Annotated in this window: 50 protein-coding genes and 1 pseudogene (2 of these 51 only partly in view); 37 read left to right on the forward strand and 14 right to left on the reverse strand. The window is 70.0% G+C overall.

Annotated elements, in window-relative coordinates; translation table 11 throughout:
* From gyrA to dnaA, 6 genes are all read right to left on the reverse strand, one after another.
* Positions 1 to 1,504, reverse strand: the 5' portion of a protein-coding gene (gene gyrA / locus ROT00_RS07655) for a DNA gyrase subunit A (protein ID WP_404773708.1). 1,085 nt of this gene lie to the left of the window's left edge; the window shows 1,504 of its 2,589 coding nt (coding positions 1-1,504); the start codon lies at positions 1,502 to 1,504; its stop codon lies off the left edge, out of view.
* A 61-nt stretch (positions 1,505 to 1,565) separates the two neighbouring features.
* The gene (gyrB, locus tag ROT00_RS07660; RefSeq protein ID WP_404773710.1) at positions 1,566 to 3,584 is read right to left on the reverse strand and encodes a DNA topoisomerase (ATP-hydrolyzing) subunit B; all 2,019 of its coding nucleotides are present in this window, start codon (positions 3,582 to 3,584) and stop codon (positions 1,566 to 1,568) included.
* A 123-nt stretch (positions 3,585 to 3,707) separates the two neighbouring features.
* On the reverse strand, positions 3,708 to 4,193 hold the full coding sequence (locus tag ROT00_RS07665; RefSeq protein ID WP_404773712.1) for a DciA family protein: 486 nt from the start codon (positions 4,191 to 4,193) through the stop codon (positions 3,708 to 3,710).
* Positions 4,190 to 5,425 (reverse strand): DNA replication/repair protein RecF, encoded by a 1,236-nt coding sequence (gene recF / locus ROT00_RS07670; RefSeq protein ID WP_404773713.1) that lies wholly within the window; start codon positions 5,423 to 5,425, stop codon positions 4,190 to 4,192. The genes ROT00_RS07665 and recF overlap by 4 nt, the downstream gene beginning before the upstream one ends.
* A 64-nt stretch (positions 5,426 to 5,489) precedes the next feature.
* A complete protein-coding gene (gene dnaN, locus ROT00_RS07675; protein WP_404773715.1) occupies positions 5,490 to 6,641 on the reverse strand; it encodes a DNA polymerase III subunit beta in 1,152 nt (383 codons plus the stop codon).
* Between the two features lie 441 nt (positions 6,642 to 7,082).
* Positions 7,083 to 8,495, reverse strand: a complete 1,413-nt coding sequence (dnaA, locus tag ROT00_RS07680) for a chromosomal replication initiator protein DnaA (protein ID WP_404773716.1) — start codon at positions 8,493 to 8,495, stop codon at positions 7,083 to 7,085.
* Between the two features lie 433 nt (positions 8,496 to 8,928).
* Here dnaA and rpmH point away from each other — a divergent pair, with 433 nt between their 5' ends.
* The 6 genes and pseudogenes from rpmH (at position 8,929) to rsmG (ending at position 12,072) form a co-directional block, all read left to right on the forward strand.
* Positions 8,929 to 9,066 carry a 50S ribosomal protein L34 gene (gene rpmH / locus ROT00_RS07685; protein ID WP_021010601.1) on the forward strand — a complete coding sequence of 46 codons (138 nt, stop codon included), beginning with the start codon at positions 8,929 to 8,931 and terminating at the stop codon, positions 9,064 to 9,066.
* Between the two features lie 8 nt (positions 9,067 to 9,074).
* Positions 9,075 to 9,449 (forward strand): ribonuclease P protein component, encoded by a 375-nt coding sequence (rnpA, locus tag ROT00_RS07690; protein WP_404773718.1) that lies wholly within the window; start codon positions 9,075 to 9,077, stop codon positions 9,447 to 9,449.
* A 1-nt stretch (position 9,450) separates the two neighbouring features.
* Positions 9,451 to 9,741 (forward strand): annotated as a pseudogene (gene yidD, locus ROT00_RS07695) (membrane protein insertion efficiency factor YidD); the annotation flags it as partial.
* Between the two features lie 180 nt (positions 9,742 to 9,921).
* Positions 9,922 to 10,893: a membrane protein insertase YidC gene (gene yidC, locus ROT00_RS07700; RefSeq protein ID WP_404773719.1), complete on the forward strand. Its 972-nt coding sequence runs from the start codon at positions 9,922 to 9,924 to the stop codon at positions 10,891 to 10,893.
* A 5-nt stretch (positions 10,894 to 10,898) separates the two neighbouring features.
* Positions 10,899 to 11,396 (forward strand): Jag family protein, encoded by a 498-nt coding sequence (locus tag ROT00_RS07705; RefSeq protein ID WP_404773721.1) that lies wholly within the window; start codon positions 10,899 to 10,901, stop codon positions 11,394 to 11,396.
* Positions 11,397 to 11,430: 34 nt separating this feature from the next.
* A complete protein-coding gene (gene rsmG / locus ROT00_RS07710; RefSeq protein WP_404773722.1) occupies positions 11,431 to 12,072 on the forward strand; it encodes a 16S rRNA (guanine(527)-N(7))-methyltransferase RsmG in 642 nt (213 codons plus the stop codon).
* A gap of 1,112 nt (positions 12,073 to 13,184) precedes the next feature.
* Here the strand turns inward: rsmG and ROT00_RS07715 are convergent.
* A complete protein-coding gene (locus ROT00_RS07715; protein ID WP_404774066.1) occupies positions 13,185 to 13,469 on the reverse strand; it encodes a sulfur globule family protein in 285 nt (94 codons plus the stop codon).
* Between the two features lie 1,638 nt (positions 13,470 to 15,107).
* Here ROT00_RS07715 and ROT00_RS07720 point away from each other — a divergent pair.
* Both ROT00_RS07720 and ROT00_RS07725 read left to right on the forward strand, forming a co-directional pair.
* A complete protein-coding gene (locus ROT00_RS07720; RefSeq protein ID WP_404774068.1) occupies positions 15,108 to 16,016 on the forward strand; it encodes a ParA family protein in 909 nt (302 codons plus the stop codon).
* Positions 16,016 to 17,008 carry a ParB/RepB/Spo0J family partition protein gene (locus ROT00_RS07725; RefSeq protein ID WP_404773723.1) on the forward strand — a complete coding sequence of 331 codons (993 nt, stop codon included), beginning with the start codon at positions 16,016 to 16,018 and terminating at the stop codon, positions 17,006 to 17,008. Before ROT00_RS07720 ends, ROT00_RS07725 begins: the two co-directional genes overlap by 1 nt.
* A 121-nt stretch (positions 17,009 to 17,129) precedes the next feature.
* Here the strand turns inward: ROT00_RS07725 and ROT00_RS07730 are convergent, their stop codons facing one another.
* From ROT00_RS07730 to ROT00_RS07755, 6 genes are all read right to left on the reverse strand, one after another.
* Positions 17,130 to 18,086, reverse strand: a complete 957-nt coding sequence (locus tag ROT00_RS07730) for a D-alanine--D-alanine ligase family protein (RefSeq protein ID WP_404773724.1) — start codon at positions 18,084 to 18,086, stop codon at positions 17,130 to 17,132.
* Positions 18,087 to 18,171: 85 nt separating this feature from the next.
* Entirely contained in the window at positions 18,172 to 19,497 is a 1,326-nt protein-coding gene (locus ROT00_RS07735; RefSeq protein ID WP_404773725.1) for an aminotransferase-like domain-containing protein, read from the reverse strand.
* A 141-nt stretch (positions 19,498 to 19,638) separates the two neighbouring features.
* Positions 19,639 to 19,962 (reverse strand): thioredoxin, encoded by a 324-nt coding sequence (trxA, locus tag ROT00_RS07740; protein WP_404773727.1) that lies wholly within the window; start codon positions 19,960 to 19,962, stop codon positions 19,639 to 19,641.
* A gap of 71 nt (positions 19,963 to 20,033) precedes the next feature.
* On the reverse strand, positions 20,034 to 21,008 hold the full coding sequence (gene trxB / locus ROT00_RS07745; RefSeq protein WP_404773729.1) for a thioredoxin-disulfide reductase: 975 nt from the start codon (positions 21,006 to 21,008) through the stop codon (positions 20,034 to 20,036).
* Positions 21,009 to 21,137: 129 nt separating this feature from the next.
* Positions 21,138 to 22,763 carry a murein biosynthesis integral membrane protein MurJ gene (gene murJ / locus ROT00_RS07750; RefSeq protein ID WP_404773730.1) on the reverse strand — a complete coding sequence of 542 codons (1,626 nt, stop codon included), beginning with the start codon at positions 22,761 to 22,763 and terminating at the stop codon, positions 21,138 to 21,140.
* Positions 22,756 to 25,194 (reverse strand): DUF6049 family protein, encoded by a 2,439-nt coding sequence (locus tag ROT00_RS07755; RefSeq protein WP_404773732.1) that lies wholly within the window; start codon positions 25,192 to 25,194, stop codon positions 22,756 to 22,758. Before ROT00_RS07755 ends, murJ begins: the two co-directional genes overlap by 8 nt.
* Positions 25,195 to 25,301: 107 nt before the next feature.
* On the opposite strand from ROT00_RS07755, the gene ROT00_RS07760 reads away from it, so the two are divergent.
* From ROT00_RS07760 to ROT00_RS07835, 16 genes are all read left to right on the forward strand, one after another.
* A complete protein-coding gene (locus ROT00_RS07760) occupies positions 25,302 to 26,738 on the forward strand; it encodes a CCA tRNA nucleotidyltransferase (RefSeq protein WP_404773734.1) in 1,437 nt (478 codons plus the stop codon).
* Positions 26,739 to 26,939: 201 nt separating this feature from the next.
* Complete coding sequence (gene rpsF, locus ROT00_RS07765; protein WP_404773735.1) at positions 26,940 to 27,311, forward strand: 30S ribosomal protein S6; 372 nt, start codon at positions 26,940 to 26,942, stop codon at positions 27,309 to 27,311.
* 5 nt (positions 27,312 to 27,316) lie between these two features.
* Entirely contained in the window at positions 27,317 to 27,844 is a 528-nt protein-coding gene (locus tag ROT00_RS07770; protein ID WP_251204635.1) for a single-stranded DNA-binding protein, read from the forward strand.
* A gap of 97 nt (positions 27,845 to 27,941) precedes the next feature.
* Positions 27,942 to 28,196, forward strand: a complete 255-nt coding sequence (gene rpsR / locus ROT00_RS07775) for a 30S ribosomal protein S18 (RefSeq protein WP_189083988.1) — start codon at positions 27,942 to 27,944, stop codon at positions 28,194 to 28,196.
* 11 nt (positions 28,197 to 28,207) lie between these two features.
* Positions 28,208 to 28,660, forward strand: a complete 453-nt coding sequence (rplI, locus tag ROT00_RS07780; RefSeq protein ID WP_404773736.1) for a 50S ribosomal protein L9 — start codon at positions 28,208 to 28,210, stop codon at positions 28,658 to 28,660.
* A 473-nt stretch (positions 28,661 to 29,133) separates the two neighbouring features.
* On the forward strand, positions 29,134 to 30,507 hold the full coding sequence (gene dnaB, locus ROT00_RS07785; protein WP_404773737.1) for a replicative DNA helicase: 1,374 nt from the start codon (positions 29,134 to 29,136) through the stop codon (positions 30,505 to 30,507).
* Positions 30,508 to 30,712: 205 nt separating this feature from the next.
* A complete protein-coding gene (locus tag ROT00_RS07790) occupies positions 30,713 to 32,209 on the forward strand; it encodes an MATE family efflux transporter (RefSeq protein ID WP_404773739.1) in 1,497 nt (498 codons plus the stop codon).
* Positions 32,210 to 32,544: 335 nt separating this feature from the next.
* Positions 32,545 to 33,357: a GntR family transcriptional regulator gene (locus ROT00_RS07795; protein WP_404773740.1), complete on the forward strand. Its 813-nt coding sequence runs from the start codon at positions 32,545 to 32,547 to the stop codon at positions 33,355 to 33,357.
* Between the two features lie 95 nt (positions 33,358 to 33,452).
* On the forward strand, positions 33,453 to 34,478 hold the full coding sequence (locus tag ROT00_RS07800; RefSeq protein ID WP_404773742.1) for an NAD(P)-dependent oxidoreductase: 1,026 nt from the start codon (positions 33,453 to 33,455) through the stop codon (positions 34,476 to 34,478).
* Positions 34,475 to 36,070: an FGGY family carbohydrate kinase gene (locus ROT00_RS07805; protein ID WP_404773744.1), complete on the forward strand. Its 1,596-nt coding sequence runs from the start codon at positions 34,475 to 34,477 to the stop codon at positions 36,068 to 36,070. Before ROT00_RS07800 ends, ROT00_RS07805 begins: the two co-directional genes overlap by 4 nt.
* Positions 36,063 to 36,953 carry a 3-hydroxy-5-phosphonooxypentane-2,4-dione thiolase gene (lsrF, locus tag ROT00_RS07810; protein ID WP_404773745.1) on the forward strand — a complete coding sequence of 297 codons (891 nt, stop codon included), beginning with the start codon at positions 36,063 to 36,065 and terminating at the stop codon, positions 36,951 to 36,953. The genes ROT00_RS07805 and lsrF overlap by 8 nt, the downstream gene beginning before the upstream one ends.
* Positions 36,950 to 37,339 carry a cupin domain-containing protein gene (locus ROT00_RS07815; RefSeq protein ID WP_404773747.1) on the forward strand — a complete coding sequence of 130 codons (390 nt, stop codon included), beginning with the start codon at positions 36,950 to 36,952 and terminating at the stop codon, positions 37,337 to 37,339. Before lsrF ends, ROT00_RS07815 begins: the two co-directional genes overlap by 4 nt.
* A gap of 49 nt (positions 37,340 to 37,388) precedes the next feature.
* Positions 37,389 to 38,690: an ABC transporter substrate-binding protein gene (locus tag ROT00_RS07820; protein WP_404773748.1), complete on the forward strand. Its 1,302-nt coding sequence runs from the start codon at positions 37,389 to 37,391 to the stop codon at positions 38,688 to 38,690.
* Positions 38,691 to 38,785: 95 nt separating this feature from the next.
* Positions 38,786 to 39,700 (forward strand): carbohydrate ABC transporter permease, encoded by a 915-nt coding sequence (locus ROT00_RS07825; protein WP_404773750.1) that lies wholly within the window; start codon positions 38,786 to 38,788, stop codon positions 39,698 to 39,700.
* 2 nt (positions 39,701 to 39,702) lie between these two features.
* Complete coding sequence (locus ROT00_RS07830) at positions 39,703 to 40,641, forward strand: carbohydrate ABC transporter permease (protein WP_404773752.1); 939 nt, start codon at positions 39,703 to 39,705, stop codon at positions 40,639 to 40,641.
* A gap of 199 nt (positions 40,642 to 40,840) precedes the next feature.
* Positions 40,841 to 42,748, forward strand: coding sequence for an FAD-binding monooxygenase (locus ROT00_RS07835; protein WP_404773754.1), 1,908 nt, complete (start codon positions 40,841 to 40,843; stop codon positions 42,746 to 42,748).
* A 132-nt stretch (positions 42,749 to 42,880) separates the two neighbouring features.
* Here ROT00_RS07835 and ROT00_RS07840 read toward each other — a convergent pair whose 3' ends face one another.
* Positions 42,881 to 43,594 (reverse strand): IclR family transcriptional regulator, encoded by a 714-nt coding sequence (locus ROT00_RS07840; protein WP_404773755.1) that lies wholly within the window; start codon positions 43,592 to 43,594, stop codon positions 42,881 to 42,883.
* A gap of 825 nt (positions 43,595 to 44,419) precedes the next feature.
* Between ROT00_RS07840 and ROT00_RS07845 the strand changes: the two genes are divergently transcribed.
* The 13 genes from ROT00_RS07845 to ROT00_RS07905 form a co-directional block, all read left to right on the forward strand.
* A complete protein-coding gene (locus ROT00_RS07845; protein WP_404773757.1) occupies positions 44,420 to 46,021 on the forward strand; it encodes a Re/Si-specific NAD(P)(+) transhydrogenase subunit alpha in 1,602 nt (533 codons plus the stop codon).
* 1 nt (position 46,022) lies between these two features.
* A complete protein-coding gene (gene pntB, locus ROT00_RS07850; RefSeq protein WP_404774070.1) occupies positions 46,023 to 47,444 on the forward strand; it encodes a Re/Si-specific NAD(P)(+) transhydrogenase subunit beta in 1,422 nt (473 codons plus the stop codon).
* Between the two features lie 246 nt (positions 47,445 to 47,690).
* Entirely contained in the window at positions 47,691 to 48,287 is a 597-nt protein-coding gene (locus ROT00_RS07855) for a DUF308 domain-containing protein (protein WP_404773759.1), read from the forward strand.
* The gene (locus tag ROT00_RS07860) at positions 48,284 to 48,664 is read left to right on the forward strand and encodes a hypothetical protein (RefSeq protein ID WP_404773761.1); all 381 of its coding nucleotides are present in this window, start codon (positions 48,284 to 48,286) and stop codon (positions 48,662 to 48,664) included. Before ROT00_RS07855 ends, ROT00_RS07860 begins: the two co-directional genes overlap by 4 nt.
* Before the next feature lie 1,079 nt (positions 48,665 to 49,743).
* The gene (locus tag ROT00_RS07865; protein WP_404773763.1) at positions 49,744 to 50,091 is read left to right on the forward strand and encodes a hypothetical protein; all 348 of its coding nucleotides are present in this window, start codon (positions 49,744 to 49,746) and stop codon (positions 50,089 to 50,091) included.
* A gap of 378 nt (positions 50,092 to 50,469) precedes the next feature.
* Positions 50,470 to 51,372, forward strand: a complete 903-nt coding sequence (locus tag ROT00_RS07870; protein ID WP_404773765.1) for an ABC transporter permease — start codon at positions 50,470 to 50,472, stop codon at positions 51,370 to 51,372.
* Between the two features lie 2 nt (positions 51,373 to 51,374).
* Positions 51,375 to 52,157 carry an ABC transporter permease gene (locus ROT00_RS07875; protein ID WP_404773767.1) on the forward strand — a complete coding sequence of 261 codons (783 nt, stop codon included), beginning with the start codon at positions 51,375 to 51,377 and terminating at the stop codon, positions 52,155 to 52,157.
* A gap of 103 nt (positions 52,158 to 52,260) precedes the next feature.
* Positions 52,261 to 53,319, forward strand: coding sequence for an ABC transporter substrate-binding protein (locus ROT00_RS07880; protein ID WP_404773768.1), 1,059 nt, complete (start codon positions 52,261 to 52,263; stop codon positions 53,317 to 53,319).
* Positions 53,320 to 53,360: 41 nt separating this feature from the next.
* Positions 53,361 to 54,503 (forward strand): ABC transporter ATP-binding protein, encoded by a 1,143-nt coding sequence (locus ROT00_RS07885; protein WP_404773770.1) that lies wholly within the window; start codon positions 53,361 to 53,363, stop codon positions 54,501 to 54,503.
* Positions 54,504 to 54,584: 81 nt separating this feature from the next.
* The gene (locus ROT00_RS07890; protein WP_404773772.1) at positions 54,585 to 55,385 is read left to right on the forward strand and encodes a carbon-nitrogen hydrolase family protein; all 801 of its coding nucleotides are present in this window, start codon (positions 54,585 to 54,587) and stop codon (positions 55,383 to 55,385) included.
* Between the two features lie 64 nt (positions 55,386 to 55,449).
* Positions 55,450 to 56,136: an RraA family protein gene (locus ROT00_RS07895; RefSeq protein ID WP_404773774.1), complete on the forward strand. Its 687-nt coding sequence runs from the start codon at positions 55,450 to 55,452 to the stop codon at positions 56,134 to 56,136.
* Positions 56,137 to 56,221: 85 nt separating this feature from the next.
* Positions 56,222 to 56,962: a 3-keto-5-aminohexanoate cleavage protein gene (locus ROT00_RS07900; protein ID WP_404773776.1), complete on the forward strand. Its 741-nt coding sequence runs from the start codon at positions 56,222 to 56,224 to the stop codon at positions 56,960 to 56,962.
* A gap of 58 nt (positions 56,963 to 57,020) precedes the next feature.
* Positions 57,021 to 57,338 carry the 5' portion of an Lrp/AsnC family transcriptional regulator gene (locus tag ROT00_RS07905; RefSeq protein ID WP_404773777.1) on the forward strand. It continues 159 nt past the right edge of the window, so 318 of the gene's 477 nt are visible here — the first part of the coding sequence; it begins with the start codon at positions 57,021 to 57,023; its stop codon lies off the right edge, out of view.

The following is a 57,338-nucleotide window of genomic DNA, read 5'->3' on the forward strand; positions in this document are numbered from 1 at the left end:
TGATGTGCGTGCGCCGCTCGTCGCCGAACTTCGCGACGATCTCGGTGAGCTCCTCCGAGATGATGCTGCGCTGGCGGCCCTCGTCGGCCAGGATCGCGAGGTACTCGGCGATCTCGAGCTCGAGCTGCGCGAGGCGGTCGATGATCTTCTGACGCTCGAGCGCCGCGAGGCGGCGGAGCTGCATCGTGAGGATCGCGTCGGCCTGGAGCTGGTCGACCCCGAGCAGGTTCATGAGGCCCGTGCGGGCCTCGTCGACGTCGGGCGAGCGGCGGATGAGCGCGATGACCTCGTCGAGCGCGTCGAGCGCCTTCACGTAGCCGCGCTGGATGTGCGCGTCGGCCTCGGCCTTCTTCAGGCGGAAGTTCGTGCGTCGCACGATCACGTCGATCTGGTGGGTGATCCAGTGCGAGATGAAGCCGTCGATGGAGAGCGTGCGCGGCACCCCGTCGACGATCGCGAGCATGTTCGCGCCGAAGTTCTCCTGCAGCTGCGTGTGCTTGTACAGGTTGTTCAGGACGACCTTCGCGACGGCGTCGCGCTTCAGCACGAGGACGAGGCGCTGGCCGGTGCGGCCCGAGGTCTCGTCGCGGATGTCGGCGATGCCCGAGAGCTTGCCGTCCTTCACGAGCTCCGCGATCTTCACCGCGAGGTTGTCGGGGTTCACCTGGTACGGGAGCTCGGTGACGACGAGGCAGGTGCGGCCCTGGATCTCCTCGACGCTCACGACCGCGCGCATCGTGATCGAGCCGCGGCCCGTGCGGTAGGCGTCGTGGATGCCCTTGACGCCCAGGATCTGCGCGCCCGTCGGGAAGTCCGGCCCCTTGATGCGCTCCATGAGCGCCTGCTGCAGCTCCTCGTGCGAGGCATCCGGGTGCTCGAGCGCCCAGAGGGCGCCCTCCGAGACCTCGCGCAGGTTGTGCGGCGGGATGTTCGTCGCCATGCCGACCGCGATGCCGACCGAGCCGTTCACGAGCAGGTTCGGGAAGCGCGCCGGGAGGACCGTGGGCTCGCGGGTGCGGCCGTCGTAGTTGTCCTGGAAGTCGACGGTCTCTTCCTCGATGTCGCGCACCATCTCGAGGGCGAGCGGCGACATCTTGGTCTCGGTGTACCGGTGGGCGGCGGCGCCGTCGTTGCCGGGCGAGCCGAAGTTGCCCTGTCCGAGTGCGAGCGGGTAGCGCAGCGACCAGGGCTGCACGAGGCGGACGAGCGCGTCGTAGACCGAGCTGTCGCCGTGCGGGTGGAACTGGCCCATGACGTCGCCGATGACGCGGGTGCACTTCGAGAAGGCGCGGTCGGGGCGGTAGCCGCCGTCGTACATCGTGTAGATGACGCGGCGGTGCACGGGCTTCAGGCCGTCGCGGACGTCGGGCAGCGCGCGCCCGACGATCACGCTCATCGCGTAGTCGAGATACGAGCGCTGCATCTCCAGCTGCAGGTCGACCTGGTCGATCTTGCCGTGGTTGTGCTCGTCGCCTGCGGCTTCGGTGCTGAATTCGTCAGTCATGTCTTCTCGTCGGTTCGAACTGCTCGTACGTCACGCGCCGGCGGCGAGCGCCGGCGGGTGATCAGATGTCGAGGAAGCGGACGTCCTTGGCGTTCTTCTGGATGAAGGAACGGCGGCTCTCGACGTCGTCGCCCATGAGGGTCGAGAAGATCTCGTCCGCCGCGGCCGCGTCCTCCATCGTGACCTGCAGCAGGGTGCGGGTCTCGGGGTTCATGGTGGTGTCCCAGAGCTCCTGGTGGTTCATCTCGCCGAGACCCTTGTAGCGCTGGACGCCGTTCTCCTTCTGGAGGCGCTTGCCCGCGGCCTGGCCGGCGGCGAGCAGTGCGTCGCGCTCCCGGTCGGAGTACACGTACTCGTGATCGGCGTTCGTCCACTTCAGGCGGTACAGCGGCGGCTGCGCGAGGAACACGTAGCCCATCTCGATGAGCGGCCGCATGAAGCGGAAGAGCAGCGTCAGCAGCAGGGTCGTGATGTGCTGGCCGTCGACGTCGGCGTCGGCCATCAGCACGATCTTGTGGTACCTGGCCTTCTCAGGGTTGAAGTCCTCGCCGATGCCGGTGCCGAAGGCGGTGATCATCGCCTGGATCTCGGCGTTGCCGAGGGCCCGGTCGAGACGTGCCTTCTCGACGTTCAGGATCTTGCCGCGGAGCGGCAGGATGGCCTGGGTGGCCGGGTCGCGTCCCGTCTTCGCCGAACCGCCGGCCGAGTCGCCCTCGACGAGGAAGATCTCGGAGATCGTCGGGTCCTTCGAGGTGCAGTCGCTCAGCTTGCCCGGCATGCCGCTGGTCTCGAGGAAGCCCTTGCGCCGGGTCGCCTCGCGCGCCTTGCGCGCCGCGATCCGGGCGGTCGCCGCCTGGATGGCCTTGCGGATGATGTCGCGGGCCTGGTTCGGGTTGCGCTCGAACCAGTCGCCGAGCTGGTCGCCGACGATGCGCTGCACGAAGGACTTCGCCTCGGTGTTGCCGAGCTTCGTCTTCGTCTGCCCCTCGAACTGCGGCTCGGAGAGCTTCACCGAGATGACGGCGGTGAGCCCCTCGCGCACGTCGTCGCCGGAGAGGTTGTCGTCCTTCTCCTTGAGGAGGTTCTTCTCGCGGGCGTAGCGGTTCACGAGGGTCGTGAGCGCCGCGCGGAAGCCCTCCTCGTGCGTGCCGCCCTCGTGCGTGTTGATGGTGTTCGCGTAGGTGTGCACCGACTCGGTGTACGCCGTCGTCCACTGCATCGCGACCTCGAGCGCGATCTTGCGATCGGTGTCCTCGGACTCGAAGGAGATGATCTCCTCGTTCACGAGCTCCGCGCGCTTCGACTTGTTGAGGTACTCGACGTAGTCGCTGAGGCCGCGCTCGTAGAGGAAGGTGTCGCTGCGCGGCACGAACGCCTCGGGGTCGGCGTCCGCGTCGACGTCGGCCGGGTCGACCGGCACGCCGCCGTTCGGGCGGAGGTCGGTGAGCTTGATGCTGAGGCCCTTGTTGAGGAAGGCCATCTGCTGGAACCGGGTGCGGAGCGTCTCGTAGTCGAAGACGGTCGTCTCGAAGATGTCGGGGCTCGGCCAGAACGTGATCGTCGTGCCCGTCTCATCGCTCGCCTCGTCCTGCGAGAGCGGCGCCTCGGGCACGCCGATGTTGAAGGCCTGGCGCCAGACGTTGCCCTCGCGCTTGACCTCGACCTCGAGGCGCGTCGAGAGCGCGTTCACGACAGAGGAGCCGACGCCGTGGAGACCGCCGGAGACCGCGTAGCCGCCGCCGCCGAACTTGCCGCCGGCGTGCAGGACGGTGAGCACGACCTCGACGGTCGAGCGGCCCTCGGTCTTGTGCATGCCGACGGGGATGCCGCGGCCGTTGTCGATGACCCGGACGGCGCCGTCCTCGAGGATCGTCACGTCGATCGCCGTCGCGTACCCCGCGAGCGCCTCATCGACGGAGTTGTCGACGATCTCGTACACGAGGTGGTGCAGGCCGCGCGGACCCGTCGAGCCGATGTACATGCCGGGACGCTTGCGGACCGCTTCGAGGCCCTCGAGTACCTGGATGTCGTCGGCGCCGTATTCGGACGCGCCCTGGGCCTTCGCCGGTTCCGCTGTCATGGGTGAATCGAGGCTCCGCTCTGTCGTTCTGGCGACTCTCGATCCTATCAAATCGCCCGGCCTCCGGGGCCGGAAACGCCGATCTGAGGCAATGAACGAGGCAGGGTGACCGAATTTGCCTTCTCAGCCGTAGGTGTCGCGCGGACCGCGGCCTGGAACCGATCTGGGACCGCGTTTCCAGGTGGGGGCGTCCGGCCCCTGAAAGCGGATCGTTTCGACGCCGGCGCCGGGGTGCACCTCGGCGATGCGCGCGAGCAGCTGCTGACGCATCAGCCGGAGCTGGGTCGCCCACGCCGTCGAGTCGCAGCGGACCTGCAGCGTGCCGCCCTCGATCGCGATCGGCTCGGAGTGGCGCGCGGTCTCTTCTCCGGCGATGTCGCGCCAGGTCGTCAGCAGGTCGGCCTGCGACAGCGGACCGCTCCACCCGAGCTGCGACGAGAGCTGATCGATCGCCGAGCCGAGCGGGCGGGGGTCGCGCCCGGGCGTGAACGGCTCGCTGCCCGAGGGCTCGCGCGTGCGCCGGGCCCGGCCGGGCCGGACGCGCGGCTCGCCGCCGAAGATCTCGCGGAAGTGCTGATAGACCCGGACGGCTTCGGAGGCCTCGCTCATGACGGCACCTCCTGGGGCGGCCCGGCGGGTGCACCGTCGACGATGCGCCCGGCGTCGATGTGCACGATCGTGGCGGTGAGGGGCTCCGGGACGTCCTCCAGCACGGCCGCCGTGACGAGGACCTGCTCGTAGCCGCCGATCGCGGCCGCGAGGCGTTCTCGCCGGAGGCGGTCGAGCTCGGCGAACACGTCGTCGAGCACGAGCACCGGATCTCCCGTCGCCGAGTCGCGGCGGAGCAGCTCGGCGGCCGCGAGACGGAGCGCGAGCGCGAACGACCAGGACTCGCCGTGGCTCGCGTAGCCCTTGGCCGGCAGGCCGTTCAGCAGCAGCAGCACGTCGTCGCGGTGCGGACCCGCGAGCGTCACGCCGCGCTCGAGCTCCTTGCGCCGGAGACCGCGGAGCGCCGCGGCGAAGCGCTCGGCGGTCGGCACGGCGAGGGAACTCGCGGCGGCGCCGTCGGCGGATGCCCCGGCCGAGGCATCCGCCCCGTCGCCGGAGACCGGACGCGGTTCGTCGTCGTCATCGGCGACCGCGCCGTCGATGGAGAGCACCGGCTGCAGCGCGGGGCCGTGATCGGCGTCGACGATGGAGCGGTAGGCGGCCGCGAGCGGCTCGGCGAGCTCGGCGACGAGCGCGAGGCGCTGGTCGATGAGCTCGGAGCCGAGGGCGACGAGCCGCTCGTCCCAGATGTCGAGCGTCGTCAGCTTGTCGGCACCCAGGCCGCGGGCCCGAGCGCTCTTCAGCAGCGTGTTGCGCTGACGGAGGACGCGGTCGTAGTCGGCCATGACGCCGGCGAGCCGCGGCGATCGCTGCACCAGGAGCTCGTCGAGCATGCGGCGGCGCACCCCGGGCTCGCCGCGGACGATCGCGAGGTCTTCGGGGGCGAAGAGCACCGTATGCGCGTAGCGCGGGAGCTCGCGGGTCTTCACGGGCGAGCGGTTCAACTGCGCGCGGTTCGCGCCCTGCCGGTTCAGCTGCAGCTCGACGAGGAGCTGGCGCTCGCCGTGCGCGAGGAGCGCGCGGATGATGGCCGCCTCGGCACCGGCGCGGACGAGGGCCTGGTCGCCGGACACCCGGTGCGAGCCGAGCGTCGCGAGATAGCCGATCGACTCGACGAGGTTGGTCTTGCCCTGGCCGTTGCGGCCGACGAGCACCGTGGCGCCCGGGCCGAGTTCGAGCTCGGCCCGCTCGTAGTTGCGGAAGTCGGTGAGGGAGAGGCGGGCGACGTGCACCTGCACCACCTTTCTCGCTCGACTCCGTCTACGGTACCCGCGACCGCCGACAGCGGAGACGGGTCTAGCGCAGGAGCAGGTTCGGCTGCAGCAGGTAGCGGTAGCTGTCGCTGCCGGCCTGCTCGCGCGAGGTCTGGCTCGTGATGAGCACGGGGCCCGGCTTGTTCGGGTTCTCCGTCTTCGTGAAGGACACCCGGACGAACTCGGAGTGCACCGCACCGAGGCCGTCGAGCAGGAACTGCGGCTTCAGCGACACGACCGTGTCGTCGCCCGTGAGGATCGCGTCGATCGACTCGGAGGCCTGCGCCTGCTCGCTGCCGATCGCCTCGAGCGTCAGCCCGTCGGCGGTGAAGGAGTAGCGGAGCGCGGCCTCGCGCTCGAGCACGAGCGCGACACGGCGGGTGGCCTCGATGAGCTCGGCGGTGTTCACGACGGCGTAGTTGTCGACGACGTCGGGGAAGAGCCGGCGGACGGGCGGGAAGTTGCCCTTGATGAGCAGGCTCGTGACGGTCTTCTTGTCGGCGCTGAAGGCGATGAGCTCGCGGTCGTCGCGGCTCGTGATCGAGACGGAGATCGTGCCCGAGTGGCCGAAGGTCTTGCCGACCTCCTGCAGGGTGCGCGCCGGGACGAGCGCGGTCGGCGCGTCGCCCTCGCCGGCGACGGATCCGCCGTCCCAGTCGATCTCGCGCACGGCGACGCGGTAGCGGTCGGTGGCGACGAGCCCGAGGCTGTTCTCGCGGACCTCGAGCTGCACGCCGGTGATGACCGGGGTCACGTCGTCGCGGGACGCGGCGACGGCGACCTGCGCGACCGCCGCGGCGAACTCCTCGGCCGGGACGACGCCGGACTGCTCGCCGATCTCCGGGATCGACGGGTACTCCTCGACCGGCATCGAGAGCAGGGTGAAGCTCGCGGAGCCGCAGCTGACCTGGATGCGGTTCTCCTCGGTGGAGAGCCGGACCGGTGCGTTCGGCAGGCGACCGGCGATCTCGGCGAGGAGGCGGCCGGAGACGAGGACCGTGCCCGGCTCCTCGACGTCGGCCTGGATCTCGGTCTGGCTCGAGACCTCGTAGTCGAAGGAGGAGAGGACGAGGCCGTCGTCGGTCGCGTGGATGAGGACGCCGGAGAGGATCGGCAGCGTGGTGCGCTGCGGGAGCAGCTTGACCGCGAAGGACACGGCCTCGCTGAAGACGTCGCGGTTGACCTGGAACTTCACGGCTCTCCTGTCGTCATGGCGCGTGCTCCGCACGACCGTGCCCTCCCGCGCCGAAGGACGCGGGCTCCCATGCTATCGAGCGACCTTCGAGGCATCCACACCGTCAGGTTGTCGAATGCCCCGGATTGAAGACTTAAAGCTCTTAACGGTGTTAACCGCTGTGGAAACTGTGGATGGTGTTCGGAGATCCGCGGAGTGGTGCCGATCCGGGCCCCTCCGATCTGTGCACACCGTGTGGGAATCGTCGAGGGGACGCTGAACGGCGTCAGGTGATGATCGACGGTTGTGCACAGGCGGACGTCGCGTCTCAACAGCTGCGGGCCGGTTGCTCGTTAACAATCCACAGGCTTTCCACAATTGTGGGGAACGCCCCGAACGGCCCGCAGAACGGCGCAGACGGGCGCCCTGCGGCATCCCTCCACGTCCTGCGCGAGCATCGGATCAGCGGTAGCGGGCCGTCTGTTTGATGCGCGCGGTGAGCTCGGTCACCTGGTTGTAGATCGAGCGGCGCTCCTTCATGAGCTCCGAGATCTTCTTGTTCGCGTACATCACCGTCGTGTGATCGCGGTTGCCGAACAACTGGCCGATCTTCGGCAGCGACAGGCTCGTGAGCTCGCGGCAGAGGTACATGGCGATCTGCCGCGCGGTCGCGACCGCCTGCGAGCGGCTCGAGCCGTAGAGGTCGTCGACCGTGAGCTTGAAGTAGTCGGCGGTGGCCGTGATGATGTCGACCGGCGCGATCACGTTGTCGGTGTCGTCGGTGATGAGGTCCTTCAGCACCGTCTGCACGAGCGGCATGTCGACCGGCGTGCGGTTCAGGCTCGCGAAGGCGGTGACGCGGATCAGCGTGCCCTCGAGCTCGCGGATGTTGCTCGAGACCTTCGACGCCATGTACTCGAGGATGTCGTCGGGCACCTGCAGGCGCTCGGACTGCGCCTTCTTGCGGAGGATCGCGATGCGGGTCTCGAGGTCGGGCGCCTGCACGTCGGTGATGAGGCCCCACTCGAAGCGGCTGCGCATGCGGTCCTCGAAGCCGGTGAGGTGCTTCGGCGGCACGTCGCTCGTGATCACGACCTGCTTGTTGTGGTCGTGCAGCGTGTTGAAGGTGTGGAAGAACGCCTCCTGCGTCTCCGCCTTGCCCTGCAGGAACTGGATGTCGTCGATCAGGAGGATGTCGATGTTGCGGTAGCGCTGCTGGAACAGCGAGCCGCGGTTGTTCGCGATCGAGTTGATGAAGTCGTTCGTGAACTCCTCGCTCGACACGTATCGGACGCGGATGCCGGGATAGAGGCTCATCGCGTAGTGGCCGATGGCGTGCAGGAGGTGGGTCTTGCCGAGGCCGGAGTCGCCGTAGATGAAGAGCGGGTTGTACGCCTTCGCCGGCGCCTCGGCCACCGCGACGGCCGCGGCGTGGGCGAAGCGGTTCGACTGCCCGATGACGAAGCTGTCGAACGAGTACTTCGGGTTCAGCCGCGAGTCACGGGGCCGGTCCTGCGGCGAGCTCTCGAAGACGGCCGGCGGAGCGGCGTGCAGCTCGACGGGCTCGGCGTACTCCTCCCCCGCGCCGTCCGCCGGGCGGACCTCCTCGAGCTCCGGGTTCACGACCACGTAGAAGGAGGTGACGGGGGACGGCACGTCGAGCTCCGACATCGCGGCGAGGAGCGGCACGCGCATGCGCTGGTTCAGCATGCTCGCGGTGAACTCGTTCGGCACCTCGAGGTAGAAGGTGCCCGCGGCGATGCCCTTCGGCTCGACGAGGTTCAGGAAGCCCTGCAGCATGGGGGTGATCGCGTCGTCCTGCGAGAGTCGCTCGAGCACCGTCGCCCACGTCTCGGAAATGGGCTGTTCCGTCATTGCTCCCCGCAATCTGCCGCGCTCGGCCGTGCGCCGTCGAACGAACGTGCTCCGGTCCCCCTCCGGAGCGCGAAACGGCGCCAGGCGATTTGTTCACAATGTTGTCCACCGCCTGTGAGCAGTTGGCTCGGAAACCCGATGATTCCGCGTTCGAGGCTGGGGATAACTGGTCCCTCACGCTAGCGAATGGATGTGCCGCCGACAAATGCCGCGAACGGGATTCGACTCGTCCGGCGTGTCGATCCTCAGCGCTCGCGCAGGATGGCGGGATACTGTGTGGTTCGATCGCCGCAGGTCCCGGGCGTGGTCGGTTTGACCCCAGCGCGCCCAGGCCGTAGCTTTAATAGGTTGACCGCCGCCCTTTGGGCACCCAGTTTTCCCGCAGACGCACCGTTGACGCGCCGCGAGGAGATTCCGACAGCCGGAGAGAAGAATGAGCAAGCGTACCTTCCAGCCCAACAACCGTCGTCGTGCCAAGAAGCACGGCTTCCGTCTGCGCATGCGCACCCGTGCCGGCCGCGCCATCCTGGCTGCCCGTCGCCGCAAGGGCCGCACCGAGCTCTCCGCGTAGTTCTTCCGGTGCTCGCCAAAGCCAATCGCCTCACGAGCGCCGATGACTATCGAGTCGTCGTGCGCCGTGGAGCGAAGGCCGTCGGGCCCGACACGGTGAGCTACCTGCGCTCACGTGAACCGGGCACCTCGGCGCGCTTCGGCTTCATCGTCTCGAAGAAGGTCGGCACCGCAGTGCGACGCAACCTCGTGAGACGCCGCCTCAAGGCAGCGTGCTCCGAGCTCGTCGCCAGCGGTGCCGTCGGCGTAGACATGGTGGTGCGAGCACTCCCGACCGCTGCCGAAGCGGATTGGGCCTCCCTGCGTGCGGAGGTCTTCGCGGCGTTCGAGCGTCGCGGCCACCGCGTCACCGCCCAGGCATCCGCTCCCACCCGAGACGTGTGACATGCGAAACCTTGCGCGATTCGTGCTGCTGCTCCCCCGCAACGCCGGGGTGCTGCTCCTTCGCGGGTATCGCGCGCTGATCTCACCGCTCTACGGCGACGTCTGCCGCTACTACCCGTCCTGCTCGGCCTACGGCCTCGGTTCCGTCCAGCAGCGCGGATTGATCGTCGGCTCGGCGCTGACCGCCTGGCGCATTCTCCGGTGCAACCCCTGGGCGGCCGGCGGCATCGACGACGTCCGTGCCGCGAACCACGACCGCGATCGCATCACCCGCTTCGGCTGGGTCGTTCCGGCCGGCATGTTCCCGAAGGCCGAAGCAGCCGCAGAGGCGGCCAGGCAGGCGCACCTCCTCGAGCACCTCCAGGTCGAAGACGACCGAGCCGCTCGCCTCATGCTTCCCGGCCGATCCGTGCTGAACGGCGGTCCGGTGCTCGCGACCTCTTCCCCCATCCCGTCCCGGAAGGACTGATCCTTGGATCTCATCGGCACGCTCTTGTGGCCCATCAAGTGGGCCATCGAGCTGATTCTCGTGGCGTTCCACTGGCTGTGGACGACCATCGGCATGGACCCCGACGCGGGTGTCACCTGGGTGCTGTCGATCGTCGGCCTGGTCATCGTCGTCCGCGCCGCGCTGATCCCGATCTTCGTCAGGCAGATCAAGAGCCAGCGCCGCATGCTCGAGGTGGCGCCGCAGCTCAAGAAGATCCAGGACAAGTACAAGGGCAAGAAGGACCAGTTCTCGCGCGAGGCGATGTCGCGCGAGACGATGGACCTCTACAAGCGCACCGGCACCAACCCGCTGTCCTCCTGCCTCCCCCTGCTGCTGCAGATGCCGATCTTCTTCGGCCTGTTCTCGGTGCTGAACGACGCCCAGCACGACAAGGCGGGCGTCGGCCTCTTCACGCAGGAGCTCGCGAACTCCTTCGCCAACGCCGAGTTCTTCGGCGCCCCGCTGAAGTCGACCTTCATCGGCGAGTGGAACCACATGACGGCCGGCCAGCCGTTCAGCCTCTCGGTGATGCTCATCGCGCTGACGATGATCGTGCTGATGACCGCCTCGCAGTTCATCACGCAGCTGCAGATCGTCTCGAAGAACATGTCGCCGGAGACCAAGGCGAGCCCGATGTTCCGTCAGCAGCGCATCCTGCTCTACCTGCTCCCCCTCGTGTTCGCCTTCTCGGGCGTCGCCTTCCCGCTCGGCGTGATGTTCTACTGGCTGGTCTCGAACTTCTGGACCATGGGTCAGCAGTTCGTCGTCATCCGCAACATGCCGACCCCCGGCAGTGAGGCGGCGAAGGCCCGCGAGGCGCGCCTCGCGAAGAAGGGCAAGCTCGTCGCCCCGGATGCCCCGGCGATCGAAGCCGAGGAAGAGGCCAAGCCGAAGACCACGCAGCGCCAGCAGCCGATCGGCAAGTCGCGCTCGAAGAAGCAGGGCGGAAAGTGACCGACATGACTGACGTGCAGCAGGAGACCGAAGAGCGCACCACCTCTCAGATCGAGGAGGAGGGCGACATCGCGGCCGACTACATCGAGGAACTGCTCGACATCTGCGACCTCGACGGCGACATCGACATCGATGCCCGCAACGGCCGTGCCTATGTGTCGGTCAACGCCGGCGACGGGGCCAACCTCGAGCTGCTGTCGAAGCCTGACACCGTGAACGCGCTGCAGGAGCTCACCCGCCTCGCGGTGCAGAGTCGGACCGGTGCGTTCTCCCGCCTGATCCTCGACATCGGGGGTTCGCGGGACGCACGACGCACGGAGCTCGCCGCGCTCGTCGCGCGTGCTGCAGACCGCATCGATGGTGGTGCCGCTGAGGCTGCGCTCCCCCCGATGTCGTCGTACGAGCGCAAGCTGGTGCACGACCTCGTCGCCGAGCGCGGACTGCACTCGGCGTCGCGCGGCGAGGGCGCTGATCGTCACACGGTCATCACCCGAGTCGGCTGACCTCTCCGCCGTGGCCGATGTTTCACGTGAAACGATGACCGAAGAGCTCGAAGCGGAACCCGCGTTCGCTGCGGAACTGTTCGGCGATACCTTGCCGAAGGCACGGGCGTTCACGGAGGCCCTGGCGAAGCACGGCGAGGAACTGGGGCTCATCGGGCCGCTCGAACTCCCCCGCTTGTGGACCCGCCACATCATCAACAGCGGGCTCGTCGCTCCCCTGCTGCGCCCGGGCCGAGTCGGCGATGTCGGATCAGGGGCCGGACTTCCCGGACTCGTGCTCGCGATCGCCCGGCCCGATGTCTCCTTCACGCTGATCGAGCCGATGGAGCGCCGAGTGGCGTGGCTCGAGCAGCAGGCCGCGGAGCTCGAGCTCGAGAACGTCGAGGTCGTTCGGGCTCGGGCCGAGGACGTGAAGCGCAAGGGAACCCTCGATCAGGTCACTGCACGCGCGGTGAGTGCACTTCGCACGCTGATTCCGATCACCGCTCCCCTGCTTCGTCCGGGCGGCGAACTCGTGCTGATGAAGGGCGCGAGTGTCGAGCAGGAGATCGCGGGCGCGGAGAAGGCGCTGCGCAAGTTCCGCCTTCGAGACCCCGAAGTGATCGTGCTCGGTTTGGGCAAGGTCGATGACCGCGAGGTCACGCGAGTGTTCCGCGCCACCGTCGCCGAAGCGTAGGTCGAGCCACCCTCGCTCGCGTCGCGTGATCGGGCAGTTCCGAGGGGGGTCGCTCGACTGTGCTGCGCTGCGGCCGCGGTGTTGGGGTCGGCGAAGATCCGGTTCGGGGTCGCGGCCGCTGACGCGGGCGGGCACGGCGAAGCTGGTCAGCGTACGGTCCCGTGAGTCGGCGCTCCCCCCTGCGGTGCTCGTGGGCATCTGCATGGCGCATGGCCTGGAAGCGGAGGCGGAAGCGGAAACAGGCAGGGCGCAGTCGGACGCGCGAGGTCGGGCTCGGGCTCGGGCTTGGGCTTGGGTCTGAATCTGGGTGTGGGCGCAGTCGGGCGTGGGCACGGGTTGTTGACGACGCTGACACGGCGGATGGTGCGGTTTTCCTGAAGCGTGAAGTCGACGGACATGTGGATGCCCCGCCGCAAGCTGCGAAGCCTCCGATGCGCAGAGTGCTGATGGTGCGGTAGCCAGGTCGAACCACACGGACACCTCCCCGTTGGTTTCTTCCTCCCTGCGTAGCGGGGCCCTGGGGGCCGGAGCCGCGCTCGGTATCGCGAGTCGGTGGGTCCCGGGGCCGCGCTTGGCGTGAGATTGATGTTTCACGTGAAACGTGGGGCGCAGCCAATTGCATGGGCGGTGCATGTCCGCCCGGACGAGCGGGCGGGGCGGCGATTCGACGTAGCTCGCAGGGCAGATGCGGGTAGAGGGTCGCGTGCTTTCCACTGCGTTGAGCGTCGGTGTCGGCGAGTGGCCCCTGTGGGTCCGTGCGGAATGCATCTGCTTGCCAACATGGCATCAGCGCGAGGGCGAGGGCGAGGGCGAGGGCGAGGGCGAGCGCGAGCGCGAGGGCGAGGGCGACCGCGAGCGCGAGCCTGCCTCGCTCCGCCCCGCTCCGTTCCCGGGCAAGCGAATGAGTGTGATTCGCCCAGCGGCGTTGAATCGCCGCATCGACCCCGCGCCGCCACATCGAATGGGACGGCCAGCGACGAGCGGGCGGCGTCCCAGGCAGATGCGTCGGCGTCAGCGGGATGTGGTGCTAGCCGACTTTGATGTGCGGGCGGCTCGGTATGGCACGGCATCCAGTAGGAGGACGATGTTTCACGTGAAACATTGCGCCCAGACTACCTGGGAGCCCCAGCCGTGAGGCAGCCTTTGGCTGCCGTGGATTCCGCATCGCGCGTGGGTCGCGCTACCCGGCTTGAGTGCTGACACCGCCAAGTGGGCCCGTAGCCGTAGCCGTAGCCGTAGCCGTAGCCGTAGCCGTAGCCGTAGCCGTAGCCGTAGCCGTAGCCGTACCCGTAGCCGTGGCATTGCCCGTAGCCGTGCCCTTGCCCCTTGCCCGTTGCCGTTGCCGTTGCCGTTGCCCGTTGGCGCAGCTGGCGCCGTCTCGTCTTCGGCCCCCGCAGCGGCTGGGTCCGCGCACGCCCAGCGGGTGGTTTCGAGCTCGTGGATCATCGGTGCCATCGGTGCCATCGGTGCCATCGGTGCCATCGGGGCTGGCTTCCCGCGCTCACTCGCTTCTGTGGGGCTCCCCAGCTGCCGGATCATCGATGTGCCATTGGTGCTGGCGCTCCCGCGCCCGGAGACGAGTCGTGCGGTGCGATCTGGGTGATCGGAGTCACCGTTTCACGTGAAACATCGCGAGTCCGTCGTCACTTCTCCTCACACAGCCCGCTATCCGAGATTCTGCTCACCGATTCAGGGCCCCTGCGTAGCTGCTGCTGATGCTGACGGTTAGGCTTGAGAGGGCCGCTCGCGAAGGAGAACGTCGCGGGTCTGAGGTCGTCCAAGTCGAGGTTCGGGAGTCTCAACGCATGGCACAAAGCGGGGGTCGCGGGTGGTTCCGCCGTCGCACCCACGCCGATGACGTGCCCGAGGCAGTGAACTCGGATGAGCTTGACACGGGATCGGCTGATCCTGCGAGCGACCACGATGTCGCTGCGACTGACACCCAGAGAGTGACGCCTCCCACCCCAGTCGTTGAGGGTGGGTCGGAGCTCGCATCGGGGGGCACTGCGGGACCGCTTCGCGAATCTCCGGGAACGAACAACGATGTGAACCTCCTGCCGAGCGCCGCTTCGAACGACTCCACTCCCCCGCCTCGCGTCGACTGGGACGCGGCGACTGCTGCCGCATTGGCCGACGACACCGCCGCCTCGCCCAGTTCCGCCCAGACTCCCCTGCCGGCCGATCCTCTTCTTGAGGAGATCATCCGCGAGATCGTGGGAGATGCCGCCGTCGATACGGTCGAGTCCCTGCAGCCGCGGACCCCGCAGCAAGCAGACACCTCGGGTGCTGGGGATCCCGCTCCGGCAGACCTTGAGGTCGGCGGTACGCGCACGATCTCCCCCGACCAAGCGATCGCCCCGAGGCCCCCCGCTCCCCCGGCAGTGGAGCGAGGTTTGACCGCCGCGGACGACGGTGCCGAAACCGTCCCTCCCGCAGGCGAGGCGCACCCCGGTCCGGACGCTGCTCGGAGTCTGAACTCCGGGCAGCTCGACGCTGCCCAGGCGGATGGCGCACAGCCCGACGCTGCCCAGGCGGATGGCGCGCAGGCGGATGCTGCTCAGGCAGATGCTGCTCTGGCAGATGCTGCGCAGGCCGGTACTGCTCTGGCAGATACTGCGCAGGTGGACCCTGCTCGGGCTGCCTCTGCTCAGACAGATACTGCGCAGGCCCTTGCTGCTGAGCCGGACGCTGCAGAGGTGGACCCTGCTCAGGCAGCTAGTGCGCAGGCGAACCCCGAGCAGGCGAACGCGGTCGGTGAGACCGAGTCGGACGGGGGTGCCTCGCATCCGCCGAGCACCAACACGGAACAGCTTCGCATCGCCATCTCTGGTGCATTGGACCGCAGTTTGGGGCCGGCACCAATCGCAGACCCTGCCGAGAGCGTGCCCGAGTCCGCGCATGAATCGACCGACAGTTCCGTCGGCACTGGGCTGCAGAACGCGGACGCGGTCGTAGCACCGCCGACGCCAGTCGTGCCCGCCGACGATCAGGCCGCAGCACTCATCACCACCCCCGATGTTTCACGTGAAACGTCGATCATTTCTGGAGGAACTCCCCTGGCTGACGCATTGGCCGACGAAACCCGCCGTCGGATCGCACTCGAGGAGGCGGTGCTCCCCCTCCCCCCGAAGACTCGGGTGCTCACCATCTCGAATCAGAAGGGCGGCGTCGGAAAGACGACGACGGCCGTCAATCTCGCTGCGGCGCTCGCTCGCTCCGGAGCGAAGGTACTCGTGATCGACCTCGACCCCCAGGGCAACGCATCTACGGCGCTCGGGGTCGACCATCGCTCGGAGGAACGCAGCGTCTACGAGGTTCTGGTGGCCGACCTTGCGCTGAGTGAGGTCATTCGCCCGTCGACCGAGCACGAGATGCTCGACTGCGTCCCGGCCACCATCCACCTCGCCGGCGCCGAGATCGAGCTCGTCTCGCTCGTCGCCCGTGAACAGCGCCTCCGCCGCGCTCTCGACACCCACCTCGCCTCGATGGAACGGCCGTACGACTACGTCTTCATCGACTGCCCGCCGTCGCTCGGACTGCTGACGATCAATGCATTCGTGGCGGCACGTGAGGTGCTCATCCCGATCCAGTGCGAGTACTACGCGCTCGAGGGGCTTTCGCAGCTGCTCAGCAACATCGAGCTGATCGAGAAGCACCTGAACCCCGAGCTGCGGCTCTCAACGATTCTGCTCACGATGTACGACTCGCGCACGAACCTCGCCCAGCAGGTCGCACAGGAAGTGCGCAACCACTTCCCCACCCAGACGCTGCAGACGATCATCCCCCGATCCGTCCGTGTCTCCGAGGCGCCGAGCTATGGTCAGAGCGTGATCAGCTACGACTTCGCATCGACTGGTTCCCTCTCGTATCGTGAGGCCGCCGCCGAGATCGCGAAGCGCGGCGCCGCGAAGAACGGCGCATCAAGCACCAAGGAGCACAACTGATGGCGAGCAAGCGTACCGGCCTCGGCCGCGGAATCGGCGCTCTCATTCCGACCGGCGATGACGCACCGAAGGCCAATCGGCCGGTCGATGTCTTCTTCCCCGACTCTTCTGGAGCATCCGCCGGAACGACGGCGACGGCGGTCGCGGCCGTCGAGCAGGCTGCATCGGCCGAGGGGCTTCTCACCGTGCCGGGTGCTCGTCTGGCGCGTCTCGACCCCGAGTCCATTGTTCCCAACGCGAATCAACCGCGCAGTGTCTTCGATCCCGAGGACCTCGCCGAGCTGGTCCACAGCATCCGTGAGTTCGGTGTGCTGCAGCCGATCGTGGTCCGCCCGCATCCGAGCGAGGCCGGCAAGTACGAGCTCGTCATGGGTGAGCGCCGACTTCGGGCGACGAAGGCGGCGGGCCTCGACACCATCCCGGCCGTCGTCAAGGACACCGCCGACGACGCGATGCTCCGCGATGCGCTGCTCGAGAACCTCCACCGTTCGCAGCTGAACCCGCTCGAAGAGGCATCCGCCTACCAACAGCTGCTCGCCGACTTCTCGATCACGCAGGAGGAGCTCGCGAGTCGAATCGGACGCTCGCGCCCGCAGATCTCGAACACCCTTCGACTCCTCAAGCTCCCCGAGGCGGTGCAGCTCCGGGTCGCTGCCGGGGTGCTGAGCGCCGGACATGCGCGTGCCATCCTGGCCATGCCCGACGCCGAGTCGATGCAGAAGCTCGCGGACAAGATCGTGAACGAGGACCTCTCGGTCCGGCAGGCCGAGGCGATCGCCGCTGCTGCGCCGAAGCCGAATCGAGTGAAGCCGGCTGCCGGCAAGCGCCAGGAGTTCCTGGATGACCTCGCGGTACGACTGGGAGACCGACTGAACACGCGCGTGAAGATCGCCCTCGGCGCGCGAAAGGGCCAGATCAGCATCGATTTCGCGACCGTGCAGGACCTCCGTCGAATCCTCACCGATCTCGGCGAGGAACTCGAAGGCGTCTGAATCCGGCTTCGCGCGAATGTGACGATCCGCTGATCGCGGATCGCCCGCAGAATCGCTCCTGACGAACTGAAACGGCCTGGTTCCGAGCATCGGAACCAGGCCGTTTCGCCGTTCGATCGACTCAGCCGCGGGCGATCGCGACGCGCACGAGATCCGAGTAGAGGTCCGACGCTTCGATCCCGGCCGCCTGCGCGGCGAGGGGCAGCAGCGAGGTCTCGGTGAGTCCCGGCAGCACGTTCGCTTCGAGGAACCACGGGGTGCCATCGGTGTCGACGATGAGATCGACGCGCGAGACATCCCGGAGGCCGAGCTCCAGGTGCGCGCGGATGGCGACGGCCTCGACCTCGCCGAGCACTTCCGCGGACAGTCGGGCCGGAGCGAAGAACGTCGTCTCCCCTGCGTTGTACCGCGCGTCGAAGCTGTACACCCCGGCGGTCGGGACGATCTCAACGGCCGGGAGAGCGCGAGGCCCCTCCCCCGTGTCGACGACCGACACCGCGAGCTCCGTGCCGACGATCCGCTGCTCGACGATGGCGACATCGGCGTAGGTGAAGGCCTCGACCATCGCGCGCGGCAAGCCCTCGGGATCGGTCACGACCGAGACCCCCTGCGCCGACCCACCCGAGGCGGGCTTCACGACGAGCTCACCGGGAAGCGCTTGGCGCACGACCTGGAGCACACTGGCGGCGCCGAGCTCGCGGAACGACTCGTGCGAGAGCACGATCGACTCGGGTACCGGGAGACCGGCGGCCTGCACGATCGAGCTCGCCGCCGGCTTCGACCAGGCGAGGCGCGCGGCCTCCGCGGTCGAGCCAACGGTCGGGATGCGGAGCGCGGCGAGCAGCTCGAGGAGCGCGCCGTCCTCCCCGCTCGAGCCGTGCAGCGCGGGGAACACCGCGTCGGGGCGGTGTTCGGCGAGGTAGGGCAGCAGCGAGGCATCCGGATCCCGCAGCACGACACGGTGGCCGGCGGCCGTCAGCGCATCGGCGACCCGACGACCGGAACGCAGCGAGACATCGCGTTCGTGGGAGATGCCGCCCGCGAGGACGACGACGGTGAGTGCTCCGGATTCGGTCATGATCTGGGGTTTCTCCGATCGGATCTGGTCGGCTGCGGCATCCGCCGCCGTGGAACCGGATTGTGCAGTTACTTGAAGGTACGGACTATTTGAGGTCGCTCGGCGGCGCCGATTCGATGCCCGGCGTCGGTGGGAGCTGAAGCGTTCCCGTCCCGGCGAAGGTGTCGAGGAGATCGAGCTCGCCGTTGATGACGGTCGCGAGACGGCGGATGCCGAGGCGGATCGCCTCCGGCGTCGGATAGCAGTACGACAGGCGCATCGCGTGACGTCCGCGCCCGTCGGCGAAGAAGGCCGTGCCCGGTGTGTAGGCGACGAGCTCGCGCACCGCGCGCGGCAGCATCTGCTTCGAGTCGAGCACGTCGGGCATGGTGACCCAGACGTAGAAGCCGCCGTTGGGGTTCGTCCAGCGCAGCTGCGGCAGATACTCGCCGAGGGCGTCGATCATTGCATCCTTGCGTTCGCGATACACGCCGCGGAAGGTGTCGATCTGGCCGCGCCAGTCGGCGGTCGAGAGATACTCCGCGACGACGAGCTGGCTGAACGAGGAGGGCGAGAGGATCGCGGACTCGGCGGCGAGGATGAGTTTCTCGCGAATCGCGTGGGGCGCGAGCGCCCAGCCCACGCGGAAGCCGGGCGCGAGCGTCTTCGAGAACGAACCGAGGTAGATGACACCCTCGGGGTCCATCGACCGCAGCGCATTCGGCGCCGGCTCGTCGAAGTGCAGGAGGCCGTAGGGGTTGTCCTCGAGCACGAGGATCTCGTTCTGCCGGCAGATCTCGAGGATCTCGGGCCGACGCTCCGCCGAGAGGGTGACTCCGGCCGGGTTGTGGAAGTTCGGGATCGTGTAGAGGAACTTGATGCGCCGGCCCTGGCTGCGGAGGAAGCCGATCGTCTCGCGCAGCGCCTCCGGGATGAGTCCGTCGTCGTCGGTCGCGACGTGCACGACCGAGGCCTGGTACGAGCGGAAGACGCCCAGTGCGCCGACGTAGGACGGCGCCTCGGCGAGCACCACGTCACCCGGGTCGAGGAACAGCTTCGCGACGAAGTCGAGCGCCTGCTGGGATCCGGTCGAGGTCACGACGTCGTCGACGGATGCCCCGCGGATGCCCTCGAGCGACATGACGTCGAGGATGTGCTCGCGAAGTGCGGGGATGCCCGCTCCCCCGCCGTACTGCAGCGCGGTCGGGCCCTGCTCCCGCATGACGCGGTCCATCGATGTGGTGATGAGGTCGTGCGGGAGCGCCGAGACGAACGGCATGCCGCCGGCGAGCGAGACCACCTCGGGCCGCGAGGCGACGGCGAACAGGGCTCGGACCTCGGAGGCCGCGAAGCCGGCGGCTCGCTCGGCGTAGTTCGCATACCAGGGGTCGAGGTTGTTACCGGTCCGCTCGGGGACGCCGTCAGTGCTCACGTGCCATCCGTTCTGTTCAGGGTTCTCATGCTAGTCATCGGTGCGGGGCCGCGAAGACCGCGCGACGCGGGCCGCTCCCGGGAATGCGAAGGACCCGCCCGGCGTCTGCCGGGCGGGTCCTCGGGTCGTTCAGGATGCCGGCTACTGGATGTAGGCGGCGAGGTCGGCCTCGAGGGCCGGCTTCGGCTTGGCGCCGACGAAGCTCTGCACGACCTCGCCCTGCTTGAAGACCTTGAACGCCGGGATGGCGGTGATCTGGTACTTCATGGCGAGCTGCGGGTTCTCGTCGACGTTGAGCTTGACGATGTCGATCTTGTCGGCGTGCTCGGTGGCGATCTGGTCGAGGATCGGGCTGACCGCGCGGCACGGGCCGCACCACTCCGCCCAGAAGTCGACGATGACGGGCTTGTCGTTCTCGAGCACCTCGGACTGGAAGGTGGCCTCGGTCACTGCACGTGCGGACATTGCATTCTCTCCTTCGATGAAAAACCTGGTGATCCGCGAGAAATCCGCGGGAACCCGTTGATGGGGTGTCGCTACTCCGCGACGGTGGCGAGCTCGGCCACCGGGGAGGGCTCCTCGCTCGCGTCGTCGAGCGCCGCGAGGTAGTGCTCGGCATCCAGCGCCGCGACCGTGCCGGAGCCGGCGGCGGTGACCGCCTGGCGGTAGTGCGGGTCGATGACGTCGCCGGCGGCGAAGACGCCCGGCACCGACGTGCGCGAGGAGCGGCCGTCGACCGCGATCGTGCCCTCGGCCGTGAGGTCGAGCTTGCCGTGCACGAGGTGCGTGCGCGGGTCGTTGCCGATCGCGACGAAGAGCCCGTCGAGGTCGAGCGCGCGGACCTCGCCCGTCACCGTGTCGCGGAGGCTCACGCCGTTCACCGCGTCGGTGCCGTGGATGGCCGCGATCTCGGCGTTCCACACGAACTCGATCTTCTCGTTGTCGAAGGCGCGCTGCTGCATGATCTTCGAGGCCTTCAGCGAGTCGCGGCGGTGGATCACGTAGACCTTGTCGGCGAAGCGGGTGAGGAACGTGGCCTCCTCCATCGCCGAGTCGCCGCCGCCGACGACCGCGATGGTCTTCTGGCGGAAGAAGAAGCCGTCGCACGTCGCGCACCACGAGAGGCCGTGACCCGACAGGGTCTCCTCCTCGGGCAGGCCGAGCTTGCGGTAGGCGGAGCCCGTCGCGTAGACGATGGTGCGGGCCTCTTCGACCCCGCCGTTGCCGAGCTTCACGCGCTTGACCGGGCCGTCGAGCTCGAGCTCCACGACGTCGTCGTAGACGATCTCGGTGCCGAACTTCTCGGCCTGCTCCTGCATCTTCGTCATGAGATCGGGGCCCATGACCGCCTCGGGGAAGCCCGGGAAGTTCTCGACCTCGGTCGTGTTCATGAGCTCGCCGCCGATCTCGACGGAGCTCGCGATGAGCAGCGGTTTCAGTTCGGCGCGCGCGGCGTAGATGGCGGCGGTGAACCCGGCCGGGCCGGAACCGATGATGATGATGTCGCGCAAGGGGCGCTCCCTCGAGTGCTGTCGGTGAAAGCGGCATCCGACGGAATCGGATGTCACGACGTGGTCAACACAGTCTAGGCGGCGGGTATTCCGCGCGACGAGGCGACGAGCTGCGGTCGGAGCGGCTTCTCAGCCGCGGCGGATGCGGCGGAGCAGCGGCTCCGCGAAGCCGCGGAGCTCCGGGGTGCGGATGAGCCAGAGCGTGCCGAAGTACGCGAGCGCCATGACGGAGCCGACGACGGCCATCGAGACGATCGCGGGGATGAGCCCGGACATCGCGAAGCCGTCGTCGGAGATGCCGCCGAGCAGCACGAGGGCGACGAAGCCGACGATGAGCGCCGGCACCGCGCCGATGGCGTAGCGCACGAAGCTCGAGGTGATGTGCCACCCGTCGATGCCGCCGAGCCGGCGGCGCAGCAGGATCGCCGCGAGCGTCACCTGGGCGACGCAGGCGATCGAGGTCAGCAGCGCGATGCCGATGGCGATGAACTCGGGGAGCACGTTCAGCAGGAGCAGGGCGCCGCCGGAGAAGAGCACCACCTGGAAGAGCGTGAAGAAGAACGGCGTCTTCGTGTCGCCGAGCGCGTAGAAGGTGCGCTGCACGATGAAGAGCATGCTGAACGGCAGCAGACCGACCATGTAGGCGACGACGACGTTGCCGAAGACGAGCTTCGTGTCGAAGGAGGCGCCGCTCACGAACGCCGTGGCGAAGGGGTAGCTGCACATCACGAGCACGATCGAGGCGAGCACGATGATGAGCCCGACGCCGCGGGTGGCGCTCGAGAAGTCGGCGCGCACGCGGTCGGTGTCGCCGATGGACGCGTGCTCGCTCATCCGGGTGAAGTACGCCGTCGCGATCGAGACCGTGATGACCGAGTGCGGCAGCATGAAGAGGAGCCAGGCGTTGCCGAGCGCGGCGACGGACGCCGAACCCTGGCCCGACGCCTCGCCGACGACGTTCGTCTCGACGAGCCCGGCGAAGGTCGTGAGCAGCAGCATGCCGAAGGTCCAGCTCGCCATCCGGCCGGCGTCGCCGAGACCGACCCCGCGCCAGCGGAAGTCGGGCCGGTAGCGCAGCCCGATGCGGCGCCAGAACCAGAACAGCACCACGGCCTGCACGGCGATGCCGAGCGAGGCGGAGCCGGCCAGCACGGCGATCATCGCCGGGTCCCAGCTTCCGGCGTCGCGGAGGCCGTCGGGGTCGCTGCCCCACACCGCCATGAAGACCACGAGCCCGGCGATCGCGACGAGGTTGTTGAGCACGGGCACCCAGGTGAAGGGGCCGAAGCTCCGACGGGCGTTCAGCACCTCGCCGAGCAGCGTGTAGAGCCCGTAGAAGAAGATCTGCGGCAGGCACCAGTACGCGAACAGGGTGGCGAGATCGCGGGTCGACTGATCGAGCTTGATGCCGTACAGCCAGGCGAGCAGCGGCGCCGCGAGCGTGGCGAGCAGGGTGATGCCGACGAGGATGACGAGTGCGAGCGTGAGCAGCCGGTTGATGTAGGCGCGGCCGCCGTCGGCGTGCAGTCCGGCGCGCACGATCTGCGGCACGAGGACCGCGCTCAGCACGCCGCCCGCGACGACCACGTACACCGTGTTCGGCAGCTGGTTCGCGACCGCGAAGGCGTCGGCGCTCGCGCCGGTGATGCCGATCGCGCTGACCAGCACCGCGGCCTTCACGAACCCGAGGATCCGCGACACCACCGTGCCGGAGGCGAGGAAGAGGCTCGCGCGGCCGATGCGGTCGTCACTCATCGCGGGGATCCTGGTCCTTCTGCGCCGCGGCGTCGGGCTCGGTGGCGGTGTCGGTCGCGGATGCGTCGGTGTCGGTGTCGGTGTCGGTGTTGTTCGCGCCGGCCTCGTTCGCGCCGGCCTCGTTCGCCTCCGCCGCGCGCGCCTTGCGGCGACGGCGGATGTTGCGCCAGATGCCGATGCCGAAGAAGAGGACCACGATCGTCGCGAGCACCGCGGCGCCGACGCCCTCCCAGTCGGCCTGCACGTTGGCCGACAGATAGGTGGGAGAGCCGATCTCGACGCCCTCGGTCGAGTACAGCGAGACGGTGAGCACGACCTCGCCGCTGCCGACGCCCGCGGCGACCGGCACGACGACGCTGGCGCGCGATTCGGGCTCGACCGTCACCGTCTGCCGGCCCTCGACGAGGAGGCGGCCGTTCGAGGGCGCGACGTCGACCTCCAGCGTGACCGCGTACGGCAGCGTGTTCTCGATGGTGGCGGGGACGCCGGACTCGCGCGAGATCACGTTGATCGTGCTCGACGGCACGACGGAGATCGCCGCGCGGGTCTGCACCTGCGCCGACAGCCAGTCGTTCGAGGCGGACTGCCAGTCGGTCGGGGTCCGGATCCAGCCCGCATCGAGCAGCGCGAGGAGATCGCGTCGAGTGGGGTCCGCGAGCAGCGCGGGCTCGGTGAGGGCCGTCGCGAAGGACACGGTCTGCGCCTCGGAATCGATGAGGCGCTGCACGGTCGCCCGCCGTTCGTCGGGCTCGGGCGAGCTCGCCAGCGTTCGCGCGACGGGCGGCGCGCCGATCGCGTCGGAGAGGCTCGCCGGTCGGGCCCAGGCGAGCGTGGCGAGGGCCTGCACGGTCGCCCCGACGCGGTCGGCGTTGGCGCCGCCCGCCCGGGCGAAGCTCGCGAGGAGCGAGCTCGCCGAGGCATCCTGCGCGGAGTAGGCGGCGAGCTCGGCCGCGAGCCGTCCCATCGCCTCCCGCCACTCCGCGTCGCTCGTCGCGGCGGCCGCCGCACGGAGGGCCGCGGTGAGCCGGGCGTCCGCGACGATCGCCGTGCCGCCGTCGACCGAACTCGCGGCGTTCCCCGGTGGGAGCGGGCCGCCGTCGGACTCGCCGTCCTCATCGCCTTCGTCGGGAGCGGATGCCGGGGCCTCCACGTTCCCCGGAGCGAGCAGGCTCGTCGTGAGCCCCCCGGCCGCGAGCCACGCGAGATCGCCGCTCGCCACGGTGCCGTCGGCCGGCCAGGCGATGTCGGCGCGGGTGTACGGCCAGGCCAGCAGCTGCTCGGTGGTCGGGACCTCGTCGACCGTTCCGTCGCCGTCGACGTCGCCGGGGGTCGGCGTGGGCGTCGGCGTCGCCTCCTGCGTCAGCGACTGGAGGCCGGAGCCGAGGCTCGCGGGCCCGGTCACCGGCGGATCGCTCGGGGACACCGTCGGCACCCCGGGCATGCCCTCGAGGAAGTCGGCGGGATCGAGCACGTCGGCGAACGACTCCGGCTTCAGGAGCGCCGGGAGACCGAGCTGCGACTGCACCGCGACGTCGGCATCCGCGTAGGCCAGCGGGAAGACGATGTTGCCGATTGAGCCGAGCCGCTCGAGCCAGGCGGCCGCGGACTCCGGCGCCGTCGAGCCGAGCACCCGGATCGAGACGATGATGCGGGGGTCGATGCCGATGGCGACGGAACGGTCGGCGACGGCGTCGAGCTGGCGGGTGAGGAGGCCGTCCGGGGCGGTCCACGCCTCGAGCTGCTCGGCGTCGATGAGCCCGGTCGTGTCGTCGGGCACCGTCAGCGGGTAGGCGAGCGCGAGGCCGGGTGCGCCGCCCGCGGCCGCGCGGGGCGACGGGAACGCGGCGTCGTTCGTCGCGACGACCACGCCGTCGACGAGGAGCTCCGCGCGCAGGCCCGTGATGGCGGCCGAGGCATCGAGGGCACCGGCCGGGATGCTCACCAGCACCTGGCTCGTGCCGCCGCTCACGACGCCCGGGGTCTGGGCTTCGCCCACCGCCGTGGCGGTCGCCGCGTCGTCGGAGAGCCAGGCGTCGAGCTCATCGGCGTCGCCCACGGACTCGTCGGCCGTGCTCAGGCGGATGACGCCCTGGCTGAGCAGCTCCGCCGAGCCGTTCACGATCTCGACGCCGACGGTGGACGCGGCGGCCGGGTCGAGCACGAAGGCACCGGCCGGCGAGAGGTGCAGCTCGACCGCGCCGGCATCCGCTGCCGCGGCCTCCGCGGGAGCCGTCGCGGTGTCGCGGGGCTCCGACTGCACCGGGCGGTGGTCGGCGGTCTGTACCGCGGCGGCGATCGGCACCGCCGCGCCGGCCGAGCTGAGCGCGATGACCCCCACGACGGCGGCCGCGATCGTGCGCCCTCGGGCCGTGGCGACGCTTCGTTCGAAGAGTCGGCGGAGTCGACGCGCAGGGTTCGACTCGGCCACCATGCACGCGATTCTACGGTGTGCGGCCGGGCGGAACGTGGGCCGCTGCGCCCGCGGGAGGCATCCGTCCCGAGGACGCCGCTCGCCGGGCGTTGCGTACGATGGTCGGCATGCAGAGCGTGGCCGGGGCCCTCGATCGACTCGGCGAGCTGGCCGGTTCGCCGAGCGTGGCGACCCTCTCGGCGGCGTTCGCTGCGGCGGGCCGCGAGCTCGCCCTCGTCGGCGGTCCGGTGCGCGACGCGTTCCTCGGCCGGCCGGTGCACGACCTCGACTTCACGACCGACGCGACGCCCGAGCAGATCCTCGAGATCGTGAAGCCGATCTCCGACGCCCACTGGGACATCGGCCGCGAGTTCGGCACCATCGGCGCGCGGATCGCGGGCGAGACGGTCGAGATCACCACATACCGGGCCGACAGCTACGACGGGCAGTCGCGGAAGCCGGCCGTCGTCTTCGGTGACTCGCTCGAGGGCGACCTCGTGCGACGCGACTTCACGGTCAACTCGCTCGCGCTGCGGCTCCCGCGCATCGAGCTCGTCGACCCCTCCGGCGGGGTGGAGGACCTCATCGCGGGCGTGCTGCGCACCCCCTCGGCGCCGCAGACCTCCTTCGGCGACGATCCGCTGCGGATGATGCGCGCGGCGCGGTTCGCGGCGCAGCTCGGTTTCGAGGTCGAAGAGGGGACCCGGGCCGCCCTCGAGGAGCTCGCTCCGGAGATCGACCGCATCTCGGCCGAGCGGGTGCGGGAGGAGCTGTCGAAGCTCCTCCTCTCCGATCGGCCGGTCGACGGACTCCGCATCCTCGTCGACTCCGGGCTCGCGCAACGGGTGCTGCCGGAGCTGCCCGCCCTGCGGCTCGAACGCGACGAGCACCACCGGCACAAGGACGTCTACGAGCACAGCCTCCGGGTGCTCGAGCAGGCGATCGGCTACGAGCGCGCCCGCGGCACGCTCGACTCCCCCGATCTCGTGGTCCGGCTCGCGGCCCTGCTGCACGACATCGGCAAGCCCGCGACCCGCCGGCTCGAGCCGGGCGGGGCGGTCAGCTTCTATCACCACGACGTGGTCGGGGCGAAGCTCGCGAAGAAGCGGCTCCGCGAACTCCGCTACGACAACGACACCATCGCCGCGGTGTCGCGCCTGATCGAGCTGCACCTCCGCTTCTTCGGCTACACCGACTCGGCGTGGAGCGACTCCGCCGTGCGCCGCTACGTGCGCGACGCCGGTTCGCCCGAGCAGCTGGAGCGGCTGCACATCCTCTCCCGCGCCGACGTGACCACGCGGAACAAGCGCAAGGCCGACATGCTCGCCTTCGCCTACGACGACCTCGAGCAGCGCATCGCCGAGCTCGCCGAGCAGGAGGAGCTCGACGCGGTGCGCCCGGAGCTCGACGGCGAGCAGATCATGGCGGCGCTCGGCATCCGCCCCGGCCGCGAGGTGGGCGAGGCGTACCGGTTCCTGCTCGAGCTGCGCCTCGACGAGGGGCCGATCGGCGAGGATGCCGCCCGCGAGCGGCTGCTCGCCTGGTGGGCGCAGCGCGGGGCGTAGCCGCGCGACAGCGGCGTCCCGGGCGTTCGAGCGCGTCGCGCGGACGGGCTCGGCGCCGGATGGCGCGGGGCCGAGGCATCCGTTACACTGTGAAGGTTGCCCGTGTGCCGCATTCGCGGCCTCCACGACGCACAGTATGAACACCCTCCTGCTGCCGGGAACGACCCGGCGGCCGCTGAGTCCGAAGGAGGTGGGTACGTCATGCACCAGTACGAGCTGATGGTCATCCTCGATCCCGAGATCGACGAGCGCACCGTTGCTCCCAGCCTCGACAAGTTCCTCAACGTCATCCGCAACGATGGCGGCACGGTCGACAACGTCGACATCTGGGGACGTCGCAAGCTGGCCTACGAGATCAAGAAGAAGGCCGAGGGCATCTACGCCGTCGTCGACTTCACCGCTGAGCCCGCGACCACCAAGGAGCTCGACCGCCAGCTGAACCTCAGCGAGGCCGTCATGCGCACCAAGGTGCTCCGCGCCGAGGAAGCGATCGCCCAGGTCGCCGCGCACCAGAAGGCCGAGGCGGCCAAGGCCGCCAAGAAGGCCGCTGCTGCCGCCAAGAAGGACGCCTAGTCCTCATGGCCGGCGAGACCGTCATCACCGTGGTGGGCAACCTCACTGCAGACCCCGAGCTGCGTTACACGCAGAACGGACTCGCGGTTGCCAACTTCACCATCGCGTCCACTCCCCGCACGTACGACCGTCAGTCGAACGAGTGGAAGGACGGTGAAGCACTGTTCCTGCGTGCGAGCTGCTGGCGTGAATTCGCCGAGCACGTCGCCGGTTCACTCACCAAGGGTTCCCGGGTCATCGCTTCCGGGCGGCTCAAGCAGCGTTCCTACGAGACCAAGGAAGGCGAGAAGCGCACCACCATCGAGCTGGAGATCGACGAGATCGGTCCCTCGCTCCGGTACGCGACCGCTCAGGTCACTCGCGCGCAGTCCAACCGCGGCGTCGGCGGCGGCGGCTCCTTCGGGGGCGGCCAGTCGGATGACGCGTGGGCCCCGTCCGCTCCGGCTCAGTCGGGCAACAGCGGCGGCGGCGCGGGCGGCGGCGACGTGTGGAACACGCCGGGCACGAGCTACGGCGACGAGACGCCCTTCTAGGCCCGAGCGCTCCCCCGGGGAGCAGGGTCGGCGAGCGGATGCCTCGGGCTGAGGCATCCGGCGCAACAGAACGTATTCACTCAGACAGGAAAGATCCATGGCTGGAAAGAGCAGCGGCGACCGCCGCAAGCCGCGGAAGGGCGCGAAGAACGCCGCCCCCGCGAAGTCCGTCAAGGTCGGCGTCATCGACTACAAGGATGTCGCCACCCTTCGCAAGTTCATCTCGGAGCGCGGCAAGATCCGTGCCCGTCGCATCACCGGTGTCTCCGTGCAGGAGCAGCGCCTCATCGCCCGCGCCGTGAAGAACGCGCGCGAGATGGCCCTCCTGCCCTACTCGGGCTCCGGCCGCTAAGGAGCACGAAAATGGCAAAGGTTATCCTCACGCACGAGGTCTCGGGGCTCGGTGCCGCCGGCGACGTCGTCGAGGTCAAGAACGGCTACGCCCGCAACTACCTCGTCCCGCAGGGTTTCGCGACCCCGTGGACCCGCGGTGGTCAGAAGCAGGTCGACCAGATCAAGGCGGCTCGCGCCGCTCGCGCCCTGCACTCCCTCGAGGACGCGCAGGCGCTCAAGGCGAAGCTCGAGTCCGGCAAGGTCAAGCTGACCGTCAAGGCCGGCCTCGGCGGCCGTCTGTTCGGCTCGGTCAAGACCTCGGCCGTGGCCGAGGCCGTGGCCGCTGCCGGCCTGGGCGAGATCGACAAGCGCAAGGTCGAGTTCCCGACCGCGATCAAGACCGTCGGCGACCACGAGGTCTCCGTCCGTCTGCACGACGACGTGGCTGCGACGATCACCCTGCAGGTGATCGCGGCCAAGTAGTCGCACTCCGTACGAAGCGGCGGCACCCGATGGGTGCCGCCGCTTCGTCGTTTCCGGACGGTTCACCTCAGATACACCTGAGGAGGGCTCGGCACAAGTCCCCCATTCCGGAGATTTCAACATGTTTGTACACAGGTGAGCGACGCTCACCCGTGCAATCTCAAGAAAGTTTTCCCTCACAGGTGTGGAATGTGAAAAGTCCCGGTCAAGCTGGAATTCAACCCGTGTAATTCACAAGATTTCCACAGTTGTCCACAGGCTGAGTGCACATGTTCCCCGGCGTTTCGCCCAGATTGTCCCCAGAGTTATCCACAGGCTGGCTTGTATGTGGATGAGTGCTTCCTTATGGTGAAGCAATCGTCTCGCGCGCGTGAGTCGGGGGAGCTCAGCGCGATCATGTCGGCGGTCCCGGCTACAACGGAACCGTGGGCGTGCTGCGCCCACCCGCCGTCCCCGAATCGGAGGTCATCACCGTGTCGATCGCTCACATCGGACTCGCCGAGCCGGTCGACGACGGCGGAGCCCCGCGGGGCGAGCGCACGCCGCCGCACGACCTGCTCGCCGAGCAGAGCGTGCTCGGCGGCATGATGCTCTCGAAGGACGCGGTGGCCGACGTCATCGAGACCATCCGCGGCATCGACTTCTACGTGCCGAAGCACGAGGTCGTCTTCAACGCCGTGCTGACCCTCTACTCCCACGGCGAACCCACCGACGTGATCGCCGTCACCGACGAGCTCACGAAGTCGGGCGAGCTGCAGCGGGCCGGCGGGGTCGAATACCTGCACACCCTGACGAGCCTCGTGCCGACCGCGGCGAACGCCGGCTTCTACGCCGAGATCGTGGCCGAGCGCGCGCTGCTCCGCCGGCTCGTCGAGGCCGGCACCCGCATCGTGCAGATGGGCTACGCCGGCGAGGGCGAGGTCGTCGACCTCGTGAACAATGCGCAGGCCGAGATCTACTCGGTCACCGGCTCGGTCGAGACCGAGGACTACGTGCCGCTCTCCGACGCGGTCACGGTCGCGATCGACGAGATCGAGGCGGCGAAGCACACCGACGGCAAGATGACGGGCGTGCCGACCGGCTTCACCGACCTCGACGACCTCACGAACGGCTTCCACCCCGGCCAGATGATCGTCGTCGCCGCCCGTCCCGCGATGGGCAAGTCGACGCTCGCGCTCGACTTCGCGCGCGCGGCATCCATCACGAACGGCCTGCCCTCCGTCTTCTTCTCGCTCGAGATGGGCAAGAGCGAGATCGCCATGCGACTGCTCTCGGCGGAGTCCAACGTGCCGCTGCAGAACATGCGAAAGGGCAGCGTCGACTCCCGCGACTGGACGACGATCGCGTCGACGCGCGGCCGCATCAACGACTCGCCGCTGTACATCGACGACTCCCCCAACATGACGCTCGTCGAGATCCGCGCGAAGTGCCGCCGGCTGAAGCAGCGCGTGGGGCTCAAGCTCGTCGTCATCGACTACCTCCAGCTCATGACGAGCGGCAAGCGCGTCGAGAGCCGCCAACAGGAGGTCTCGGAGTTCTCGCGTGCGCTGAAGCTGCTCGCGAAGGAGCTGCAGGTGCCCGTCATCGCGCTCTCGCAGCTGAACCGTGGTCCCGAGCAGCGCGCCGACAAGATGCCCGCCATCAGCGACCTCCGCGAGTCGGGCTCGATCGAGCAGGATGCCGACATGGTGATCCTGCTGCACCGCGAGTCCGCCTACGAGCGCGACAGCCCCCGCGCCGGCGAGGCCGACCTGATCGTGGCCAAGCACCGTAACGGTCCCACCCGCACGGTGACCGTCGCCTTCCAGGGCCACTTCTCCAAGTTCGCCGACATGGCGCCGATGTAGGGGTTCGCGGCTTCCGAGCGATGCGACCGGCCGCATCCGGCCGCAGCCGATCGGGCATCCGGCGCCGGGTCTCTTCCTGCTCGTAGCGTGCGCCGGATCGAATCGATTCGATAGGATGGCGCGCGGTGACGTCCGAGCGCAGCCCGGGCGTCGCCCGCCTTCCCGCTCGACCCTTCCCGTCCGCCCTCCCACCGTCGAGAGCCCAATGGCCAGAACCCTCACCACCGGCGCCCCCTGGCGCGTCATCCTGCTCTTCGCCGTGCCCCTGCTCATCGGCAACGTGGTGCAGCAGCTCTACCAGGTGGCCGACGCGATCGTCGTCGGCCGGCACCTCGGCATCGCTTCCCTCGCCGCGGTGGGAGCGACGGGGCCGCTCCTCTTCCTGCTGCTCGGCTTCGCGTGGGGCGTCACGAGCGGCTTCGCCATCCCGACCGCCCAGGCCTTCGGTGCCCGCGACCACGAGCGCGTCCGGCGCTCGGTCGCGACCGGCACGCTGCTGACCGGCGGGATGAGCGTGCTCCTCACGGCCGGGGCGCCGCTCATCGCCGGCCCGGCGCTGCAGCTGCTGCAGACCCCTCCCGAGCTCCTGCCGGAGGCGACCGCGTTCACGCAGATCAGCTTCCTCGGGGCATCCGCGGTGATGTTCTTCAACTATCTCTCGGCGATCATCCGCGCGATCGGCGATTCGCGCACGCCCCTCGTCTTCCTCACGCTCTCCTGTCTGCTGAACGTCGGGCTCGTCGTGCTCATGGTCGGCGGCCTCGGCTGGGGCGTCGGCGGCGCCGCGTTCGCGACGGTGGTCGCGCAGGCCGTGTCGGTCGGGCTGTGCCTCGAGTTCGTGCGCCGCCGGGTGCCGGCGCTGCACGTGCGCCGCGCCGACTGGCGGGTCTCGCGCGCGGAGGTGCTCGAGCACCTGCGGGTCGGGCTGCCGATGGGGTTCCAGGCCTCGATCATCGCGATCGGCACCCTCACCGTGCAGGTCGCGCTGAACGAGCTCGGCGCCGACGCGGTCGCGGCGTACACGACGGCCTCCCGGGTCGACTCCCTCGCAGTCGCCTTCCTCGCCTCGCTGGGACTCGCCGCCTCGATGTACACCGCGCAGAACCTCGGCGGTCACCGGCCCGACCGCATCCGCCGCGGCGTGGTGCAGGCGACGTGGCTGGCGGTCGGCACTGCGGTGGTCATCGGCGTGCCGTTCATCCTCTTCGGCGAGCAGCTCGTGCGGCTCTTCGTCGGCGACGGTTCCGACGGGGTGGTCGCCGATGCGGCGCTCATGCTCGAGATCGACGGCTACACCTACGCCTCGCTCGCGGTGCTGTTCGTGCTGCGCGGGGCGCTGCAGGGACTCGGGCACACGTTCGTCCCCACGGCGACCGGGGTGATCGAGCTCGTGATGCGGGTCGGCGCCGCGATCGTACTGGGCGCCGCGTTCGGCTTCGTCGGCGTGGTGTGGAGCAATCCGCTCGCCTGGATCGGCGCCGTCGTGCTGCTGATCCCGGCCTACGTGCGCGAGCACCGGCGGCTCGGGCGGATGCCGGTCGAGCCGCGCACCGCGACGCCGACGACGCCCATCCCGGTCGTGGGCCCCGTCGACGGCTCGATGACGGTCGATGCCGTCGTGACGGGGTCGGTGCCGGCGGTCGAGGAGCCGCGGCCCGCCCGGCGGCGAGGTCGCGCGAATCGCGCGTCCCGCGTGGGCTGAGCGGCGGTTCGTGCGACTCCCCAGCGTGGAGTCGCGCGAACGGATGCTTCGGGGTGCGAGAAGGAGCGAATTGCGCGACGTCGCGCACGGGCACGAGCGCGAGCCCGGACCGGCTGCTGGGACGCGGAGCGCGGATGCCCCGACGGCAACTTGTCCGGTCGGTCGGGACAGCTCGGCCGATCCACCGCAGCGCGCACGGCGGGTCGTGCGCGCGAAATCGCTGTGACCCGGCGTTTTCTCCGAATGTCACGGAACGGTAACGTCGTGAACTTGTCTCTGGTCCGGTACAAGTTCGGCCGGTGAGGATTGAGGCACCCCACCGAAGAAGGCGGAACATGACCAACGCAGACGCGCTCGAGACGCTCCCGGCGCTCGACCGGAGCTCCGAATCACCGATGTGGTTCCAGGTGCTCCGGAGCATCGAGTCCGGGATCTCGACGGGCGTGTGGTCGCACGGCAGCAAGCTGCCGAGCGAGCACGAGCTGCGCGAGCACTACCGGGTGTCGCGGACGACGATCCGGGAGGCGCTCTCGCGGCTCGAGAAGTCGGGCATCATCTCCCGACAGCAGGGGCGCGGCGCGTTCGTCGACACCACGCAGGCGCCGTCGTCCTGGACCCTCGAGAGCGCACCGAGCCTGCTCGGCCAGCTCGCCGACGGCGACCGCAGCGCACTGACCTCGACCGTGCTGCGTTCGGGCGTCGACGTGCTGCCGCCGTGGGCCGCCGCGGTCTTCAAGGGCGACGGGCACGGCTTCGTGCTCGAACGCACCCGCGCGGTCGGCTCGCTCACGGCCGTCCACGTCGTGAACTACATGCCGAAGCGCTTCGCCGCCGTGCTGCCGAGCCTGCGCGACCCGCGGGCCAGCCTCTACGTCGCGGCGGAGCAGGTGCTCGGCACGCGGATCACCCGGATGCACCGCACCATCGAGGCGCACTCGGCCGATCGGGCGCTCGCCCGGCTGCTCGAGATCGAGGAGGGGCATCCGATCGTCGTCGTCGAGGCCGTCGCGTACGACCAGGACGACGAGCCGATCGACTTCTCGCGGGCCTCGGTCCGCACCGATCGCATGCGCGTGACCGTCGACAGCGGCCACAACGCCGCCGGGCTCGACGCGAGATCGACCTCCGGCACCTATCCCGCGCGCTGAGCGCAGCCACCCCGACTCCCCCGAATCCTCCCCCGAACGTCGCGGCACCCCGGTGCCCCCGTTCCCCGACCCCACGCACCCCGCAGGAGACGTCTGTGCCCACTTCGCCCCGAGTCCTCGTCATCGGCGACAGCTACATGTCCGCCGAGGTGTTCGCCGACGCCCTCCGCGGTCGCGTCGACGCCGTCGAGCTCCGCACCATGACGCAGACGGATGCCCCCAGCTGGCCGCTCGACGCGCTGCGCGAGTACGAGGGGGATCCCGCCGAGGTCGACGCCTTCATCGACGGGCACGAGGTGCTCGTCGTGCACGGCGCGCCGATCACGCGGCGGGTGCTGGAGCAGAACCCCTCGGTGCGGATGATCGGCTGCGCCCGGGGCGGGCCCGTCAACATCGACCTCGAGGCGGCCGCCGAGCTCGGCGTGACCGTCGCGACGACGCCGGGCAAGAACGCCGAGGCGGTCGCCGACCTCACGATCGGCTTCATCATCACCGCGTTCCGGAACCTGCGGCCGGCGCTCCAGGACGTGGATGCCGCATCGGCCGAGGGACGCGCGATCGCCGAGTCCGCCTTCGAGGGCGCGCGCTGGTTCGGCAGCGAGCTCCGCGGCGCCCGGCTCGGGCTCATCGGCCTCGGCCACGTCGCCCGCCTCGTGGCCGCCCGGGCGCTCGCGCTCGGCATGACGGTGACGGCCTACGACCCCTTCGTGACCGAGGCGGTCGAGGGCGTGACGCTCGCCCCGAGCCTCGAGACGATGCTCCCCGAGGTGGACGTGCTGAGCATCCACGCCCGCGCCACCGCCGAGAACCGGCATCTCGTCGGCGAGGCGGCGCTCGCGCTGCTGCCGTCGGGCGCCGTCCTCGTGAACACCGCGCGGGAGTCCCTCGTCGATGAGGCGGCACTGCTGTCCGCACTCCGCAGCGGACGGCTCCGCGCCGCGGCGATGGACGTCTGCGAGCCCGACGGGCCCTGGCGCGAGCTCGTCGCGCTGCCCCAGGTGCAGCTGACGCCGCACATCGGCGGGGCGACGTTCGAGACCCTCGCCCGCGGCGCCCGCATGGTCGTCGACCGCGTGGTCGAGCACCTCGAGCGGCCCGACGCCGAGGAGCGGGCCTCATGAGCCGCGACCCCGTCGTGCTCGCGATCGACGCGGGCACCGGCTCGGCCCGGGCGCTCGCGGTCGCGCTCGACGGCACCGTCGTCGCCCGTGCCGGCCGCGAGTGGAGCCACCGCGCGGTCGTCGGCCATCCCGGCGGGACCTCGTTCGACACGGCGGCGAACTGGACGCTCGTCGCCGAGGCCGTGCGCGAGGTCGTCACCGCCCTGGACGGCCGCCAGGTCGCCGCGGTCGCCGCATCGAGCATGCGCGAGGGCTTCGTGCTGTACGACGGCCGGGGCCGCGAGATCTGGGCCTGCCCGAACACCGACGGCCGCGCCCGCGGCCAGGCGCAGCGCCTCGTCGACGAGGGCGCGGCCGACCGCATCTTCGCGCTGGGCGGGGACTGGGTGTCGATCACGGCTCCGGCCCGGCTCCGCTGGATCGCCGAGGAGGCGCCCGAGGTGCTGGCGGAGACGCGCCACCTCGGCATGCTCAGCGACTGGGTGGTCACCCGCCTCACCGGCGAGTTCACGACCGATCCCACCTGCGGCTCGTCGAGCGCCCTCTTCGACCTCTCGGCGCGCAGCTGGTCGACCGAGCTCGCGGGGCTCGTCGGCATCGACCCCGCGATCCTGCCGCCCGTCCTCGAGGGCGGGGAGATCGCCGGCCGCGTCACCGCCGAGGCGGCGGAGGCGACCGGGCTCGCCGCGGGCACCCCCGTCGTGATCGGCGGCGCCGACACCCAGCTCGCCCTGCACGGGATCGGCGCGGTCGCCGGCATCCCGGTCGTCGTCGGCGGGACCTTCTGGCAGACCGCCGCGCTCCTGGACCGTCCGGTCATCGACCCCGAGCGACGCCTCCGCACGCTCTGCCACGTCGAACCCGGCAGCTGGATGGTCGAGGGCATCAGCTTCCTGTCCGGGCTCGCGATGCGCTGGCTCCGCGACGTCTTCTTCGTCGACGCGGTGGCCGCGCGCGGCCCGTCGGGAGCCTTCGACGTCATGGAGGAGCTCGCGGCCGCGGTGCCGCCGGGCTCGAACGGCCTCGTCGCGGTGCTCGCGAACGCCATGCAGACGGACGCCTGGCACCACGCCGCCCCCGCCTTCGTCGGCTTCGACATCAACGACCCGGAACGCTTCGGCCGCGGCGCCTTCGTGCGCTCCGTGGAGGAGGCGGCCGCCTGGGTCGTCCGGGCGCATCTCGCGATCCTCGACGAGCTCACGGCCGGCGGCGCCGGCCGCAGCGGCGAGCTCGTCTTCGCCGGCGGCTCGAGCGGCGGCCGGCTCTGGCCGCAGCTCATCGCGGACGCCACGAACCGCACCGTCGTCACCTCGACCGTCGCCGAGGCGACCTCCTACGGCGCGGCGCGGCTCGCGGCCGCGGCGATCGGCGCCGAGCTGCCGCCCGCGGGCGGCGGCGAACGCCGGCTTGCGCCCGAGGCATCCGCCGTCGCCGCCTCCGACGAGGCGTACCGCCGCTGGCTCGCCGTCTACGACGCGCAGGTCCGCGCCACGGGCGCCGCCGGCATCGACCCCCTGTTCACCCCGCCGGGCGGCCTGGACTACCGGCCCGCCCGACCCACCGACCGAGAGAAGAAGGACACCAATGGCTGACCTCGACGGCAACGTCAACGCGAAGGACTTCGCCCCCACCGTCCCGGCCGCGAGCTTCGGGCACGCGATCAAGGGCGCGGCCGCCTACGACTGGGGCATGCAGCACCGCCTCGGCCGCATCTTCGAGGGCGAGACGGGCCGCACGGTCATGCTCGCCTTCGACCACGGCTACTTCCAGGGCCCCACCTCGGGCCTCGAACGCCTCGACCTGAACATCGCGCCGCTCGCCCCGTACGCCGACGCCCTCATGGGCACCCGCGGCGCGCTGCGCACCTCGTTCCCCGCGACGACGCGCTCCGGCCTCGTACTGCGCGCCTCCGGCGGGCCGTCCATCCTGAAGGACCTCTCCGACGAGCACCCCGCCATGGCGATGCGCGACGCGGTCCGCATCGGCGCCGACGCGGTCGCCGTGCAGGTCTTCATCGGCGGCGAGCACGAGTCCCGCAGCGTGCGGAACCTCACCGGCCTCGTCGACGAGGGCTACGAGGCCGGCATCCCGGTGCTCGGCGTCACGGCCGTCGGCAAGGAGCTCGTGCGCGACGCCCGCTATCTGGGCCTCGCGACGCGCATCATCGCGGAGCTCGGCGCGCAGATCGTGAAGACCTACTACTGCGAGGAGGGCTTCGAGGACGTCGTCGCCGGATGCCCCGTGCCGGTCATCATGGCGGGCGGCAAGAAGCTGCCCGAACTCGACGCCCTCACCATGGCGTCGAACGCCGTGCGGGCGGGCGCGGCCGGCGTCGACATGGGCCGGAACATCTTCCAGAGCGCCGACCCCGCCGCCATGATCCAGGCCGTCCGGGCCGTGGTGCACGACGGCCTCGACCCGGCCGAGGCCCACGAGCGCTACCTCGAGGTGTCGGCCGCACGGCGGGCGGCATGAGCGCCGCGGTCGTTCGCCCCGTGCGGCTCGCCGACGCCGAGCTCCGCTTCGGCGACTGGGGGCCCGGCTACCTGAGCCAGGCCGAGCACGCCGCCTTCGGCACCATCGTGCTGCGGCCCGGCGACGAGTTCGCCAACCACCTGCACGAGCAGCACGAGGAGTCGTTCCTCGCGGTCGAGGGCGAGGCGGAGCTCTGGATCGACCGCGAGGGGCCCGTGCGCCTCGCGGCCGGCGAGTTCGTCAGCTGCCCGCCGAACGTCGAGCACTTCCTGCGCAACACGAGCGGCGCCCCGTTCCGCGCGCTCTTCATCAAGGCCCCCGGCGTCGCCGCCGACAAGGTCGACCGCCCCTGGCGACCCGCGTCGGACGACCGGCCCGCCGGCTGATCCACCGCACCGCATCTCCCCCGACCGTTCCACGAAAGGAATCCGAGCAATGAGCAAGCAACGGAGCTTCTCGACCCGTCCCCCGCGGGCCATCCGAGCCGCGGCCATCGCCACCGCGCTCGTCGTCGCCGGCACCCTCGCCGGCTGCGCGTCCGGCGGCGCCGACGGCGACCGCACCCTGAACGTGCTGATCGCCCAGCCCCAGGAGGGCGCGGGCAAGATCCTCGCCGAGGAGTACGAGAAGGAGACCGGCGTCAAGGTCGAGATCGAGGTCGTGCCCTACGACCAGATCCAGACGAAGGCGATCCTCGACGCGCAGTCGGGCACGAACCACTACGACGCCATCCAGTACTGGTACACCTCGGTCGGCGCGCTCGCCGAGGCCGGCGCGCTCGCGGACCTCACCGAGTGGGCCTCCTCCGACGAGGAGATCGACGAGCCCGACTTCATCCAGAGCATCTTCGGGCCGTACACGCAGTTCGAGGGCAAGACCTACGGGCTGCCGATCGACGGCGACACGCACGTGCTCTTCTACAACACCGCCATCCTGGAGCGGAACGGCGTCGCCGTGCCGACCACCTGGGACGAGTACGTCGCGGCCGCGAAGAAGATCACCGAGGCCGAGAAGGCGGACGGCGTGTACGGCGCCGCGCTGCTCGGCTCGAAGAGCGCCTTCAACATCGGCTCGACGTTCTTCAACCGGCTCGCGACGATGTCGCCCGACCCGATCGACCCGGCGATGCCCGACCTGACGACGGACGCCGCGGTCGCGGCGGCGCAGGCGATGCTGGATGCCTCGCCGTACGCCCTGCCGAGCCCGCTCGAGATCGGCTTCGAGCAGGCGCTGCCGCAGTTCCTCGCCGGCAACGTCGGCATGATCGAGTTCTGGACCGACCTGGGCGTCTTCGCGCAGGACCCGGGCCAGTCGAAGATCGTCGACGGCTGGGGCGTCGCCCCGCTGCCGGTCGGGCCGGAGGGCCACGTCTCCGGCGCGCTGAACGCCGGCTGGGCGATGGGCGTCAGCCCGAACGCCTCCGACGAGGAGCTCGCGAAGGACTTCGTGCGCTTCTCCTCCTCGAAGGCGATGAACGAGCAGCTCATCACGACGACGGGCAGCGGCGTCGACCCCATCCGCACCTCCACGCTCGAGAGCGAGAAGTACCGCGAGTTCGCCCCGCAGGTCGCCGAGGTCTCGGCTCAGGTGCTGCCGGAGGCGCAGTCGTGGCCGACCTCGCCCGCGGCGCCCGAGATGATCTCGGCGCTGAACGACAACCTCGCGCTCATGCTGCAGGGCAACCTCACCGCCGAGCAGGCCATGGCGCAGACCTGGGACGCCTGGCAGAAGCTCTGACCGGCGCGGCCGGCCGGGAGCAGCTCCCGGCCGGCCGATCCGACCCCCGGCCCGTGCGGGCGACCGCCCGGGCAGTTCGAGACAAGGAAGTCCTCATGGCAACGGTGGCCCCGGACACGGCGGCGCTGCGGAAGCCCCGCGGCCGTCGCATCGGCTGGGCGTTCCTCGCCCCCGCGTTCCTCGCGATCGCGATCGTCGCGATCTATCCGCTGGTCTACACGGTCGTGGTGTCGTTCAGCGAGTCGTCGCTCGGCCGGCCGTTCGCCGAGTGGGTGGGGTTCGACAACTTCGCGAAGGTGCTGAGCGACGGGGTGACGGTGCCCTCGCTCGGCCGCTCCCTCGTCTTCGCCATCCCCTCCGCGCTCCTCGCGCTCGCGATCGGCTTCGTCATCGCGCTCTCGCTCGACGTGGCCGTGCGGTCCGGCAAGGTCGTGCGCGTCATCTTCCTGCTGCCGCTGATGACCCCGCCCGTGATGGCCGGCGTCATCTGGAAGCTCATGTTCGCCCCGACCGGCGGCCTCTTCAACAACGTGCTGCAGCTCGTGTCGCCGGGCGCCGACCCGGTGCTCTTCCTCGGCAGCTCGCCCGCGGCGATGATCTCGATCGTCGTGGTCGACGTCTGGCAGTGGGTGCCGTTCTGCGTGCTGCTGCTCTTCGCGGCCCTCCAGACGCTGCCCGGCGAGGTCTTCGAAGCGGCGCAGGTCGACGGCGCCGGCGTGTGGCGCACCTTCCGGCACGTCACCTTCCCGCTCGTGCTGCCGACCCTCGTCACGGTGCTGATGCTGAAGCTCATCGTCTCGTTCAAGGTCTTCGACCTGGTCTTCATCATGACCGGCGGCGGACCTGGCCTCGACACCACCGTGAGCAGTTTCAACATCTACCGCACCGCCCTGCAGCAGTTCGACGTCGGGGCGGCGGCCGCGCAGACGATCGTCTTCCTCGTGCTCGTCACCATCGTGATCGTGCCGCTCTCCTCGTACCGCACCCGACTCCAGAAGGCCGGTGAGTGACCATGTCCACCACCATCGAGCGCGGGCCCGCCGGGCCGGCGGATGCCACCACCACCCGGGCGATGACGGTTCCCGACGGCCGGCCGCCCCGCCTCCGCCGGGCGAGCTCCGCCAGCCGGATCGGGCGGGCGCCGCGCGGCATCCAGGTGCTGAAGTGGGCCGTGATCGTCGTCGCGATCGCGTTCACGCTGCTGCCGATCCTGTACCTCGTGACGATGTCGTTCAAGAGCCCCGACGACATCCTCTCCACCCGCATCCTGCCCTCCCGGATCGCCTGGGAGAACTGGGCCTCGGCCTTCGAGCAGGCGCCGGTGCTCGTCTACCTGCGCAACTCGCTCATCGCGGCGGCCATCGCGGCCGTCGTCGCGCTCGCCGTGGCGATCCCCGCGAACTTCGCGATGGCCAGGCTGCGCACGGGCGGCTCGCGCTCGATGGCGCTCATCGTCTCGGCGTACGTGGCGCCGCCGATCGTCGCGGTCATCCCGCTGTTCATGCTCGTCCGCACCGCCGGGCTCATGGACAACGTGGTCGGACTCGGACTCATCGAGGGGCTCATGGTGACGCCGGTCGCGGTGTGGCTCCTCGACGGCTTCTTCCGCGGCATCCCGGAGGAGATCGACGAGGCGGCGCAGATCGACGGCTGCGGGCCGGTGCGCACGCTGGTGCGGATCGTGCTGCCCCTCGTCGCGCCCGGGGTGGTGGCGGTCGCGATCATCGCGTTCATCCTCGTCTACAACGACTTCCTCATCCCGTTGATGCTCACGCAGAGCACGGCCTCGCAGACGCTGCCGGTGGGCATCGCGCTCATGCAGGGCGGACGCGAGGTCATGTTCGGGCAGATGGCCGCGGCGTCGCTCACCGGCATGATCCCGGTGTACCTGCTGGCGCTCTTCCTGCAGCGCTGGCTCGTCGGCGGGCTCACCCAGGGCAGCATCAAGTAGGCCTCGGCTGCTGCGCATCACCTCGTCGGCTCTTCCCCGCCGCGCCCGCGGTTGTCCCGCGCGCGCCTCGGGCGTATGATCACTGCGCGATAACCGAATGGCACGTTCGATTATCGAACGAGGGTGGATGGCGAGACGCGAGCCGCCCTCGGACGGGCCGCCGCAGCGGCGGCCCATCACGACGAGGTGAGGAGCCCCCGTGCAGTTCCACGACCAGGGATACGTCTCGGGCGACCCGCGCGTCCAGCCCGCCGCCGGCATCGGCCTCGACCGGCCCGACGAACTGCCCGACGAGATGGACGTGCTCATCGTCGGCTCCGGCCCGGCCGGCATGCTGCTCTCCGCGCAGCTGTCCCAGTACCCGGGCGTCGTCACCCGGATGATCGAGCGCCGCGACGGCCGCCTCGTGCTCGGGCAGGCCGACGGCATCCAGCCCCGTAGCGTCGAGACCTTCCAGGCCTTCGGCTTCGCCGAGCGCATCATCGCCGAGGCGTACAACATCGGCTACATGAACTTCTGGGGGCCGGACCCGGAGGACCCGGCGCGGATCGTGCGCACCTCGCGCACCGAGGACTACGGCTACAAGATCAGCGAGTTCCCGCACCTCATCGTGAACCAGGCGCGCGTGCTCGACTACTTCGCCGAGGCCGCCGCGAACGGCCCCGGCCGGATGAAGCCCGACTACGGCATCGAGTTCCTCGGCCTCACCGTGCACCCGGAGGGCTCCGCGGAGGCCGGCGACCACCCCGTCGAGGTGCGCGTGCGCCACACCGCGGGCGAGCGCGCCGGCGAGGAGCGCACCGTTCGCGCCAAGTACGTCGCCGGCTGCGACGGCGCCCGCAGCGGCGTGCGCGAGGCCATCGGACGCAAGCACCTCGGCGGCATCTCGGCGCACGCCTGGGGCGTCATGGACGTCGTCGTGAACACCGACTTCCCCGACTGGCGCACGAAGTGCGCGATCAACTCCTCGGCGGGCAACATCCTGCACATCCCGCGCGAGGGCGGCTACCTCTGCCGCATGTACATCGACCTCGGCGAGGTCTCGGCCGACGACAACCACGAGGTGCGCAAGACGCCCATCGAGGCGATCGTCGCGAAGGCGAACGACATCCTCCACCCCTTCTCGATCGACGTGCGCGAGGTCGCCTGGTTCAGCGTCTACGAGGTGGGTCACCGAGTCACCGACCACTTCGACGACCGCGAGGAGGGGACGGATGCCTCCCCCCGCGTGTTCCTCACGGGCGACGCCTGCCACACGCACAGCGCGAAGGCCGGTCAGGGCATGAACGTCTCGATGCAGGACGGCTTCAACCTCGGCTGGAAGCTCGGTTCCGTCGTCGCCGGCCTCGCCCCCGCCGAGCTGCTCGCCACCTACTCGGCCGAGCGCCAGCCGGTGGCCCAGCAGCTCATCGACTTCGACCGCGAATGGTCCTCGCTCATGGCGCGCAAGCCGGAGGAGATCTCCGACCCGCAGGAGCTCGCGAACTACTACCTCGGCACCGCCGAGTTCCCCTCGGGGTTCATGACCGAGTACGGTCCCTCGGCGATCGTCGGCGGCGCCGACCACCAGGGGCTCGCCACCGGCTTCCCGATCGGCAAGCGGTTCAAGTCCTCGGAGGTGTCGATGGTGTGCGACGGAAACGTCGTGCACCTCGGGCACCACGCGAAGGCCGACGGCCGCTGGCGCATCTACGCCTTCGCCGACGCGCCCGCCGCCGGGGAGGCATCCGCGCTCGCGTCGTGGGCCGAGTGGATGGCGTCGCCGGCGTCGCCGCTCGCGCGGTTCACGCCGGAGGGCGCCGACGTCGACGCGGTGTTCGACGTGAAGGTGATCCACCAGCAGCCGCACGAGGGCGTCGACATCATGGCGGTACCCGAGGTGTTCCGCCCGAAGACCGGCCCGCTCGGCCTGATGGACTGGGAGAAGGTCTTCGCCGCAGCCCCGAGCGCGTGGTGCCCGACCGACATCTTCGAGGAGCGCGGCATCTCCCGCGACGGCGCGGTCGTCGTCGTGCGCCCCGACCAGTACGTCGCGCACGTGCTGCCGCTCACCGCGACCGCCGAGCTCGCGGCGTTCTTCGAGGGCGCCCTGCGGCCGCAACGGTAGGCATTGGTTCCCTGAGCTCGTCGAAGGGGGTGGTTCCCTGAGCTCGTCGAAGGGAATCCGGAACGAGTTCCCTTCGACCGGCTCAGGGAACCAGGACACGCTCCCTTCGACCGGCTCAGGGAACCGGGCGGCTCACGCGCCGGAGGCGCGCTGCAGCCGGGCGGCCGCCTCCTGCAGGCGCTCGGCGAGCTCGGCCTCCGGCCGCGGGAACGAGACGTGGATGACCGCGATCGACGCCGGCGGCTGTCCGGGCAGGCTGAGCGGCACCGCGACCGAGCGCAGCGAGGGCACGACCTCGTCGTGACTCACCGTGTATCCGCGCAGGCGGCTCTCGACGACCTCGGCGCGGAGCTCCTCCGGCACGTCGGCGGGCCAGCTGCGCTCGGGCAGGCCGAGCAGGATCGCCTTGCCGGGTCCGCCGCGGGTGATCGGATGCCGGTGCCCCGGCCGGTACGACACCGCGGCCGTGCGCCGGGGCGAGGCGCTGACGAGTGTGACGGCCTCGTCGCCGTCGAGCAGCACCGCGAGCAGGCAGGTCATGCCGAGCTCCTCGGCCACCTCGGCGAGTTCGGGGAGTGCGAGCTGCTGGAGGTCGCGCTGCACGCCGGCGGCGAGGGCGGCGAGGCCGGCACCGAGCAGCAGCCGCCCGGCCGCGTCGCGGGCGACGAGCCCGTGGTCCTCGAGGGTGCGCAGCAAGCGGTACGCCACCGAGCGGTGCACGCCGAGCGCGGCGGCGACCTCGTCGATGGTCAGCGGGCGCTCGGCGTCCGCCAGCACCTCGAGCACCCGGATGCCTCGACTCAGCGTCTGCGATCCGGCGGCGTTCGCCGGGGCATCCTTGGCCACCTGGACCGCCTTTCCCGGCGGCATCCGCCGCGCGTTCTCGTCCGATACTAGAACGCCGTGACCGGAGTGCGGACGCGTGGGTGGGTGGCAGCGAACGCCGCGGCTCAGCCCCTTCTCCGGCGAACGAGTCGCCGCAGCCAGGCGCGGACGGGTCGCCGTCGCACGGACATCCGGATCGGGACGGGCGTGCCTTGGGCTTGCTCTGCGGCCTGGCGTGCCCGGACCTCGGCCTCGGCGAGATACCCGCCACCTTGGAGCGAAGTGAACATGTCGCCTCAGTTCATCGCCGGCTGAGCCGCGGCTGGCTCTGCCCCGTCACCGTCGCGGCCGTTTGAAAGTGTGCGTTCATGTCGTTCTTCTCCGAAGGAATCGGACCCTGCTGCCGGAGCCGCGACGGGGTCGCTGGTCGTCTCCAGGCGGTCGAAGAACCGGAGCAGGCAAACGCACGATCTGCCTTGGGAACGCACTCTACGACCCGTTTCTCTCATCGACAAGAGCGGAGCGCGCGTGACCACGCGCACCCCGCCGCCGAAGTTCCGCCCGGGGAAAGAACCGCGAATCCTTCATCTTCGGCGCGCGTGAAATCGCGGCATCCTCACCTCACGGGGCCATACGCTGGCCGCAGGCTCCACCCGAGCCACTGGCGCTTCCGCAGAATGGAATGTAACTTTCACACTGAGGAAGAAGCGTCCTCTAGAGTAGGGCCAGCCACGCTGCAGCGCCGCCGTCCCGTCCGATCCGGGCGGGACCGCGCCGCGCCCCCGCAGCTCGCGGTCCGGCAGTGCGCGGACGCGTCGATGAAGACGAAGTGCAGAGGAGAACCGAATGACCCGAATCGGGGTCGTCACCGAGCAACCGCCGGAGACGAGGGTCGCCGCCACGCCGGCGACCGTGAAGCAGCTGATCGGACTGGGCTACGAGGTCGCCGTCGAGGCCGGCGCAGGCGAGGCATCCGCGTTCCTCGACGAGGCCTACCGCGACGCCGGAGCGGCCATCGTCACCGGAGCGGACGCGCTCGCGAGCGAGATCGTGCTCAAGGTGAACGCGCCCACGGACGCGGAGGTCGCGGCGCTCCGGCCCGGCACCACGGTCATCGGCCTGCTCGCCCCGGCCTTCAGCGCCGAGCTCCTCGAGCGGCTCGGCGCCGCGGGCGTGACCGCGATCGCGATGGACGCCGTGCCGCGCATCTCGCGGGCGCAGTCGATGGACGTGCTGAGCTCCATGGCGAACATCGCCGGCTACCGCGCCGTCGTCGAGGCGGCCCACGAGTTCGGGCGCTTCTTCACCGGACAGGTCACCGCCGCCGGCAAGGTGCCGCCCGCGAAGGTGCTCGTCGCGGGCGCCGGCGTCGCCGGACTCGCGGCGATCGGCGCGGCATCCAGCCTCGGCGCCATCGTGCGCGCCACCGACCCGCGACCCGAGGTCGCCGACCAGGTGAAGTCGATCGGCGGCGAGTACCTGAAGGTCGAGGTCGAGGTCGAGCAGTCCACCGACGGCTACGCGAAGGCGACGAGCGAGGCCTACGACCGCCGCGCCGCGGAGATCTACTCCGAGCAGGCCGCCGACGTCGACATCGTGATCACGACCGCGCTCATCCCGGGACGCCCGGCGCCGAAGCTCATCACGGCGGCCGACGTCGCGAGCATGCGCTCGGGCAGCGTCATCGTCGACATGGCCGCGGGCATGGGCGGCAACGTCGAGGGCTCCGTCGCCGGCGAGCGCATCGTCACGCCGAACGGCGTCGTCATCCTCGGCTACACCGACCTCGCCTCGCGCCTGCCCACCCAGGCCTCGCAGCTCTACGGCACGAACATCGTGAACCTCGTGAAGCTGCTCACGCCCGGCAAGGACGGCGAGCTCGTGCTCGACTTCGAGGACGTCGTGCAGCGCGCGGTGACCGTCGCCCGCGACGGCGAGGTCACCTGGCCGCCGCCGCCCGTGCAGGTGTCGGCCGCCCCCGCGGCCGCCGCCGCGACGCCCGCGGCGGAGCCCACCGCTCCGAAGGCGCCGATGTCCGCCGCGAAGAAGGCGCTCCTCGTCGCCGTCGGCGTCGCGGCGCTCTTCCTCGTGAACGCAGTCGCCCCGCCGCCGCTGCCCCAGCACTTCACCGTGCTGATGCTCGCGGTCGTCGTCGGCTTCTACGTCATCGGCAAGGTGGCGCACGCGCTGCACACGCCGCTCATGAGCGTGACGAACGCGATCTCCGGCATCATCGTCGTCGGTGCCATGGTGCAGATCACGAGCGGCGTGCTCGCCGTGCAGATCCTCGCCGCCGTCGCCGTGCTGCTCGCGAGCATCAACATCTTCGGCGGGTTCGCGGTGACCCGCCGCATGCTCGCCATGTTCTCGGCCGGCGCCCCCGCGAAGGGCGCGTCGAGCGCGCCCGCGGGCGAGCGCATCGGCACCGACGGAAAGGCCGGTGCCTGACATGACCGAGCTCACCACCCTCACCGTCGCCGGCTCCGTCGCCGGCGCGGCGTACCTCGTCGCCGCCCTGCTGTTCATCCTCAGCCTGGCGGGCCTCAGCAAGCATGAAACCGCCCGAGCCGGTGTCGGCTACGGCATCGCCGGCATGGCCATCGCGCTCGTCGCGACGGTCTGGGCGACCCTGGCCGGCGCGTGGGGCAGCGCCTCCGTGACCACGGGGCTCGTCCTGCTCGTCATCGCCGTACTCGTCGGCGGGGCGATCGGGCTCTGGCGGGCCCGCGTGGTCGAGATGACCGGCATGCCCGAGCTCATCGCGCTGCTGCACAGCTTCGTCGGCCTCGCCGCCGTGCTCGTCGGCTGGAACGGCGCGCTCGAGGAGACCGCGATGTCGGGCGCCCTGCTCGACATCCACCACGCCGAGGTCTTCATCGGCGTCTTCATCGGCGCCGTCACCTTCACCGGCTCGATCGTCGCGTTCCTGAAGCTCTCGGCGCGGATGAAGTCGGCGCCGCTCATGCTGCCGGGCAAGAACGCGCTCAACCTGGGGGCGCTCGTCGCCTTCGTCGGGCTCACGGTCTGGTACGTCATCACGCCGGAGCTGTGGCTCCTCGTCGTCGTGACCGTGCTCGCGCTGCTCCTCGGCTGGCACCTCGTCGCCTCGATCGGCGGCGGCGACATGCCCGTCGTCATCTCGATGCTGAACAGCTACTCCGGCTGGGCGGCGGCCGCGGCCGGCTTCCTGCTGAACAACGACCTGCTCATCATCACCGGTGCGCTCGTCGGCTCCTCGGGCGCCTACCTCTCCTACATCATGTGCAAGGCGATGAACCGCTCGTTCATCTCGGTCATCGCCGGCGGCTTCGGCATCGCGGCGCCGACCTCGAGCGGCGAGGTCGAGGGCGAGGTGCGCGAGCTCGATGCGGAGGCGGCGGCGGCGCTGCTGCGGGATGCCTCGAGCGTCGTCATCACCCCCGGCTACGGCATGGCGGTCGCCCAGGCGCAGTACCCCGTCGCGGAGCTCACCAGCCGGCTGCGCGAGCGCGGGGTGCGGGTGCGCTTCGGCATCCACCCCGTCGCCGGCCGCCTGCCCGGGCACATGAACGTGCTGCTCGCGGAGGCGAAGGTGCCGTACGACATCGTCGAGGAGATGGACGAGATCAACGACGAGCTCGCCGAGACCGACGTGGTGCTCGTGATCGGCGCGAACGACACCGTGAACCCCGCGGCCGCGCAGGATCCGGGCAGCCCGATCGCCGGGATGCCGGTGCTGCGCGTATGGGAGGCGGGCAACGTGGTCGTCTTCAAGCGCTCCATGTCTGCCGGCTACGCGGGCGTCGCGAACCCGCTGTTCACCAGGGAGAACACCCAGATGCTGTTCGGCGACGCCAAGCAGCGCGTCGAGGACATCCTCCGGGCGCTGTAGCGCACCCGCCGCGGGATGCCCCGGGCCGGACCGGTCCGGGGCATCGCCGCGACGTCAGCGGGTCGGCAACCTTCACCCCCGATCTTCCTTAGTGAATGTTCTGGCGCGCCTGACCCGCATCGCCCGCCCGGGGCATCGCCGCAGCGCAGGCCGCCGGCGTACGCCGAATCCCCAGTTCGACGGCGCGTAGGATGGACGGGTACCCCGGCAGCGACGGGGCACCCATCGACAGCGAAAGAGGTCGCCGTGACCGCCGCATCCGCGCGCGCCCAGGACTGGGCGGTGCCCGTCGTCCGCGGTGCGATCGCCCTCGCCGCCACGGCGGCCATCACATTCTCGCAGGACCACTCCCCCGCGCTCGGCCTGCTCGTCTTCGGCATCTGGGCCGTCGTCGTGGGCGTCGTCGTCGGCGCCCTGAGCCTGCGCTTCGTCGCCGACCGCACCACGCGCGCCATCACGCTGATCTCCGCGATCGTCACGGCCGTCGCGGGTCTGCTCGCGCTGACCGTGCCGGGCGGCGGACTGCCGTTCTTCCTGTACCTCGTGAGCGCCTGGGCGGCGATCACCGGATTCCTCGAGCTCTACCTCGGCCTGCGCGGGCGCGGCCGGGATGCCGGTGCGCGCGACCGCCTCGCGGCGGGCGTGTTCACCGCGGTGCTCGCGGTGCTGTTCGTGCTGCTGCCGCCCGACTCGGTGACCGCGGTCGGCTTCTTCGGCGCGTACCTCGCGATCCTCGGCGTCTACCTCGTCATCGGCGGGCTGTCGCAGAAGTGGGCCGGCGCCCCCGGCCGCGGCGAGGCCCCGGCGGCCGGTGCCGCCACCCCCGGATCGGAGCAGTCGTGACCAACGAGAACCCGGGCCAGCCGCCCCGCGAGCCCTACCAGCCGAGCCGCCGCGAGCTGCTCCGCCCGGCCGAGTACGTCGGCGGCGCCGCGATCGCCGCGATCTTCGTCGGCGTCGTCGTGCTCATCGCGACGCGCGACTGGATGCTCACGCTCATCGGCACCGGCGGCGTCTTCATCATCGTGCTGATGGTGCTCGCGCTGCTGCAGATGGCGCTGAAGCCGGATGCCTTCGAGCAGGCCGAGCTCGCGGAGTCGACCGGACACGGTGCCGGCCCCGGCGCGCCGGCCGCGCCCGGCGCGCCTGTTGCGGGGGACGACGCCCCCGCCGCTGGTTCCGCTCCGGGAGACGACGAGCCGACGAGCGCCGCGAACTAGTGAGGAGCCGCCGCTGCGCGGCACTGCACTTCTGCGTTTGTCTGGCTACTCGGCCGATGATCGCTCACCGGGCCCAAATTCCGGGCTTTCGCGGCGTATCCTCCCTCGGTTGCAAGTTCCCTCAGCCAGGTATTCCACGACCCTCCGCTCCGGCCCTCCCGGTCGCTATCGACTACGCTCGCCCGAAGGCAAACACGCACGGTTGACCACGTCGGAGAGGGCACAGGCAACCGGCGCCATCGCCCGTCCGGGTCACTGAAGCCGCTGACGAAGGAGACTTGCTCGCGTCGCGGTCGGTGGTATACCATGCCGCCATGAAGGCGGGTCGCATGCAGGTGGCGCTGGCCCTCGTGGTGACGTTTGCTGTAGCGGTTCCTACATTGGCGGGAACGGGATTCGCGGCAGAGGCTCACGATATTCGGTATGGGTACTGGAATTGCGATCAAGCCTCAAAGCTTGTGAATGGCCCGGTCCGAGCTGGCTATCTCTCGGAGCTCCCGGTGGATGGATACGGTGACAATGCAACCAATAGCTTTCGGGACCGCGCGCGCGACGCAATTGGCCCGGAACCGTCTACATCGATTTGAACGTCCGAACCGATTGGTTCACCCAAGGTGACAACCGGCGTGCCTGGTGGGAAGGGTGCCCGTCTCGTGCCACAGACGCTTCGTACACCTGCACGAAGCGTCTTGATGCAGGCTCAGTGATGACCCATGAAGTCGGGCACGCGATAGGGCTTGGGCATCCGCGTCAGGTCGACGCCCACATCGGATCAGGAAACAACACTCTCACACTGGCAGATTGTTCTGATCCGTTCGACCAGGCAACCATGTGTCAGGCTGGCGATGCGTCGCCCTCCTTCTACAGGACGCATCGGCGCACACTCCATATCTGGGATGTGACCAGTATTGCCTTCGCGTACTAGAGGAAGAGGAGTCATGGTGCGTCAGCCGAGAGCCATGCTTCGAATGGCAGTGGTCGGTCTCGTTGCGTTGGCGATGACCGCGTGTGCCACCCGCTCGGGTGAGACACCTGGTTCTGGGGCCGGTGAGCCACCGGAGTCGGGATGCGCTTCCACCATGTATTACGAGTCGGAGGTCGCCCTTCCGACGCGCGAAGAAGCGATCATAACGATGGTTGATTCGATCCGCGACTACTTGGCTCGAGGAGGTGAGGCCAGTGCTGATCCGGAGTACCCGCCGGAAGACACGCTGCTCACTCTGGAAGCTGCCCTGGCCGTTCTACCGGAATCAGAACGCGCGATCGGCGCCGACGGCGAGACCAATGACGTGCTCGTCATCGACGCGATCGACAAGACAGGAGTCGACCTCGGCGATGTGATTGTCGAGCGCATGGGCGACGGTTTCGTCGTGAGCACGGTCGCCGTTACACACAACACTTCGGGAAAGAACATCCGCTGCGAATGATGACTACTGGCGGATGCCGCGACGGAAACGCGGGAACCTAAGCCGCCATGGCGCGCCCAATCGGGCATCCGCGGCAGCGTAGTCGGCGCTGATCGCCCGCGATCCTGCCCGACGCGTTGGGGTGTGCAACTGATGGAGACCTATGACAGCGGGTCTGGTGCCTTCTGTTTGAGTCGTTCATAGGGGGGGGGTCTGGCCCACCGAGGGCGCCGTGTAGTCGATCGTCGTTGTAGTGGTCTTCCTATCCCACCCCTCCGCGGACTCCATCAGGATTCGCGCCGACTTCCACGGATTCCGCGCCGCCGGGCGGAGCGCAGGCACAGCTCGGCGGCCCATGATTGGGAGCATCCCCCGACCGGTGAGCTGCGAAGGAGCAACGTGACCGCGACCACACGGGCGATCCATCTGGGTCGTCAGGAGAAGCCGAAGCGCGGCTCGCTTCTGCTGCTCATCCCCGGGATCGCCTCGGTGGTGCTCCTCGGCGTCCTGCCGCTGTTCATCGTGGCGCGCAACAGCTTCGCCGTCGCCGACGACTACGGCGGCATCACGGGCGGGTTCACGCTCGAGCACTACGCCAAGCTGCTCGACCCGGTCTACTCGAAGACGCTGCTCTTCTCGCTCGGCCTCGGACTCCTGAACACCGTCGTCTGCCTCGTCATCGGCTACCTCACCTCGTACTACATCGTGTCGCGGCCGACGAACCGGCAGGGTTTCCTGCTGCTGCTCGTCATCATCCCGTTCTGGACCGACTTCCTCGTGCGCACCTTCGCCTGGATCACGATCCTCGGCTCGGGCGGCCCCATCGCCGGGATCCTCGGCATCTTCGGCATCGCCGGCTTCTCGGTGATCCCGAGCAACCTCGCCGTCATCCTCGGCCTGCTGTACTCGTTCCTGCCGACCGCGATCTTCCCGATCTACGCCTCCATGCGCTCGATCGACCCCTCGCTGAAGGAGGCCGCCACCGACCTCGGCGCGAGCTGGTGGGGCGTGCACCGCCGGGTCATCCTGCCGCTGTCCCGGCCCGGCATCCTCGGCGCCGCCCTGCTGACCTTCATCCCCACGATGGGCGTCTTCGTCATCCCCGTGCTCCTCGGCGGCGGCAAGGACCCGCTCGTCGGCAACCTGATCGTGACCCTCTACACCGAGTTCCGGAACCAGCCGATGGGCGCCGCCGTCTCGATGGTGCTGCTCGTGCTGATGCTCGCCTCGATGGCGCTCGTCGGGCTCGCGCTGAAGCGCTCGTCGACGAAGAGCTCCGCGAAGAAGAAGACGGAGGCCTGAGCATGGACCGGATCGTGAACGGCATCGCCCGGGGCGTGTTCGTCTTCCTCTACATCCCGATCATCGCGGTGATCGTCTACTCCTTCAACGCGGCCGGCACGAACACCCGCTTCGACGGGCTCACGCTGCAGTGGTACGTCGAGCTGTTCCAGGATGCCTCGCTCATGCAGACCCTGCGGACGAGCGCCCTCGTCGCCGTCATCACTGCGACAGTCGCGACGATCATCGGCATCATGTTCGCCCTCGGGCTCGCCCGCTACCGGGGCCGGGGCCGCGGGGTGATGCTGGCGCTCATCGCGCTGCCGCTCATCGTGCCCGAGATCGTGCTCGGCGTCGCGCTGCTCAGCGTCTTCAGCACGACGAAGGTGCCGCTCGGCGTCCTCACCCTCGTGCTCGGCCACCTCATCGTCTCGCTGCCGCTCGCGACGCTCGTGCTGATGAGCTCCGCCGCGATGCTCGACCCGAGCCTGCCCGAGGCGGCGACCGACCTCGGCTGCACGCCGTGGCAGACCTTCACCCGGGTCTACTTCCCGCTCCTGCGCCCCGCCGTGGTCGCCGCCTGGCTGCTGAGCTTCACCACCTCGTTCAGCAACATCGTGATGTCGACGTTCCTGAGCGGCGTCGGATCGACGACGCTGCCGCTGAAGATCTACTCCAGCCTGAAGACCGGCCTCACGCCGAGCATCAACGCCCTCGGCGCGCTGCTCATCCTCCTCACCCTCGTCATCGTGCTCCTCGTCGGCGTCAGCCAGATGCGGCGCATCCTCGTCGAGTCCCGCACCTGACCGGCATCCCGGTCACGAACCGCACCACCAGCACCACCGCAGCACGCACCACCAGCACCTCGCAGTCCCTGCCTCACCATCCCCCATCGAAAGGACCCCCGTCATGAAGAAGCTGATCTTCGCCAGCGTCGGCGTCGTCGCCGCCCTGGCGCTCTCCTCCTGCAGCGGAACGGGCGGCGACGCCGGCCCCTCCACCGAGCTGAACGTCTACGCCTGGGCGGACGAGATCCCCCAGACCGTCTTCGACGCCTTCACCGAGGAGACGGGCATCGCGGTCAACGTCGACAACTTCGACAGCAACGAGACGATGATCTCGAAGCTCGCCGCGGGCAACTCCGGCTACGACATCGTCGAGCCGAGCCAGTACGCGGTGCAGCAGCTCGTCGGGCAGGAGCTCCTCGAGCCCCTCGACAAGTCGAAGATCGAGGGCATCGACAACCTCGCCCCGAAGTTCGCCGACCCGAGCTACGACCCCGGCCTGCAGTACTCCGTGCCGTGGGTGTGGGGCACCACCGGCATCCTCTACAACGCCGCCTGCACCGGCGGCGAGGAGATCACGAGCTGGACCTCCCTCTTCGACCCGAAGTGGAAGGGCAAGGTCAACATGCTCGACAACATGCTCGCCGCGTACATCGCCGGCCTGCAGGTGAACGGCTACGGCGCCGACAGCACCGACGAGGCCGAGATCGCCAAGGCGACCGAGTCGCTCATCGAGCAGAAGCCGCTCCTCTCGGGCTACAACTCGACCAACTACGGCGAGCTCGTCGCGAGCGGCGACGTCTGCATCTCCGAGGCGTGGGGCGGCACCAGCACGGCGAAGATCGTCGAGCAGAACCCCGACGTGCACTACGTGCTCCCCGAGGAGGGCGGCAGCCTCTGGGTCGACGGCCTGTCGATCGCGAAGGGCGCCCCGCACCAGGACGCCGCGTACGAGTTCATCAACTTCCTGCTCCGTCCCGAGATCGCCGCGATGGCGACGAACGACGGCGGCCTCGCGAGCGCGAACGCCGCGGCGCAGGAGCACGTCACCGACCAGGGCCTGCTCAGCAACGCGGCCGTCTACGCCTCCGACGAGCAGGTCGCGAACGCCGACTTCATCGTCGACCCGGGCAAGGCCATGCGCTTCTACCAGGACGGCTGGACCCGCGTGAAGGCCTCCTGACCCGGGCCCTCCCTGTCCGCCACGAACAGCAGATCGAGATCATGACGACGCAGACCACTTCAGCAGCGGCAGCCACCGCCGTGCCGACGACGACCCCGGCCGTCGAGATCCAGGGGCTCTCGAAGGAGTTCGCCGGGCACCTCGCGGTGCACCCGCTCGACCTCGAGATCCGCGAGAACGAATTCTTCTCCATCCTCGGACCGTCCGGATGCGGCAAGACGACGCTGATGCGGATGATCACGGGCTTCGAGACCCCGAGCTCGGGCCGGGTCCGGCTCGGCGGCGTCGACGTCACCGACGTGCCGACGCGGAACCGCGATCTCAACATGCTGTTCCAGAGCTACGCGCTCTTCCCCCACCTCACGGTGTTCGAGAACGTCGCGTTCGAGCTCCGGGTGCGGCGGGTCGCCAAGGCAGAGGCGAACCGCCGCACCAGGGAGGCGCTCGAGCTCGTGAAGCTCGGCCACCTCGGCGACCGCAAGCCCGACCAGCTCTCGGGCGGGCAGCGCCAGCGCGTGGCGCTCGCCCGGGCGGTGGTCTCCGGACCGAAGGTCGTCCTCCTCGACGAGCCGCTCGGCGCGCTCGACCAGCAGCTCCGCAAGGAGATGCAGTACGAGCTGAAGCGGATGCAGCGCGAGGTTGGCATCACGTTCATCTACGTGACGCACGACCAGGAGGAGGCGCTCACGATGTCCGACCGCATCGCGGTCATGTCGGAGGGCGTCGTGCAGCAGGTCGCCGGACCGGAGGACATCTACAACCGGCCGGAGACCCGCTTCGTCGCCGGCTTCATCGGCAGCTGCAACCTGCTCGACGTCCAGGCGCCCGCCGGCGCCGAGGGCGAGGAGGTCTCGGTCGAGGTGCCGGGCGTCGGCGCCGTGCGCGGCGTGCTCGGCGAGACCGTGCCCGGCCCGCGGGCGGGCACGCTGCTCCTCCGCCCCGAGCGCATCGAGGTGCGCCGCGAGGACGGGGCGGGCGACGCCGCGGGCGCCGGCGTGGTGGGCGTCGCGGAGACGCTCACCTTCCTCGGCGAGGAGTGGCACCTCCACCTCCGGGTCGGGGAGCACCTCGTGCGCACCTCCGTCTCCAGCCTCGTCAAGGAGCGCGACCTGCCCGGCCTCGCCGCCGGCGACCGCCTCCGCCTCTCCTGGCGCCCGCAGGACGCCCGCATCGTCGTCCGCTGAGCCGGACCCCGCTGAGCGGGCCGTCCGCTGAGCGGGACCGACGCCACACCCACCGACCCTTCACACGAACGGAGCCACGCGATGAGAGTCGCCGTCGCCCAGACCTCCCCCGGCATCGACGCCGAGGCGAACTTCGCCACCATCCGACGGTTCACGGCCGAGGCCGCCGAGCGCGGCGCGCGCCTCGTCGTCTTCCCCGAGGAGGCGATGCTCCTCGCCGAGGACGAGGTGAAGCCGCGCTTCGACGAGATCCTCCCCGTCGTCTGGCCGCGCTTCGAGGCGCTCGTCGCCGAGCTCGCCCGCGAGCACGGCATCGCGATCATCGCCGCGGGCTACGAGCCGAACCCCGACGGCCGCCCCTTCAACACGATGCTCGCGGTGGATGCCTCGGGCGCCGAGCTCGCCAGGTACCACAAGCTGCACACCTACGACGCCTTCGCCTACCAGGAGTCGGCGTACGTCACCCGCGGCGCCGAGCTGCCGCCCGTGATCGAGCTCGACGGCGTCCGCATCGGACTCGCCAACTGCTACGACGTGCGCTTCCCGGAGCTGTTCCGCAGCCTCGCCGACCGCGGCGTCGACGTCATCGCCCTGTCGGCGGCCTGGGTGTCGGGCAAGGGCAAGGAGGAGCACTGGTCGGTGCTCACCCAGGCCCGCGCGATCGAGAACGTGAGCTGGCTGCTCGCCTCGGCGACGGTCGGCCCCGACTCGGCCGGCCTCAGCCGCGTCATCGACCCGCTCGGCGTCGTCGTCGCCGGGCTCAACGCCCACGACGAGGGGCTCGTCGTCGCCGAGCTCGACCTCGAGCGCTCCGCCCGGGCCCGCACCATGCTGCCCGCGCTCGACAACCGCCGCATCGAGCTCGACTACCACCTGGCCTGAGCCGTTCGCCGGCGCATCGGACGGCGCCGGCCCCGACGCATCCGACCCACCCAGAAAGAGGACCATGTTCTTCCACACCGGGACCGCCCCCGCACCGCTGTCGCAGCCGCTTCGCGAGAAGCTCGAGCGGCTGAGCTTCCCCACCCTCGGCCACTACCTCGAGGAGGGCTTCGTCGACCCCGAGGTGCGCCGCGTCGTCGCCGCCGGCGGGCGGGTGATCGGCACCGCCTTCACCGTGCGCACCACCGCGAGCGACTCCACCGCGCTGCACCACGCCGCGGGGCTCATCGGCGTGGGCCAGGTGCTCGTCCTCGACACCGGCGGCGACCGCAGGCACGCGCCGCTCGGCGAGGTCGTCGCGGCCCAGCTCGTCGCGCGCGGCGCCGCGGGCGCCGTCGTGGACGGCGTCGTCACCGACGTCGACGAGATCGCCGAGCTCGGGCTCACCGTGCACGCCCGCGGCACGAGCATGCTCACCACGAAGCTGCACGGCATCGACGCGGGCGGCGTGAACGTGCCCGTCACGTGCGGCGGCGCGGTCGTGCACCCCGGCGACGTCGTGCTCGCCGACGCGAACGGCGTGCTCGTCGTGCCGGTCGAGGTGCTCGAGCGCCTCGTCGACCTCGCCCTCGACGACGACGCCGAGGAGCCCGACCTCATCGCCGACCTCCGCCGGGGCGAGCCGCTCGGCTCCCTGACCGGCGCGAGCGACACCGTCGCCGAGCTCCTGGCGCGCACCACGCCCCAGTAGCGGGGCACCCCACTCGCGGTCGGCGGCCTTCGGCTCCGTCGGCCGTGCTCCGCCATGCCGAGAAACACCCTAGGAAAGGCATCCCATGCTGCTCAAAGCCGCCATCAACGGCGGTCGCCAGGTCACCGAGCACCCGGCGGTCCCCCGCACCATCGAGGAGATCGTCGCGGCCAGCGTCGCCGCGGTCGCGGCGGGCGCCGACGTCGTGCACGCCCACGTCATCGACGATGACGGCGAGCAGACGATCCGTCCGGAGGCGATCGGGGCGTGGGTGCGCGCGATGCGCGCGGCCGACCCCGCCGTCGTGATCGGCACGACGACCGGGCTCTGGACGGTCGCCTCGCACGCCGAGCGGATGGCGCACCTCGCCGCCTGGCCGGCCGACGCCCTGCCGGACTTCGCGTCGGTCGCCTTCTGCGAGGAGGGCGCCGCGGAGGCCGCGGAGCTCGTCGTCGAGCGCGGGATGGTGCTGGAGTCGGCCGTCTGGTCGATGGACGACGTGCCGGCCCTGCTCGCCTCGTCGACGCTCGCGCGGAACGTGCGCGTGCTGATCGAGCCGGAGACCGAGGATGCCGCGGCCGCCGTCGCCCAGTGCCGCGAGATCGCCGCGGTGCTGCGGGAGGCCGGCGTCACCGCGCCGATCCTGTACCACGGCTACGACGAGACCGTCTGGCCCGTCGTCGAAGCGGCGATCGCCGACGGCTGCGAGACCCGCATCGGCTTCGAGGACGGCGTGCTCCTCGCCGACGGCACGATCCCGGCCGACAACGCGGAGCTCGTCCGCGCGGTGCGGAGCCTCGAGCGGGCCGCGCTCGCTCGGGTCTGAGCGACGCAGCCCGGCCTCCCTCCCCGCGATACCCTCGTGGGAGGGAGGCCGGTGCCGCATGATCGACGACCTCGACCGCAAGCTGATCGAGTTGCTCGCCCGCGACGGGCGGCGCACCTTCGCGGCGCTCGCCGACGATCTCGGCGTCTCCCAGTCGACCGTGCGCACCCGCCTCGCGAAGCTCGAGGAGGACGACGTCATCGTGATCGTCGCCCTCTGCAACGCGCTGCTGCTCGGCCACCAGGTGGTGCGCCTGCTGCTGCGGGTGCGCAACCTCACCCCGCTCGCGGTCGCCGACGGACTCGTCGGCATCAGCCAGATCAACCACGTCGCCCTCGTCGCGGGATCGCACGACCTCTACCTCGAGGCGACCTGC

It is taken from the genome of Agromyces mediolanus, assembly GCF_044917495.1.
GTDB classification, from domain to species: domain Bacteria; phylum Actinomycetota; class Actinomycetes; order Actinomycetales; family Microbacteriaceae; genus Agromyces; species Agromyces mediolanus_B.

Excerpts from the sequence above, each read along its gene's own strand:
- rsmG (WP_404773722.1), top strand. The coding sequence starts at position 11,431 with ATGACCGAAGAGCTCGAAGCGGAACCCGCGTTCGCTGCGGAACTGTTC.
- rplI (WP_404773736.1), top strand. The coding sequence starts at position 28,208 with ATGGCAAAGGTTATCCTCACGCACGAGGTCTCGGGGCTCGGTGCCGCC.
- ROT00_RS07790 (WP_404773739.1), top strand. The coding sequence starts at position 30,713 with ATGGCCAGAACCCTCACCACCGGCGCCCCCTGGCGCGTCATCCTGCTC.
- rpsF (WP_404773735.1), top strand. The coding sequence starts at position 26,940 with ATGCACCAGTACGAGCTGATGGTCATCCTCGATCCCGAGATCGACGAG.
- ROT00_RS07730 (WP_404773724.1), bottom strand. The coding sequence starts at position 18,086 with ATGACCGAATCCGGAGCACTCACCGTCGTCGTCCTCGCGGGCGGCATC.
- ROT00_RS07705 (WP_404773721.1), top strand. The coding sequence starts at position 10,899 with ATGACTGACGTGCAGCAGGAGACCGAAGAGCGCACCACCTCTCAGATC.
- ROT00_RS07875 (WP_404773767.1), top strand. The coding sequence starts at position 51,375 with ATGGACCGGATCGTGAACGGCATCGCCCGGGGCGTGTTCGTCTTCCTC.
- ROT00_RS07795 (WP_404773740.1), top strand. The coding sequence starts at position 32,545 with ATGACCAACGCAGACGCGCTCGAGACGCTCCCGGCGCTCGACCGGAGC.
- ROT00_RS07755 (WP_404773732.1), bottom strand. The coding sequence starts at position 25,194 with ATGGTGGCCGAGTCGAACCCTGCGCGTCGACTCCGCCGACTCTTCGAA.
- ROT00_RS07825 (WP_404773750.1), top strand. The coding sequence starts at position 38,786 with ATGGCAACGGTGGCCCCGGACACGGCGGCGCTGCGGAAGCCCCGCGGC.
- murJ (WP_404773730.1), bottom strand. The coding sequence starts at position 22,763 with ATGAGTGACGACCGCATCGGCCGCGCGAGCCTCTTCCTCGCCTCCGGC.
- ROT00_RS07665 (WP_404773712.1), bottom strand. The coding sequence starts at position 4,193 with ATGAGCGAGGCCTCCGAAGCCGTCCGGGTCTATCAGCACTTCCGCGAG.
- ROT00_RS07760 (WP_404773734.1), top strand. The coding sequence starts at position 25,302 with ATGCAGAGCGTGGCCGGGGCCCTCGATCGACTCGGCGAGCTGGCCGGT.
- dnaA (WP_404773716.1), bottom strand. The coding sequence starts at position 8,495 with ATGACGGAACAGCCCATTTCCGAGACGTGGGCGACGGTGCTCGAGCGA.
- ROT00_RS07900 (WP_404773776.1), top strand. The coding sequence starts at position 56,222 with ATGCTGCTCAAAGCCGCCATCAACGGCGGTCGCCAGGTCACCGAGCAC.
- rpsR (WP_189083988.1), top strand. The coding sequence starts at position 27,942 with ATGGCTGGAAAGAGCAGCGGCGACCGCCGCAAGCCGCGGAAGGGCGCG.
- ROT00_RS07815 (WP_404773747.1), top strand. The coding sequence starts at position 36,950 with ATGAGCGCCGCGGTCGTTCGCCCCGTGCGGCTCGCCGACGCCGAGCTC.
- ROT00_RS07865 (WP_404773763.1), top strand. The coding sequence starts at position 49,744 with ATGTATTACGAGTCGGAGGTCGCCCTTCCGACGCGCGAAGAAGCGATC.
- rpmH (WP_021010601.1), top strand. The coding sequence starts at position 8,929 with ATGAGCAAGCGTACCTTCCAGCCCAACAACCGTCGTCGTGCCAAGAAG.
- pntB (WP_404774070.1), top strand. The coding sequence starts at position 46,023 with ATGACCGAGCTCACCACCCTCACCGTCGCCGGCTCCGTCGCCGGCGCG.
- ROT00_RS07830 (WP_404773752.1), top strand. The coding sequence starts at position 39,703 with ATGTCCACCACCATCGAGCGCGGGCCCGCCGGGCCGGCGGATGCCACC.
- ROT00_RS07895 (WP_404773774.1), top strand. The coding sequence starts at position 55,450 with ATGTTCTTCCACACCGGGACCGCCCCCGCACCGCTGTCGCAGCCGCTT.
- ROT00_RS07845 (WP_404773757.1), top strand. The coding sequence starts at position 44,420 with ATGACCCGAATCGGGGTCGTCACCGAGCAACCGCCGGAGACGAGGGTC.
- lsrF (WP_404773745.1), top strand. The coding sequence starts at position 36,063 with ATGGCTGACCTCGACGGCAACGTCAACGCGAAGGACTTCGCCCCCACC.
- trxA (WP_404773727.1), bottom strand. The coding sequence starts at position 19,962 with ATGTCCGCACGTGCAGTGACCGAGGCCACCTTCCAGTCCGAGGTGCTC.
- gyrB (WP_404773710.1), bottom strand. The coding sequence starts at position 3,584 with ATGACAGCGGAACCGGCGAAGGCCCAGGGCGCGTCCGAATACGGCGCC.
- ROT00_RS07725 (WP_404773723.1), top strand. The coding sequence starts at position 16,016 with ATGGCGAGCAAGCGTACCGGCCTCGGCCGCGGAATCGGCGCTCTCATT.
- ROT00_RS07820 (WP_404773748.1), top strand. The coding sequence starts at position 37,389 with ATGAGCAAGCAACGGAGCTTCTCGACCCGTCCCCCGCGGGCCATCCGA.
- ROT00_RS07880 (WP_404773768.1), top strand. The coding sequence starts at position 52,261 with ATGAAGAAGCTGATCTTCGCCAGCGTCGGCGTCGTCGCCGCCCTGGCG.
- ROT00_RS07805 (WP_404773744.1), top strand. The coding sequence starts at position 34,475 with ATGAGCCGCGACCCCGTCGTGCTCGCGATCGACGCGGGCACCGGCTCG.
- ROT00_RS07770 (WP_251204635.1), top strand. The coding sequence starts at position 27,317 with ATGGCCGGCGAGACCGTCATCACCGTGGTGGGCAACCTCACTGCAGAC.
- ROT00_RS07885 (WP_404773770.1), top strand. The coding sequence starts at position 53,361 with ATGACGACGCAGACCACTTCAGCAGCGGCAGCCACCGCCGTGCCGACG.
- ROT00_RS07890 (WP_404773772.1), top strand. The coding sequence starts at position 54,585 with ATGAGAGTCGCCGTCGCCCAGACCTCCCCCGGCATCGACGCCGAGGCG.